This is a genomic window from Xanthobacter sp. ZOL 2024, assembly GCF_052932325.1.
Window position 1 is genome coordinate 504,741 of the sequence record NZ_CM128808.1, and the last position, 56,983, is coordinate 561,723.

The 56,983-nt window shown below is 68.9% G+C and carries 49 protein-coding genes and 1 tRNA gene (2 of these 50 only partly in view); 20 read left to right on the forward strand and 30 right to left on the reverse strand.

The genetic code is table 11. The annotated features are described in order from the left end of the window. Positions 1-380, reverse strand: partial view of a CoA pyrophosphatase gene (locus ACU4E7_RS02535; protein ID WP_447020543.1) — the 5' portion only. It extends 301 nt beyond the left edge of the window; the window shows 380 of its 681 coding nt (coding positions 1-380); it begins with the start codon at positions 378-380; the stop codon falls past the left edge of the window. Further along, positions 377-1,015: a DUF1285 domain-containing protein gene (locus ACU4E7_RS02540; protein WP_447020544.1), complete on the reverse strand. Its 639-nt coding sequence runs from the start codon at positions 1,013-1,015 to the stop codon at positions 377-379. The genes ACU4E7_RS02535 and ACU4E7_RS02540 overlap by 4 nt, the downstream gene beginning before the upstream one ends. Before the next feature lie 255 nt (positions 1,016-1,270). On the opposite strand from ACU4E7_RS02540, the gene ACU4E7_RS02545 reads away from it, so the two are divergent. Genes ACU4E7_RS02545 through ACU4E7_RS02560 form a run of 4 tightly spaced genes read left to right on the forward strand, consistent with a single transcriptional unit; the run spans position 1,271 to position 8,154 of the window. Next, complete coding sequence (locus ACU4E7_RS02545; RefSeq protein ID WP_238120610.1) at positions 1,271-2,284, forward strand: AAA family ATPase; 1,014 nt, start codon at positions 1,271-1,273, stop codon at positions 2,282-2,284. Positions 2,285-2,298: 14 nt separating this feature from the next. Next, positions 2,299-3,225: a DUF58 domain-containing protein gene (locus tag ACU4E7_RS02550; protein ID WP_447020545.1), complete on the forward strand. Its 927-nt coding sequence runs from the start codon at positions 2,299-2,301 to the stop codon at positions 3,223-3,225. Further along, positions 3,225-6,038, forward strand: coding sequence for a DUF4159 domain-containing protein (locus ACU4E7_RS02555; RefSeq protein ID WP_447020546.1), 2,814 nt, complete (start codon positions 3,225-3,227; stop codon positions 6,036-6,038). The genes ACU4E7_RS02550 and ACU4E7_RS02555 overlap by 1 nt, the downstream gene beginning before the upstream one ends. A gap of 49 nt (positions 6,039-6,087) precedes the next feature. Then, the gene (locus ACU4E7_RS02560) at positions 6,088-8,154 is read left to right on the forward strand and encodes a hypothetical protein (RefSeq protein WP_447020547.1); all 2,067 of its coding nucleotides are present in this window, start codon (positions 6,088-6,090) and stop codon (positions 8,152-8,154) included. Between the two features lie 299 nt (positions 8,155-8,453). Here ACU4E7_RS02560 and ACU4E7_RS02565 read toward each other — a convergent pair whose 3' ends face one another. The 3 genes from ACU4E7_RS02565 to ACU4E7_RS02575 form a co-directional block, all read right to left on the reverse strand. Next, on the reverse strand, positions 8,454-9,929 hold the full coding sequence (locus tag ACU4E7_RS02565) for a sensor domain-containing diguanylate cyclase (protein ID WP_447020548.1): 1,476 nt from the start codon (positions 9,927-9,929) through the stop codon (positions 8,454-8,456). Positions 9,930-10,054: 125 nt separating this feature from the next. After that, positions 10,055-12,955 carry a class I SAM-dependent DNA methyltransferase gene (locus tag ACU4E7_RS02570; protein ID WP_447020549.1) on the reverse strand — a complete coding sequence of 967 codons (2,901 nt, stop codon included), beginning with the start codon at positions 12,953-12,955 and terminating at the stop codon, positions 10,055-10,057. A 156-nt stretch (positions 12,956-13,111) separates the two neighbouring features. After that, a tRNA-Thr gene (locus ACU4E7_RS02575) sits at positions 13,112-13,186 on the reverse strand. A gap of 285 nt (positions 13,187-13,471) precedes the next feature. Here ACU4E7_RS02575 and ACU4E7_RS02580 point away from each other — a divergent pair. The 3 genes from ACU4E7_RS02580 to ACU4E7_RS02590 are packed head-to-tail and all read left to right on the forward strand — an operon-like array spanning position 13,472 to position 16,381. Further along, positions 13,472-14,638, forward strand: coding sequence for an ABC transporter ATP-binding protein (locus ACU4E7_RS02580; RefSeq protein ID WP_238120605.1), 1,167 nt, complete (start codon positions 13,472-13,474; stop codon positions 14,636-14,638). Between the two features lie 10 nt (positions 14,639-14,648). Further along, positions 14,649-15,566: an ABC transporter permease gene (locus ACU4E7_RS02585; protein ID WP_447020550.1), complete on the forward strand. Its 918-nt coding sequence runs from the start codon at positions 14,649-14,651 to the stop codon at positions 15,564-15,566. Next, positions 15,563-16,381, forward strand: coding sequence for an ABC transporter permease (locus ACU4E7_RS02590; protein ID WP_238120604.1), 819 nt, complete (start codon positions 15,563-15,565; stop codon positions 16,379-16,381). Before ACU4E7_RS02585 ends, ACU4E7_RS02590 begins: the two co-directional genes overlap by 4 nt. A gap of 16 nt (positions 16,382-16,397) precedes the next feature. Here the strand turns inward: ACU4E7_RS02590 and ACU4E7_RS02595 are convergent, their stop codons facing one another. The 4 genes from ACU4E7_RS02595 to ACU4E7_RS02610 all read right to left on the reverse strand — a co-directional run bounded on the left by ACU4E7_RS02595 (position 16,398) and on the right by ACU4E7_RS02610 (position 19,811). Further along, complete coding sequence (locus ACU4E7_RS02595; RefSeq protein ID WP_447020551.1) at positions 16,398-16,871, reverse strand: META domain-containing protein; 474 nt, start codon at positions 16,869-16,871, stop codon at positions 16,398-16,400. A gap of 73 nt (positions 16,872-16,944) precedes the next feature. Continuing rightward, positions 16,945-18,333, reverse strand: a complete 1,389-nt coding sequence (locus tag ACU4E7_RS02600; RefSeq protein WP_443266202.1) for an ATP-binding protein — start codon at positions 18,331-18,333, stop codon at positions 16,945-16,947. After that, positions 18,330-19,052 (reverse strand): response regulator, encoded by a 723-nt coding sequence (locus ACU4E7_RS02605; protein ID WP_238120602.1) that lies wholly within the window; start codon positions 19,050-19,052, stop codon positions 18,330-18,332. Before ACU4E7_RS02605 ends, ACU4E7_RS02600 begins: the two co-directional genes overlap by 4 nt. Positions 19,053-19,259: 207 nt before the next feature. Beyond that, positions 19,260-19,811, reverse strand: a complete 552-nt coding sequence (locus tag ACU4E7_RS02610) for a MarR family winged helix-turn-helix transcriptional regulator (RefSeq protein WP_238120601.1) — start codon at positions 19,809-19,811, stop codon at positions 19,260-19,262. A 207-nt stretch (positions 19,812-20,018) separates the two neighbouring features. Here ACU4E7_RS02610 and ACU4E7_RS02615 point away from each other — a divergent pair, with 207 nt between their 5' ends. Both ACU4E7_RS02615 and ACU4E7_RS02620 read left to right on the forward strand, forming a co-directional pair. Next, positions 20,019-20,912, forward strand: coding sequence for a branched-chain amino acid aminotransferase (locus tag ACU4E7_RS02615; RefSeq protein WP_238120600.1), 894 nt, complete (start codon positions 20,019-20,021; stop codon positions 20,910-20,912). A gap of 172 nt (positions 20,913-21,084) precedes the next feature. After that, entirely contained in the window at positions 21,085-21,393 is a 309-nt protein-coding gene (locus tag ACU4E7_RS02620) for a YciI family protein (RefSeq protein ID WP_447020552.1), read from the forward strand. 6 nt (positions 21,394-21,399) lie between these two features. On the opposite strand, the gene ACU4E7_RS02625 is transcribed toward ACU4E7_RS02620, so the two are convergent. Both ACU4E7_RS02625 and ACU4E7_RS02630 read right to left on the reverse strand, forming a co-directional pair. Further along, positions 21,400-22,752: an ATP-dependent DNA helicase gene (locus ACU4E7_RS02625; RefSeq protein ID WP_447020553.1), complete on the reverse strand. Its 1,353-nt coding sequence runs from the start codon at positions 22,750-22,752 to the stop codon at positions 21,400-21,402. Beyond that, positions 22,749-23,750 (reverse strand): adenosine kinase, encoded by a 1,002-nt coding sequence (locus tag ACU4E7_RS02630; protein WP_447020554.1) that lies wholly within the window; start codon positions 23,748-23,750, stop codon positions 22,749-22,751. Before ACU4E7_RS02630 ends, ACU4E7_RS02625 begins: the two co-directional genes overlap by 4 nt. Positions 23,751-24,031: 281 nt before the next feature. On the opposite strand from ACU4E7_RS02630, the gene ACU4E7_RS02635 reads away from it, so the two are divergent. From ACU4E7_RS02635 to ACU4E7_RS02655, 5 genes are all read left to right on the forward strand, one after another. Further along, positions 24,032-25,138 carry a linear amide C-N hydrolase gene (locus ACU4E7_RS02635; RefSeq protein ID WP_238120596.1) on the forward strand — a complete coding sequence of 369 codons (1,107 nt, stop codon included), beginning with the start codon at positions 24,032-24,034 and terminating at the stop codon, positions 25,136-25,138. A gap of 181 nt (positions 25,139-25,319) precedes the next feature. Beyond that, positions 25,320-26,657 (forward strand): phosphoglucosamine mutase, encoded by a 1,338-nt coding sequence (gene glmM, locus ACU4E7_RS02640; protein ID WP_238120595.1) that lies wholly within the window; start codon positions 25,320-25,322, stop codon positions 26,655-26,657. An 89-nt stretch (positions 26,658-26,746) separates the two neighbouring features. Continuing rightward, positions 26,747-27,433 (forward strand): outer membrane protein, encoded by a 687-nt coding sequence (locus ACU4E7_RS02645; protein ID WP_447020555.1) that lies wholly within the window; start codon positions 26,747-26,749, stop codon positions 27,431-27,433. 3 nt (positions 27,434-27,436) lie between these two features. Further along, positions 27,437-28,210 (forward strand): gamma-glutamyl-gamma-aminobutyrate hydrolase family protein, encoded by a 774-nt coding sequence (locus tag ACU4E7_RS02650; RefSeq protein WP_447020556.1) that lies wholly within the window; start codon positions 27,437-27,439, stop codon positions 28,208-28,210. Positions 28,211-28,398: 188 nt separating this feature from the next. Next, positions 28,399-30,126 (forward strand): DUF3300 domain-containing protein, encoded by a 1,728-nt coding sequence (locus ACU4E7_RS02655; protein WP_447020557.1) that lies wholly within the window; start codon positions 28,399-28,401, stop codon positions 30,124-30,126. A 118-nt stretch (positions 30,127-30,244) separates the two neighbouring features. On the opposite strand, the gene ACU4E7_RS02660 is transcribed toward ACU4E7_RS02655, so the two are convergent. Beyond that, positions 30,245-30,607 carry a tRNA-binding protein gene (locus tag ACU4E7_RS02660; protein ID WP_447020558.1) on the reverse strand — a complete coding sequence of 121 codons (363 nt, stop codon included), beginning with the start codon at positions 30,605-30,607 and terminating at the stop codon, positions 30,245-30,247. A 162-nt stretch (positions 30,608-30,769) separates the two neighbouring features. On the opposite strand from ACU4E7_RS02660, the gene ACU4E7_RS02665 reads away from it, so the two are divergent. Beyond that, positions 30,770-32,650, forward strand: coding sequence for an ABC-F family ATP-binding cassette domain-containing protein (locus ACU4E7_RS02665; RefSeq protein ID WP_447020559.1), 1,881 nt, complete (start codon positions 30,770-30,772; stop codon positions 32,648-32,650). An 18-nt stretch (positions 32,651-32,668) separates the two neighbouring features. Here ACU4E7_RS02665 and ACU4E7_RS02670 read toward each other — a convergent pair whose 3' ends face one another. The 11 genes from ACU4E7_RS02670 to ACU4E7_RS02720 form a co-directional block, all read right to left on the reverse strand. Next, positions 32,669-33,562 (reverse strand): LysR family transcriptional regulator, encoded by an 894-nt coding sequence (locus ACU4E7_RS02670; RefSeq protein ID WP_447020560.1) that lies wholly within the window; start codon positions 33,560-33,562, stop codon positions 32,669-32,671. A 13-nt stretch (positions 33,563-33,575) separates the two neighbouring features. Then, complete coding sequence (locus ACU4E7_RS02675; protein WP_447020561.1) at positions 33,576-34,655, reverse strand: YeiH family protein; 1,080 nt, start codon at positions 34,653-34,655, stop codon at positions 33,576-33,578. 119 nt (positions 34,656-34,774) lie between these two features. Continuing rightward, entirely contained in the window at positions 34,775-35,362 is a 588-nt protein-coding gene (locus tag ACU4E7_RS02680; protein ID WP_447020562.1) for a nucleoside deaminase, read from the reverse strand. A 153-nt stretch (positions 35,363-35,515) separates the two neighbouring features. Then, a complete protein-coding gene (locus tag ACU4E7_RS02685; RefSeq protein ID WP_447020563.1) occupies positions 35,516-35,938 on the reverse strand; it encodes a F0F1 ATP synthase subunit epsilon in 423 nt (140 codons plus the stop codon). 274 nt (positions 35,939-36,212) lie between these two features. Next, positions 36,213-37,649: a F0F1 ATP synthase subunit beta gene (gene atpD, locus ACU4E7_RS02690; RefSeq protein WP_238120585.1), complete on the reverse strand. Its 1,437-nt coding sequence runs from the start codon at positions 37,647-37,649 to the stop codon at positions 36,213-36,215. Positions 37,650-37,680: 31 nt separating this feature from the next. Then, complete coding sequence (locus ACU4E7_RS02695; protein ID WP_238120584.1) at positions 37,681-38,556, reverse strand: F0F1 ATP synthase subunit gamma; 876 nt, start codon at positions 38,554-38,556, stop codon at positions 37,681-37,683. Positions 38,557-38,595: 39 nt separating this feature from the next. Continuing rightward, positions 38,596-40,128: a F0F1 ATP synthase subunit alpha gene (atpA, locus tag ACU4E7_RS02700; protein WP_238120583.1), complete on the reverse strand. Its 1,533-nt coding sequence runs from the start codon at positions 40,126-40,128 to the stop codon at positions 38,596-38,598. Beyond that, complete coding sequence (locus ACU4E7_RS02705) at positions 40,128-40,658, reverse strand: F0F1 ATP synthase subunit delta (RefSeq protein WP_273546124.1); 531 nt, start codon at positions 40,656-40,658, stop codon at positions 40,128-40,130. Before ACU4E7_RS02705 ends, atpA begins: the two co-directional genes overlap by 1 nt. 505 nt (positions 40,659-41,163) lie before the next feature. Next, positions 41,164-42,513, reverse strand: coding sequence for a S41 family peptidase (locus ACU4E7_RS02710; protein ID WP_447021576.1), 1,350 nt, complete (start codon positions 42,511-42,513; stop codon positions 41,164-41,166). Beyond that, complete coding sequence (locus ACU4E7_RS02715) at positions 42,510-43,904, reverse strand: murein hydrolase activator EnvC family protein (protein ID WP_447020564.1); 1,395 nt, start codon at positions 43,902-43,904, stop codon at positions 42,510-42,512. Before ACU4E7_RS02715 ends, ACU4E7_RS02710 begins: the two co-directional genes overlap by 4 nt. Before the next feature lie 153 nt (positions 43,905-44,057). Continuing rightward, the gene (locus tag ACU4E7_RS02720) at positions 44,058-45,929 is read right to left on the reverse strand and encodes a M3 family oligoendopeptidase (protein ID WP_447020565.1); all 1,872 of its coding nucleotides are present in this window, start codon (positions 45,927-45,929) and stop codon (positions 44,058-44,060) included. A 187-nt stretch (positions 45,930-46,116) separates the two neighbouring features. Between ACU4E7_RS02720 and ACU4E7_RS02725 the strand changes: the two genes are divergently transcribed. The 3 genes from ACU4E7_RS02725 (at position 46,117) to ACU4E7_RS02735 (ending at position 51,228) form a co-directional block, all read left to right on the forward strand. Then, the gene (locus ACU4E7_RS02725; protein WP_447020566.1) at positions 46,117-46,836 is read left to right on the forward strand and encodes a response regulator; all 720 of its coding nucleotides are present in this window, start codon (positions 46,117-46,119) and stop codon (positions 46,834-46,836) included. Between the two features lie 98 nt (positions 46,837-46,934). Then, positions 46,935-49,265, forward strand: a complete 2,331-nt coding sequence (locus ACU4E7_RS02730; protein WP_447020567.1) for a L,D-transpeptidase family protein — start codon at positions 46,935-46,937, stop codon at positions 49,263-49,265. Between the two features lie 490 nt (positions 49,266-49,755). Continuing rightward, complete coding sequence (locus tag ACU4E7_RS02735) at positions 49,756-51,228, forward strand: DUF882 domain-containing protein (RefSeq protein WP_447020568.1); 1,473 nt, start codon at positions 49,756-49,758, stop codon at positions 51,226-51,228. A 221-nt stretch (positions 51,229-51,449) separates the two neighbouring features. On the opposite strand, the gene ACU4E7_RS02740 is transcribed toward ACU4E7_RS02735, so the two are convergent. Further along, a complete protein-coding gene (locus ACU4E7_RS02740) occupies positions 51,450-51,713 on the reverse strand; it encodes a GapR family DNA-binding domain-containing protein (RefSeq protein WP_238120576.1) in 264 nt (87 codons plus the stop codon). Between the two features lie 133 nt (positions 51,714-51,846). On the opposite strand from ACU4E7_RS02740, the gene ACU4E7_RS02745 reads away from it, so the two are divergent. Together ACU4E7_RS02745 and ACU4E7_RS02750 are read left to right on the forward strand one after the other, a co-directional pair. Continuing rightward, a complete protein-coding gene (locus ACU4E7_RS02745; protein WP_447020569.1) occupies positions 51,847-52,854 on the forward strand; it encodes a DMT family transporter in 1,008 nt (335 codons plus the stop codon). Positions 52,855-52,984: 130 nt separating this feature from the next. Continuing rightward, positions 52,985-53,476: a DUF1036 domain-containing protein gene (locus ACU4E7_RS02750; protein ID WP_447021577.1), complete on the forward strand. Its 492-nt coding sequence runs from the start codon at positions 52,985-52,987 to the stop codon at positions 53,474-53,476. A gap of 31 nt (positions 53,477-53,507) precedes the next feature. On the opposite strand, the gene ACU4E7_RS02755 is transcribed toward ACU4E7_RS02750, so the two are convergent. From ACU4E7_RS02755 to ACU4E7_RS02780, 6 genes are all read right to left on the reverse strand, one after another. After that, positions 53,508-54,254: a tetratricopeptide repeat protein gene (locus ACU4E7_RS02755; RefSeq protein ID WP_447020570.1), complete on the reverse strand. Its 747-nt coding sequence runs from the start codon at positions 54,252-54,254 to the stop codon at positions 53,508-53,510. Positions 54,255-54,361: 107 nt separating this feature from the next. Continuing rightward, on the reverse strand, positions 54,362-54,487 hold the full coding sequence (gene ykgO / locus ACU4E7_RS02760; protein WP_238120572.1) for a type B 50S ribosomal protein L36: 126 nt from the start codon (positions 54,485-54,487) through the stop codon (positions 54,362-54,364). A gap of 183 nt (positions 54,488-54,670) precedes the next feature. Next, the gene (gene rlmH / locus ACU4E7_RS02765; RefSeq protein ID WP_238120571.1) at positions 54,671-55,153 is read right to left on the reverse strand and encodes a 23S rRNA (pseudouridine(1915)-N(3))-methyltransferase RlmH; all 483 of its coding nucleotides are present in this window, start codon (positions 55,151-55,153) and stop codon (positions 54,671-54,673) included. Between the two features lie 107 nt (positions 55,154-55,260). After that, the gene (gene rsfS, locus ACU4E7_RS02770) at positions 55,261-55,641 is read right to left on the reverse strand and encodes a ribosome silencing factor (protein WP_238120570.1); all 381 of its coding nucleotides are present in this window, start codon (positions 55,639-55,641) and stop codon (positions 55,261-55,263) included. A 165-nt stretch (positions 55,642-55,806) separates the two neighbouring features. Continuing rightward, complete coding sequence (locus tag ACU4E7_RS02775; protein WP_238120569.1) at positions 55,807-56,469, reverse strand: nicotinate-nucleotide adenylyltransferase; 663 nt, start codon at positions 56,467-56,469, stop codon at positions 55,807-55,809. A gap of 17 nt (positions 56,470-56,486) precedes the next feature. Then, positions 56,487-56,983 carry the final stretch of a glutamate-5-semialdehyde dehydrogenase gene (locus ACU4E7_RS02780; RefSeq protein WP_447021578.1) on the reverse strand. The gene runs 745 nt beyond the window's last position, so the window shows 497 of its 1,242 coding nt (coding positions 746-1,242); its start codon lies off the right edge, out of view; the stop codon is at positions 56,487-56,489.

The window sequence follows — 56,983 nt, forward strand, 5'->3', positions numbered from 1 at the left end:
TCGAGCCCCACCTCTTCCTGGGCCTCCCGCAGGGCTGCGGCCTTCTCGTCCGCATCGCCGGGATCGACCCGGCCACCGGGAAAGGCGACCTGCCCGGCATGGGTGGAGAGCTTCGACGAGCGCAGGGTCAACAGCACCGCCGGATCGGGCCGGGCGATGATGGGCACCAGCACGGCGGCATGGCGCGGCGGCGCCGTGGGGGCGAGGCCATCGAGGCTGGGCTGCAGGGCATGGTCGCCATTCACGGCGCCGAATGCCCCTTCCGCATAGGGTGGCGGCGGCACGGCGGACAGGCCATGGGCAGCGCGGTCGAGGAAGTCCGCCAGCGGTGAGTCGGGCGGCGCGGTGCGATGGGGAAACGTCACGACAGGCACACTCATGATGGGGGCAGGTCCAGCGCCCCGGCCGGCATGATGGGGAAGAAGGCACCGCCGGAGGCCACGCCGAACATTTCCTCGCCCCCCACCGCCCGCACCGCGCCGGCGGCCACCAGATCGAAATAGGCCGAGCGGGTGAGGCGCGCCTCCAGCCCGTTGCGCACGGCGAGATAGGGCACGAACTCCCCCTCCTGCGCCCCCGGAGCGAAGCGCAGCGGGTGCTCGGGGCCACAGCGCACCACGTCATCGAGATTGGTGCGGAACACCAGGGTGGGCCCCTCGGGCCCCGCTTCCTGCGCCATCTCCACCGCCAGGAAGGGCGCGTCGTCGACGGTGATGCCGATCTTTTCCACCGGCGTCTTCAGCACATAGCGGGCGCCCTCACGGGTCAGCACCGAGGCGAACAGGCGCACCAGGGCCGGCCGGCCGATGGGCGTGCCCATGTAGAACCAGGTGCCATCGGCGGCGATTCGCATGTCCATGTCGCCGCAATCGGGCGGGTTCCAGCGCTCCACCGGGGCCGGTCCGCCCCCGGAGCCGGCCGCCCGCGCGGCCGCCATCAGCGCCTCCAGGCGACCGGCGCCGGTGGGCGCATCGCCTGACGGCGCAAGGGTTTCGCCGCCGTTCCGGCCTGCCATGATCGGTCCTCGCGATGACGTGAGCGCGCGGCGCGCGCTTCTCCCGTTCAGGGATTAGACGGAACACAATCTTATCGTAAGCTCTCTTTCCGGGTGGCGCGACCTTTGCCACGCGAAATCAGGGCTAGCCCCGGGCGGGGCGACGCGAGATCATCGCATCCAGGCGCCTTTTCGCCGCCTTTTGCGGCGAGCCTCGTGGCGATGCACCCGCAACGCCCGGCTCGGGGCGTGGAGACCTTGCGTGGAGACCTTTTGATGTCGGCTGCCGGCGAGACTTTCGACCTCGACCAGATGATCGTGCGCAATGCGGAAACCGCCGCCGGCCACGTGCGGGCGGCGCGTACCGCCATGGGTGCGGTCATCTTCGGGCAGGATGCGGTGATCGACCGCGCGCTCATCACCATCCTGTCCGGCGGCCATGCGCTGCTGGTGGGCGTGCCGGGCCTCGCCAAGACCAAGCTGGTGGAAGCCCTGGGCACGGTGCTGGGGCTCGATGCCCGGCGCGTGCAGTTCACCCCCGACCTGATGCCCTCCGACATTCTCGGCGCCGAGGTGCTGGAGGAGACCACCGGCGGCCAGCGCGCCTTCCGCTTCATCCGCGGGCCCATCTTCGCCCAATTGCTGATGGCCGACGAGATCAACCGCGCCTCGCCGCGCACCCAGTCGGCCCTGCTGCAGGCCATGCAGGAATACCACGTGACGGTGGCCGGCGAGCGCCACGACCTGCCCAAGCCCTTCCACGTGCTGGCCACCCAGAACCCGCTGGAGCAGGAGGGCACCTATCCCCTGCCCGAGGCCCAGCTCGACCGCTTCCTGATGCAGATCGACGTGGATTATCCCGATCGGGAAGCCGAGCGGCGCATCCTGTTCGAGACCACCGGCGCCGAGGAGCAGAAGCCCCGCGCCGCCATGGCGGTCGATGACCTGATGGCCGCCCAGCGCCTGGTGCGGCGCCTGCCGGTGGGCGAATCGGTGGTCGAAGCCATCCTCACCCTGGTCCGTTCCGCCCGCCCGGCCGGCGACCAGCCGGCGGAAAGCGCGGAACAGCGCTTCATCGCCTGGGGCCCCGGCCCGCGCGCCTCCCAGGCGCTGATGCTGGCGGTGCGTGCCCGGGCGCTCCTGGACGGGCGCTTCGCCCCCTCCCTCGACGATGTGGCGGCGCTCGCCGAGCCGGTGCTGAAGCACCGCATGGCCCTCACCTTCGCCGCCCGCGCCGAGGGCGAGAGCGTGAGCGCCATCATCCGCCGCCTGGTGGCGCAGATCGGTTGAGGGGCGCATCCGGCTTGGCACAGGGATCGAACGAGGCAGTTGCAACCGGCACCGCGACCCGAGCGGTGGAGCGGGCGGCGCTGGCCGCCGCCGGCCTGGTGGCGGCCATGCCGCGGCTGGTGCTGGAGGCCCGCCGCATTGCCTCCAGCGTGCAGCACGGCCTGCATGGCCGACGGCGCGCCGGCATCGGCGAGAGCTTCTGGCAATATCGCCGCTTTCTGGCCGGCGAGCCCGCCGCGCGGGTGGACTGGCGCCGCTCGGCCCGCGACGACATTCTCTATGTGCGCGAACGCGAATGGGAGGCCGCCCACACCGTGTGGGTCTGGCCGGACCTCTCCGCTTCCATGGACTATGCCACCGGCAACCGCCCGCCCAAGCGCGAGCGGGCGCTGGTGATCGCCTTCGCTCTGGCCGACCTGCTGGTGCGCGGCGGCGAGCGGGTGGGCGTGCCGGGGCTGATGCGGCCGTCCGCCCATCGCGGCATCGTCGATCGCATGGCGGAATCGGTGGTTCTGGCGCCGGAGCTGCCGGCCAGCCTGCCCCCGGCCTTCGCCCCTGCCCCCACCGCCGAAGTGGTGCTGCTGGGCGACTTCTGGAGCCCCGCCGCCGAGATCATCGCCCGCCTGGAGGCCATCGCCGCCGGCGGCGCCCACGGCCATGTGGTGCAGATCGTCGACCCGGCGGAAGAGACCTTCCCCTTTTCCGGCCGCATCGAATTTTCCGAGCCCGAAGGCGGCGACAGGCTCACCGTTGGCCGCGCCGAAAGCTGGCGCGCCGAATATGAGCTGAAGCTCGACGCCCACCGCGCCGCCCTGCGCGCCGCCGCCGAGCGGCTCGGCTGGAGCTTCCTCGTGCATCGCACCGACCGACCCGCCAGCGAGCTGCTGCTGGCGCTGCACATGCGCATGGGCGCGGCCGCCAGCAGCGGAGGGCGCGCCTGATGTTCGGCCTGCCCCTCGCCTTCGCCGCGCCGCTGCTGCTCACCGCGTTCCTGGCGCTGCCGCTGTTATGGTACGTGCTGCGGGTGGTGCCGCCGAAGCCGCGCGCCATCGCCTTTCCGCCCACCCGCCTGCTGTTCGAGATCCGCCCCAAGGAGGAGAGCGCCGCGCGCAGCCCCTGGTGGCTCACGGCGCTGCGGCTGCTGCTCGCCGCTTTCATCATCCTGGCCGCCGCCGGCCCCATCTGGAATCCGCCCGCCACCAGCCCCGGCGCCGATGGGCCGCTGGTGCTTGTGATCGACCAGGGCTGGCCCGCCGCCAGCCAGTGGGAGGCCCGCATGGCGGCCGCCGGCGCCCTCATCGACGAAGCGGACACCAGCGGCCGCGGCGTCGCCCTCATCCCCACCGGCGACGTGCCGCGCGAGCCGGGCTTCCTCACCCCCGGCGCCGCCCGCGACCGCCTGCGCTCCCTCGCTCCCGTGGCCTATGCGCCGGAGCGGGCCGCCGCCTTCGCCCTCGCCAGCCGGCTCCTGGAGAAGGAGCCGAAGGCCGGCCTCGTCTTCCTCACCGATGCCGTGGACATGGGCGCCGATGCCAATCTCGCGGCCACCCTGGCACCACTGAAGAATTCCGCCGCGCTGCTGATGGCCGGCGCCCCGGTTTTGGCCCTCGCCGGACCGGAGAACGGCGCCGATGCCCTGAGCGTGAAGGTGCTGCGCTCCGCCCCCGGCGCCGCGGCCGGGCGGGTGGAGGCGAAGGATATGCGCGGCCTCACCCTCGGCGAGGCGCCGTTCACCTTGGCCGAAGGCGCCAGCGCGGCCACCGCCCGCTTCGCTCTGCCGGTGGAGATGCGCAACGAGATCGCCCGGCTGGAGATCATCGGCAGCCACTCCGCCGGAGCCGTGCAGCTCATCGACAAGAGCTGGCGCCGGCGCACCGTGGGCATCGTCTCCGGCACCAGCACCGATACCGGCCAGCCCCTGCTCGCCCCCACTTATTACCTCACCCGCGCTCTCGGCCCCTATGCCGACCTGCGCGTAGCGGAGACCGGCTCGGCCATCGAGAACATCAATGCGTTTCTGGAGCAGCACCTGCCGGTGCTGCTGCTGCCGGACGTGGGCACCATTCCCGCCGCCACCCGCGCCCGGCTCGCCCGCTTTGTGGAGAATGGCGGCGTGCTGGTGCGCTTCGCCGGGCCGCGCCTCGCCAATGCCCAGGACGACCTCTTGCCGGTGAAGCTGCGCCGTGGCGGCCGGGTGCTGGGCGGCTCGCTCTCCTGGGAAACGCCGCAGAAGCTCGGCGCCCTCACGGCCGAAGGCCCGTTCCGCGACATGAAGGTGCCCGGCGACGTCACCGTGACCCGTCAGGTGCTGGCCGATCCCGATGGCAATCTCGGCGAGCACACCTGGGCGGCGCTGGCCGATGGCACCCCGCTCGTCACCGGCGCGCGGGTGGGCAAGGGCGCCATCGTGCTGTTCCACGTCACCGCCGACACCTCGTGGTCGAACCTGCCGCTGTCCGGCACGTTCGTGGACATGCTGCGGCGGGTGATCGCCTTGTCGGACGCCCCGCCCCCCACCGCCGATGCCGCCCCGGCCCAGCGCGCGCCCCAGACTGCGCCCCTCGGCCAACCGGAAGTGGCGAACCTCGCCGCGGCGCGGGTGCTGGACGGCTTCGGCGCCTTCGCGCCGCCCGGCCCCACGGTGCGGGCCATTCCCGCCACCTTCACCGGCCGCGCCAGCGCCGATCATCCCCCCGGCTTCTACGGCCCGCCCGATGGCCTCGTCGCGGTGAACGCGCTGCTGCCGGCCGATGCGCCCAAGGCCATCGACTTTGCCGCCTTGGGCCTGCGCGCCGAGCCGCTGCAGGAGAGCGCACCGCAGGATCTGCGCGGCCCGGTGCTGATCGCCGCCATGGTGCTGCTGCTGCTCGATGCGCTGGCGGTGTTCTATCTCGCCGGCGGCCTCTCCCGCCTCGGCGGACGGCGCAGCACGGCGGCGGCGCTTCTCGCCGCCGTCCTCGCCCTCGGCGCCCTCGCTCTGCCGCCGCCGGCCCGGGCCGGCGACGACGGCTTCGCCCAGATGGCCACCGCCCAGACGCGCTTCGCGTTCGTCACCACCGGCCAGCCGGAGGTGGACGACATTTCCCGCGCCGGGCTGAACGGCCTGGCCGCCTTCCTCGCCCAGCGCACCGCCTTGCAGGCGGGCGAGGCCATGGGGGTGGATCTCTCCAAGGACGAGCTCGCCTTCTTCCCGGTGATCTATTGGCCGATCCTGGCCGATAGCCCGGTGCCGCCGCCGGCGGTGCTGGCGCGGGTGGATGCCTATATGAAGCAGGGCGGCACGGTGATCTTCGACACCCGCGACGCCATCGCCTCCTCCAACACCCCCGGCGCCGCCCTCACCCCGGCGCAGGCGCGGCTGCGGGAGATCCTCTCCGGCCTCGACATTCCTGAGCTGGCCCCGGTGCCGCGCGAGCACGTTCTCACCAAGGCCTTCTACCTGTTGAAAGACTTCCCCGGCCGCTTCACCGGCGGCACCACCTGGGTGGAGGCGCTGCCCCCCGGCGACGAGGCCGACCGGCCGGCGCGGGCCGGCGATGGCGTCTCGCCGGTGATCATCACCTCCAACGACCTCGCCGGCGCCTGGGCGGTGACCCGCTCCGGCGAGCCGTTGCTGCCTCTCACCCCCGGCGAGCCGCGCCAGCGGGAAATGGCGTTCCGCGCCGGCGCCAACATGGTGATGTATGTGCTCACCGGCAATTACAAGGCGGACCAGGTGCATGTGCCGGCGCTGCTGGAAAGGCTCGGCCAATGACCGCCCGTTTCCCCCGGCCTGAGGCCCGCTCCACCCGCGGGGGTGCGCGATGAGCTACGGCCTCGCCTTCGCCCCCTTCGTCTCCTGGCCGGTGCTGATCGGCCTTGGCGTGGCCGCTCTGGTGCTGGCCGGCCTGCTGCTGATGACCCGCACCCGCGGCGCGGGACTGCGGGCGCTGGCGTTGGCGGTGGGGCTGCTCGCCCTCGCCAACCCCTCGCTCACCCGCGAGGAACGCGAGCCCTTGTCCTCGGTGGTGGCGCTGGTGGTGGACGAGAGCGCCAGCCAGTCGTTCGGCGAGCGCACCCCGCAGACCGAGGCCGCCCGCGCGGCCCTTGCCGAAAAGCTCGGCCAGCTGCCCGGCGTGGAGGTGCGCACCCTGACCGTCGATGCCGCCCATGGCGACACCGACGGCACCCGGCTCTTCTCCGCCCTCTCCGCCGGCCTGGCCGATGTGCCGCCGGAGCGGGTGGCGGGCGCCATCCTGCTCACCGACGGGCGGGTGCATGACGTGCCGGACAGCGCAGCGGCGCTGGGCTTCACCGCCCCGGTGCATGCCCTCATCACCGGCCACGAGGGCGAGAGCGACCGCCGCATCACCCTGGAGAAGACGCCCCGCTTCGGCATCGTCGGCCAGTATCAGAGCCTCACCTTCCGCGTCACCGACGAAGGCCTGCCGCCCGGCGCCCGGGTGCCGGTGACCGTGCGGCGCGACGGCGAGGAGATCGCCCGGCCCATCGTCACCGCCGGGGTGAGCGATACGATCGACGTGGACATCACCCACGCCGGCCCCAACATCATCGAATTCGAGGTGCCGCCGCTGCCCGGCGAGCTGACCCTGGTGAACAACCGCACCGCCGTTTCCGTCGACGGCATACGCGACAAGCTCAAGGTGCTGCTGGTCTCCGGCGAGCCCAACGCCGGCGAGCGCACCTGGCGCAACCTGTTGAAGAGCGATGCCAATGTGGACCTCGTCCACTTCACCATCCTGCGCCCGCCAGAGAAGCAGGACGGCACGCCCATCAACGAGCTCTCGCTGATCGCCTTTCCCACCCGCGAGCTGTTCCAGACCAAGATCAAGGATTTCGACCTGATCATCTTCGACCGCTACGCCCAGCAGGGCGTGCTGCCGCAGGTCTATTTCGACAATATCGTGCGCTATGTGCGCAATGGCGGCGCGGTGTTGGTGGCCTCCGGCACGGATTATGTGGAGCCCGGCTCCCTCTACAACACGCCGCTGGAGGAGATCCTACCCGGCATGCCCTCGGGACAGGTCACCGAAACCCCCTTCCATGCCCGGCTCAGCGCCGCCGGCAAGCGCCATCCCGTGACCCGGGGCCTGCCCGGCGCCAATGCGGAACCGCCCCAGTGGAGCCGCTTCTTCCGGGTCATCGATTCCCAGGCCCGCTCCGGCACCCCGCTGATGACCGCCCCCGGCGACAAGCCCATTCTGCTGGTGGACCGGGTGGGCGAAGGGCGGGTCGCCCAATTGCTCTCCGACCACATCTGGCTGTGGGCGCGCGGCTATGAGGGCGGCGGGCCGCACATCGACCTGCTGCGCCGCCTCTCCCACTGGCTGATGAAGGAACCGGACCTGGAGGAGGAACGGCTGAAGCTCACCGTTTCCGGCCGCGACCTGGTGGTGGAGCGCCAGACCATGGGCGACACGGTGCCGCCGGCGCTCATCACCACCCCCGAGGGCGCCACCCGCACCCTGGCCCTGAAGGAAGTGGAGCCCGGCCTGTGGCGGGCCAGCACCCCGGCCGATGCGCTGGGCCTGTGGCGGGCCACCAATGGCACCCTGACCGCGCTCGCCAATATCGGCCCGCTGAACCCCAAGGAATTCGCCGAGGTCACCAGCACCCGCGCGGTGGTGGCGCCCATCGTGAACGCCAGCGGCGGCGGCCTGTGGCGGCTCGCCGATCTCAACGGCGGCGTGCCCCGGGTGGTGCAGGTCTCCTCCGGCGATCGCCTCGCCGGCGCCGACTGGATGGGCCTTGCCACCCGCGATGTCTCGGTGGTGCGCGGCATCGGCCTGTTCCCGGTGTTCGCCGGGCTCAGCGGCCTGCTGCTGCTGCTCGGCGTGCTCGCCGCCGCGTGGGTACGGGAAGGCCGCTAACGCGGCCGTGGGTGCGGGAAGGCCGCAGGCGTGTGGGGAAGCCGCTCTCGGGCATCCCTGGGGCGAGACGCGGCCGGAACACGGCCACTGAACACGGCCATTGAACACGGCCATTGAACACGGCCACTGCGAACACGACCCGTGGCCGGGCCGCGACGTCCGCGAACACGGCGGCTTCAACCGTGGGTTCGATGGGCGACGCCCGCCGGATGCGGGGCCGGGCCCCAGCCCGGCGGCGCGCCGCATGCGCCCGATGGCGCTCCATGACAGCCCGCGATGATGGCGTCTGGCGCGCCGGCTCAGCCGGCGGCCACCACCACCCGGTTGCGGCCGGCTTCCTTGGCCTTGTAGAGGGCCATGTCGGCCTGGCGCACCAGCTCTTCGGCATCCTGGCCGGGAGCGATAGGCCCGGAGGCCACCCCGAGGCTGGCGCTGATGGTGGTGAGCTCCGCCGCCGAAGCGCTGGGGCGCATGGCCGCCACATTGGCGCGGATGCGCTCGGCGATGGCGCGGGCCCCGGCCGCGTCCGTATCCGGCAGGATGGCGATGAACTCCTCGCCGCCGTAGCGCGCCGCGAAATCGCCAGGGCGCCGGATGGAGGTGGCGATGGTGGCGCCAAGGCGCTGCAGCACCTCGTCACCCACCTTATGGCCGAAGCGGTCGTTGACCGCCTTGAAGTGGTCGGCGTCGATCAGCACGATGGACAGGGTGCTCTTGGTGCGGGCGGCGCGGGAGGCTTCGTCCAGCAGGGTGCGGTCGAAGGCGCGGCGGTTGGGCAGGCCGGTCATGGCATCGGTGGCGGAGAGCATCTCCAATTGGGCTTCCATGGCCTGGCTGCGGGCCAGCGAGCGCCGCAGGGTGCGCACGGTGATGACGATGAGGGCGCACACCAGGGCCGTGCTCAACACGGTGATCAGCACCTGCCGGCGCCATTCGCGCATGGCGTCCTCGGTGGAAACGCCCACCGTCAGCACCAGGGGGAAGTTGCCGATGGGCTGGTCGATGTAATAACGCTCGATGCCGTCGATGGGCGAGGTGTGGATGAAGGCGCCGGTGCGATTGGCGGAGATGAGGCGGAACTTCTCCGTGTCATGGATATCGAGGCCGATGTTGCCCGCCTCGTCGGTGGACGGCTGGCGGAAGATGACCACGCCATTGTCCTTGCTCAGCATGATGCTGTCGCGATGGTCGAAATGGATGTTGCCGAACATGGCATTGAACAGGTCAATGCTGATGCTGGCGATCACCACCCCGGCGAACGCGCCATCGGCATCGGTCATCCGCCGGCTCAGGACGATGATGGGGGCATCCGCCCGCAGCCGGCTCGACAGGGGATCGCTGAGAAAGGTGCCGCGATCCGCCTCCCGCTGCGCGGTGAAGTAATTGCGATCGGCGAAATTGCCGGCCCGCGGCTCCAGGGATTGGGAATCCGCCAGAATGGAGCCATCCTTGCCGATCACCAGCATGGAGCCGATGAACGGCGCATAGGCCAGCCGGTCGAACAGCACCCGCGCGCGCAGGTCCGGCGGCAGCGCCATGATCTCGGGATGCTTCACCGAATCCTGCATGCCGATGATGGACAGCTCCACCATGGTGAGATTGCGCTCGATGTTGGACGAGACCGACCCCAGCAGGTTGCGCGCCGCCCCCACCTCCAGGTCCCAGGTGTCCCAATAGGTCTGCCACAGCAGCAGCCCCTGTGCCGCGAGGATGAGCGCGATCACCGCGGCGACGGCGATCGAGGGGAGAGAGACCTTGAACCGGGACATGGACATGATGGCGCGGACCGCGACAGGGATGGGCTGCAGCCCCACTACAGCACAACCCGCGGGAGAGCGCGCGGCCAGATGCGTCCAAACTGGCATCTTTCAGTCCCCCGGGCGCGGGCGCGCCCGGCCGCTCAGCTCGTCTTCGCCTGGGCGGCGGCCCGCTCCTGGTTGAGGGCGAAGAGGCGGGCGAGCACCTCATCATCGGAGAGGTCCGACGGCCAGCCATAGGCGGCGGCCACCGCTTCGTCGAGGGCCTTGTGGGCGTTGACGAGCCAGGTGGGGCGGGCATTGTAGAGATTGGTGAGGGTGCGCTTCTTCAGCTCTTTTTCCGCCTCGGGGCTGACGGGCAGGATGCGATCGGGATAGCCCGGCACCACCTCCGGCTCCCGCCGCACCAGATCCGCCGGGTTCAGCCAATTCTCCCGCAATTCATTGAGCCGCGCCGCCGCGGTGGCAATGGCCATGGCCCGGGGATCATCGGCATAATCGGCGGCCGGGATGTTGGGGGTCAGGCCTTCGGGGAAGGGGAAGGTCTCGAAGGTGGTGGAGGGCGTGTAGCGCGGATCATTGCCGACGCCGAGCCATGTGCACAGACGCAGCGACCACAGCTCGTGGAAGCGGGAATGAAGGATACCGAAGGTGGTGTCGTCATCGCGGGCGATGACGACTAACTGGCAGTCGGGCAGAAGCCCACTAAACGCCCACGAAAAAAGTCTGTATTTCGCGACACGCGGCGTGACAATAAAACGCCTCAAATTTTTCGATGCCCGCTTGAGATCAGAGCCGGATCGTCCCAACCGCCACCAATTTTGCCTCCGCTGACTGTCGCGATTTTGCTCTCTTATTGGCCGCACTTCGGCCTCAACGTGAGCAAAGGGCAGCTCGAACAGGGCCGCGTCTTCCTGAGCCAGATCTGAAAAATCAATTATCCACAGGCCTCTTGGCCTGCGAGTGACATCTAATCCATTAGCCCAAGGGCGAAGAACAGAAATGTTCGATTTATTGTGAGGGTTATGCCCGCGAACAATCCACGCTCTCGCTAAATCTCCTGATATATCGAAGGGACCAACTTTGACGGGGCCCTGGAACGCATGGTCGAAATTCTCTTCCAACCTCTCAGATTTCGCAATATCTGACGACGCATCTGTTAGATCTGAATTGATCCGCAGAACAGACACCCCGTCCAGGCGCCGCGTTTCGTCATCGCCAGTGGGGCCAAACGCAATCAGCGACACGCGAACGGCCGCCCCCTCCACCGTCCACGCTTCATCCGCCCAAGCGGCAATGAAGCCGATCTTGTCGGCGATCCGGTCCATGACCACACGGTTCGCTCCGCCGCGCACCGAGTTCGTAGCCACCAGCCCCACCCGCTTCGCCCGATCCGCTTCAATCGCCGCCGCAGCCTTCGCGATCCAGTAGACGACGAAATCCGCCTCGGCCGGCACCAGACCTCGGTACGCCTGGAAGAGGCGATCAACGTAGTCATCCCCCAGTTCCGCACGCAGCAGCTTGCCGCCGAGGAACGGGGGGTTGCCGATGATCACATCCACTTCCGGCCACAGGTGCGGCGTCCCATCCGCATTCAACACCGCATCGCGGCACTCGATGGTCTCCAGCGGTTTCAGCACCGGGTTTTCGGCGGCGGGGAAGCCGTGGGCGAGCATCCATTGGATTTCGCCGATCCACACCGACACCCGCGCCAGCTCAGCCGCATAGGGGTTGATCTCGATGCCGCGCACCACTTCCGGCCCGATGCGCGGGAAGCCGCGTTCCAGGCCCATCGCCTCCGCCTCCACCTGGGCGCGGTGCTCCAGGTCCTTCAGCGCCCTGAGCGCCAGATACAGGAAGTTGCCCGAGCCGCAGGCCGGGTCCAGCACCCTGAAATCCCCCAGCCGCTTCAGGAAGTTCGCCAGCACCGCCTGGGCATCGTTATGGGCCTTGGTGGCCTGCCCCTTGGCGGTGGAACCGGCCTTGCCGCGCTTCGCCTTCGCGGCCGCATCCTGGGCGGCGGCCTTTTCCATGAGCGTGGCGATCTCGGCCCGCGCCTTCTCCCATTCCGCCGTGAGCGGGGCGATGAGCACCGGCTCGATGATCATCATGATCTTGTCGCGGTCGGTGTAATGGGCGCCGAGCTGGCTGCGCTTGTCCGGGTCCAGCCCGCGCTCGAACAAAGTGCCGAGAATGGAGGGGTCGATATCGCCCCAATAGCGGGTGGCGGCCCCGTGCACGAGGCGGATCTCGTCCTTGGTGAGGGCGAACACCCGGTCATTGTCGAACAGGCCGCCATTGAACCAGGCCACTTTCTCGAACCCGATGCGCCCGCCCTTGCTCATGGCGCGGAACAAATCGCCGGCGAAATCGGTGAAGGCGGAAGGATCTTCCAGCGCCCGCTCCAGCATGCGGCTGAACATGGCATCCTTCAGCAGCTTCACATCTTCCGCGAACATGCAGAAGACGAGGCGGTTGATGAAGTGGGCCACCTCCTCCGGCTCGCCATAGCGGGTGCGCAGCGAACGGGCCAGCTCGGCGAAATTGCCGGCCACTTCCTCGGTGAGCTGCTGGCGGGTCTTGGTGGGGCGCAGCACCTCGGGGTCGGCGAAGGCGGCCTTCAGCCAGCCGCGTTTTTCCGCATCCTCCAGCTCCGAGATGGGGATCTCGTAGACCTTGGAGACGGAATTGGTCCAATTGGTGTGGATGCGGATGGTGGTGCCCACATCGGACACAATGAGCAGCGGCGGATTATCGAGCGCCACCGCATAGCGCTGCAGCTGGGCGAAGGCGTTGTCGAGATTGGCGTGGGTGCCCTTGTATTCCCAGCCGAAATGGCCGCGCTTGAACACATCGGCAAAGCCCTTGCCGCCGGTGGTCTTGGTGGCGCCCACCTCAAAAGCATAGTCGCGGCCTTCGGGATCAACCTCAGCCGGGGTCTTCTCGCCCAAGAGGCGGCACAGATCGATGAAGTGCTCCTGCGCCGCGGCGCGCTCCTTGAGCTTCGAGTTCTGCCACTTCGCGATAAACTCGTGCGGCGTCATGATCTTGTCGACCCCCCGGGCGCGGCGCGCTTCCCTTTCTACCGCACTCCCCGCCCAACGCCCACCACCGCCCACACCGAACCACCCCGGCGCACGACAATCCACGATCGCCCGGCGCGGGTGCGCGACAAGAACAGGAATATCAAGATTTTAAGCTGGTGCTGCGAGAGAGGATTGAACTCTCGACCTCTCCCTTACCAAGGGAGTGCTCTACCACTGAGCTACCGCAGCATCCGCATCGGGAAGGGTCAAACCCTCGGTCCCGAAGGGCGGCGACGTGTCGTTCGCCGTCAGGTGGCCCCATCTGCCATATGCTTCAGACCGGCGCAAGGGCGTTCGTGCGATATCTGCATCTTCATCCCCGGGACGCCCCTTTTCGACCGGCAAGCGGTGGACAACTCCCCGCGCCGCCCGCCGATCTCAAGGCCGAAGCTCCTTTTTTGCGCTTGCACATGTCTTGAGCGTTTCTTGTTCCCTCTATAGCCTCAGGAGGAGAGGCCACACCGGGGGGACAGTATGGCTGCGGACAAGCCGCGCACCCAAACCATCGGCGCAGTCAGGCGGACCTTCCAGCCATGGGCCGATCCGGCCCAGAAGCCCCTCATCCGCTTTGAGAACGTGGTGAAGCGATTCGGCGAGTTCACCGCCGTCGACCACGTCAGCCTCGACATCTATGAGCGGGAGTTCTTCGCCCTGCTCGGCCCCTCCGGCTGCGGCAAGACCACCTTGATGCGCATGCTCGCCGGCTTCGAGGAGCCCACCGAAGGGCGCGTCACCCTCGCCGGCCAGGACCTCGCCGGCGTGCCGCCTTATCGGCGGCCGGTGAACATGATGTTCCAGTCCTACGCTTTGTTCCCGCACATGAACGTGGCCGACAACATCGCCTTCGGCCTGAAGCAGGACAGGATGGGCAAGGGCGAGATCGACGCCCGGGTCGAGGAGATGCTCAAGCTCGTCAAGCTGGAGAAGTTCGCCAAGCGCAAGCCGCACCAGCTCTCCGGCGGCCAGCGCCAGCGGGTGGCTCTGGCCCGCTCCCTCGCCAAGCGGCCCAAGCTGCTGCTGCTGGACGAGCCGCTCGGCGCCCTCGACAAGAAGCTGCGCGAGGAAACCCAGTTCGAGCTCATGGACCTGCAGATGCAGCTGGGCATGACCTTCCTGATCGTCACCCACGACCAGGAAGAGGCCATGACGGTGGCCGACCGCATCGCCGTGATGAACCATGGCGAGCTGATGCAGGTGGCGCCCCCGGCGGTGATCTACGAGCAGCCGGCCAGCCGCTATGTGGCGGACTTCATCGGCGAGGTGAACCTCATCGAGGGCCGGATCTCCGCCACCGGCGCCGACAGCACCCGGCTGAGCTCTGAGGTCACCCCCCAGCCCCTCGTCGTCGCCCAGGCGGTGGCGGCGCAGCCGGGCGACACGGCCTGTGTGGCGATCCGCCCGGAAAAGCTGCGCATCTCCCTCGATCAACCGGCCGACACCTCAGAAAACTGCTTCCAGGGCGAGATCTGGGACATCGGCTATCTGGGCGACCTGTCCATCTACCATGTGGAGCTCGCCTGCGGGCAGCGCATCAAGGTCTCGCAGCCCAACCTGTCGCGCGTGGTGCAGCGGCCCATCACCTGGGAAGACAAGGTGTGGGTGACGTTCGCGCCCCATGCCGGCGTCATCCTGACCCGCTGAGGAGGTGCCGATGCCGATGGCGGGAGAAAACGGACGGCGCCGCTACCTCGTGATCGCGGTGCCCTATCTGTGGCTTCTGGCGCTGTTCCTGGCGCCGTTCCTCATCGTCTTCAAGATCTCGCTGTCGCAGGATGTGGTGGCCCAGCCGCCCTATGCGCCGCAACTGGACCTCGCCGACGGCTGGACCGGCTTCACCGATTTCGTCTCCGGCCTGTCGTTCGACAATTACGTCTACGTGCTGGATTTCTCCAACGAGTTCATCCAGGCCTACGGCTCCTCGCTGGTGATCGCCTCCATCTCCACGGCGCTGCTGCTGCTGGTGGGCTACCCCATCGCCTATGGCATGGCGCGGGCGCCGCGCAGCCTGCAGCCCACCCTGCTGATGCTGGTGATCCTGCCGTTCTGGACCTCGTTCCTGATCCGCGTCTATGCCTGGATCGGCATCCTCTCGCCCGAAGGCCTGCTCAACCAGGGGCTGATGGCGCTGGGCGTCATCGACACGCCGCTGGAGATCCTCAACACCGACATCGCCGTCTATATCGGCATCGTCTATTCCTACCTGCCCTTCATGGTGCTGCCGCTCTATTCCGCCCTGGAGAAGCTGGACGACACCTTGCTGGAAGCGGCCGCCGACCTCGGCTGCCCGCCGGTGAAGGCGTTCTGGACCATCACCTTTCCGCTCTCCCTGCCGGGCGTCGCCGCCGGCGCGCTCCTGTGCTTCATCCCGGCGGTGGGCGAGTTCGTCATCCCCGACCTGCTGGGCGGTTCCGACACCATCATGATCGGCAAGTCGCTGTGGACCGAGTTCACCGTGAACCGCTCCTGGACCGTCTCCTCGGCGGTGGCGGTGCTGCTGCTGCTGGTGCTGGTGATCCCCATCGTCATCTATCAGAACGTCCAGCAGCGCCAATTGGAGGCGGGCCGATGAACCGCAGGCTCACCTGGTTCAATGTGACGTCCATCGCCCTCGGCCTCGCCTTCCTCTACATCCCCATCCTGCTGCTGGTGGTCTATTCCTTCAACGCCTCGCGCCTCGTCACCGTGTGGGCGGGCTTTTCCACCCAATGGTATTGGGCGCTGCTGGAGAATGAGCAACTGCTGGATGCCGCCTGGGTCACCCTGCGGCTCGCCTTCTTCTCCTCGCTCGCCGCCACCGTGCTCGGCACCATGGCGGCACTGGCCCTCACCCGCTACGGCCGCTTCTACGGCCGCACCCTGTTCTCGGGCATGATCTATGCGCCGCTGGTCATGCCCGAGGTCATCACCGGCCTGTCGCTGCTGCTGTTGTTCGTGGCGGTGAATTTCGATCGCGGCTTCTGGACCGTGCTGCTCGCCCACATCACCTTCACCATGTGCTTCGTGGCGGTGGTGGTGCAGTCGCGGCTCATCACCTTCGACCGCTCGCTGGAGGAGGCCGCCCTCGATCTCGGCTGCCCGCCGCTGAAGGTGTTCTTCACCATCACCCTGCCGCTGATCCTGCCGGCGGTGGTGTCGGGCTTCATGCTGGCCTTCACGTTGTCGCTGGACGACCTGGTGGTGGCGAGCTTCACCACCGGGCCGGGGGCCACCACCCTGCCCATGCGCATCTATTCCCAGGTGCGGCTCGGGGTGACGCCGGAGATCAACGCCATCTGCACCATCCTCATCGCCATCGTCACGGTGGTGGTGCTGGCCGCCTCCATCATCACCAAGCGCACCGAGACCATTCGCCAGGCAGAAGAGCGCGCGGCCCTGGCCGGCTGACGGCCAGAGTGCGCCGTCACAGGGCCGAGAACAGCACCAAAGCCTTGCCGGCCCCGTCGTTGAGGGTGAGGGTGCGGCGGCCCATGTCCGCCTGCCAGCCCCGCGCGGCTTCCAGGGCCGCGAGAAACTTCGTCTCCTGGTCCATGGCCCCGGGCGAGCAGCTCATGCGGGTGGAGGCGAGCGGCCCGAACTGGATGGCCTTGCCATCCACCTTGGCCTCCCCGGTATAGCGATTGCAGCCGCTGGAGCCGGACACCCGCCCCTCGGCGGTGAGTTCCAGGGTGGTCTGCAGGCGATCCAGCACACCGTTGCCGCCGATATCCTCGGCAAGCCAGCGGCCCACCGGCGAGGGGGCTTCCTCCGCCCGGGCGATGGTGGCGCCGAGGCCCATCCCCACCAGCGCCATAAAAGCGCGCCGCCCAAGCCCGGCGGCAGCGGCGGTGGCCGGCACGGGGGTGTCCGTCGGGGTCATCGGTCTGCTGCGGGTCATCGGTTCGGGTGCTCCTGCATCGTCCACGCCGGCCGCGCCGGCGTGGAAGGGGGTGTGGACCGGCTGCCCGGCCTTATACGGGAATGCGCACGGTGGCGCGCAACCCGCCGAGGGGGCTGTCGGCCAAGGTGATGTCGCCGCCATGGGCACGGGCGACGTCGCGGGCGATGGACAGGCCGAGGCCCGAGCCGCCTTCATCCTGGTTGCGGGCGTCGTCGAGCCGCAGGAACGGGCGGAACACGTCGTCCCGCTTCTCCTCGGGAATGCCGGGGCCGTCGTCATCCACGTTGACGATCAGCCAGCGCGCGTCGCGGGTGCCGGTGATCTCCACCGTATCGGCGTGGCGCACCGCATTGTTCACGAGATTGCCGATGCAGCGCTTGAGCTGCTCGCCCTTCACCTCCACCAGCGGCGGGCCCATGAAGGAGGCGCGCGCTTCGGCGCCGTCACGCTCGGCATTCTGGCGCAGGTCCTCGATCAGCATGCCCATGTCGGTCAGGGTCACCGCCTCGCCGGTGTCGCCGCGGGCGAAGGCGAGATAAGCCTCCAGCATGCCCTGCAGTTCCTCCACGTCCTTTTTCAGGGCGTCGGTGTCGGCATTGTCCGGCAGGAAGGCGAGTTCCAGCTTGAAGCGGGTGAGGATGGTCCGCATGTCGTGGGAGACACCGGCGAGCATGGTGGTGCGCTGCTCGATCTGCCGCTCGATGCGCCGCTTCATCTCCAGGAAGGCCACCGAGGCCCGCCGCACCTCGCGGGCGCCGCGGGGGCGGAAATTCTCCACGTCCCGCCCCTTGCCGAACGCCTCGGCCGCGTCGGCGAGATTCTCGATGGGACGGATTTGGTTGCGCAGGAACAGGATGGCCACCGCCAGCAGCACCAGGGAGGTGCCCACCATCCACAACAGGAAGATGTGGGAGTTGGAGGCATAAGCGGTGTTGCGCTGGGCGAAGATGCGCAGCACCGAATCATCCATCTTGATGCGCACCTCGATGAGGTTCGACTTGCCCACCGTGTCGATCCAGAACGGCCGGCTCACCCGCCGGCCGATCTCCCGCGACAAGGCGCTGTCGAGCACCGAGAAGAAGGGCTTGGGCCCCGGCGGCGGCAGCGGATCGGGCGGCAGCACCGCCACGTTGAGGCCGAGGTTGCGCCAGGCGATGCGGCGCAAAAGCTCGAAATCATTGTCCCGCGGCAGCACCGGATAGAGCGCCACCACCGCCGAGATGTCCTGGCTGACGGCGGCGGAGAGGCGCCGGGTCACCGTATTGTAGTGGCGCTCCATGAACACGAACGCCACCACCGACTGCAGCAGCACCATAGGGGTGACGATGATGAGCAGCGAGCGCGGATAGAGGCCCTTGGGCGTCACCCGGTTGAACCAGTGGGCGAAGCGGGCGTTGGCCTCCTTCAGCCCGTGGGCCACGGCCTGCAGGCCCGACAGGCCGCGCTCCATCCGGCTCAAGGCGTGACCACCAGCCGATAGCCGATGCCGCGCACGGTCTGCAGGAACACCGGATTGGCCGGGTCCCGCTCCAGCTTGCGGCGCAGCCGGTTCACCTGCACATCCACCGCCCGCTCGCTGGTGGCGCCACCGCCGGCAAGGGCAAGGCGCGGCACCGTATCGCCCGGCGCCTCGGCGAGGGTCCGCAGCATGTCGCGCTCGCGCTCGGTGAGGCGCACGATCTCGCCATCACGGGTCAATTCACCCCGTTCCAGATGGAAGGTGAAGTCGCCGAACCGCACGCTCTCGATGGCCTTCTGCGGCGGTGGCGCCGCCCGCTTGAGGATGGAGCCGATGCGCAGCAGCAGCTCGCGCGGCTCGAACGGCTTGGCGAGATAGTCGTCCACCCCCGCCTCGAGCCCGGTGATGCGGTCCTCGGTCTCGGCGCGGGCGGTGAGCATGAGGATGGGCACGGCGGAGGTCTGGCGCAGGGAGCGGGCGAGCTCCACGCCACTCTCCCCGGGCATCATCACATCGAGCACCAGGAGGTCGAAGGTGAGCCCCTCCAGCCGGCTGCGCGCCTCGGCGGCGGAGGCGGCGGTGGTGACGCGATAGCCATTGGTGATGAGCAGGCGCGACAACAGGGTGCGGATGCGGTTGTCGTCGTCCACCACCAGCAGGTGGGGCACGTCGTCCGGCAGCGGGGGCATGGGACTGGTCGCGGCCGTCGGCTCGGTCATCTCTGGCTCCCTGGTGGCGCGGCCCATGGCCGCCACCCCTGCGCGTCACACTTGCGCGCCACCCTTGCGCGCCACCCTTGCGTGCCACCCTTGCGCGCCACCCTTGCGCGTCGCGGCAAAAGCTGGTGCACCGGCTGTGCACGCCCGCGCGGTCCGCCGTCAAGCCTTTGGGCGCCTGCCGGCCGTCACTCCGCCGGCATCAGGACATCACCCGTGGCGGGCGCGGCGGGCCCGGTCGGCGCGCTGGATCAGCCGTTCCACCGCCGCCCGATCCTCCGGATCGATCATGGCGAGAAGAAAGCGGCGCACCGTTTCTTCCGATCCCGGCCCGCAGGCGTCGAGCGCCCGGGCGATGCGCCGGCTCTGGATGCCGACGAAATCACGGGCGAGCGCCTCCGCCTTGGGGGTAGGATAGAGCAGGCGCTGGCGCCGGTCGGCGGCTCCCGCCCGGCTTTCCACGAACCCCTCGTCCACCAGTTCACGCAGCACCCGGCCGAGGGACTGCTTGGTGATCTGCAGGATCTCCAAGAGGTCCGTCACGCGCATACCAGGGTGGCGATTCACGAAATGGATCACGCGATGGTGAGCCCGTCCGAAGCCGATGGGCGCCAGGATCTCGTCGGGGTCGCCCACGAAGTCCCTGTAAGCGAAGAACAAAAGCTCGACGAGGTCCACCAGAGGCACGCCGTCCCGGATCTCCTCCGACGCGGAGCGCGCGGGAGTCTCGGCCGGCGCGAGTGCGGTGTTTATGTCAGCCATATTGACTTTTTCAATGCGATCGTTACTTACAGGACCAGTTTCACGAAATGATCGGTCGCTGTCGAGCCAAACCGTAACCGATCGTTTCGCGGTGTTGCCAGCAAATGCCGCTGGCGTAAAGATACCCCCGAGTGGCCAGCCTGCAAAGCAAGGCGGCACCAGGGGGGAAGCCGCGCGGACGACGCGGCCTGAAGAGGAGCAAGGATCATGAGTGCACCGGGCGTTCCCTTCGACAAAATGGACGGCTGGATCTGGTACGACGGCGCCTTCGTGCCGTGGCAGGACGCCAAGCTGCACGTGCTTTCGCACGGCCTGCATTATGCCAGCACCGTGTTCGAGGGCGAGCGCGCCTATGGCGGCGAAATCTTCAAGTCCACCGAGCATGCCGAGCGCCTGCGCCGCTCCGGTGAGCTTCTGGATTTCGTGATCCCCTATTCCATGCCCGAGATCGTCGCCGCCAAGAAGGCCACCCTCGAGAAGAACAACCTGCTCGATGCCTATGTGCGCCCGGTGGCCTGGCGCGGCAGCGAGACCATGGGTGTCGCCGCGCCCCACAACAAGGTGCACCTCGCCATCGCCGTGTGGGAGTGGCCGAGCTATTTCGATCCCGAGCAGCGCATCAAGGGCCTGCACCTCGACCTGGCGGAGTTCCGTCGCCCCGATCCGGCGACCATTCCCTGCAAGGCCAAGGCGGCCGGCCTGTACATGATCTGCACCATCTCCAAGCACCGGGCCGAGCGGCGCGGCTTCGCCGATGCGATGATGCTGGACTATCGCGGCTATGTGGCCGAGTGCACCGGCGCCAACATCTTCTTCGTGAAGGATGGCGTGCTGCACACCCCCACCCCCGACTGTTTCCTGGACGGCATCACCCGCAAGACGGTGATCGAGCTGGCCCGCCGCCACGGCATCGAGGTGGTGGAGCGCCACATCAAGCCCGAGGAGCTGTCCGAGTTCACCGAGTGCTTCGTGACCGGCACCGCCGCCGAGGTGACCCCGGTGGGCGCCATCGCCGACTGGAAGTTCACCCCGTCGGGCATCACCCACCAGCTGATGGATGCCTACACCGCCGAGGTGCAGCCCAAGAAGCAGGCGGCATGACAGCAGGCCGCGTGATCCTTCAGGGGCGCCACCCCTGAAGACCCGAGTGTGCTCGTCTTCAAAGCCCCCTTCCGGCCTGCCGGGAGGGGGTTTTTTGGTTCCGCACGGCAACCGGCCCTGGACGCGGCTAGCGCTGCCTTCCACCCTGGCGCTTTACGCGCCGGGGATGCCCATGCCGTTCATGATCGAGACCTTCGACAAGCCGGGCACCCTGGCCCTGCGAGCGGCGACCCGGCCCGCCCATCTCGCCTTCCTCGCCGCCCACGCCCATCTGCTGATCGCGTGCGGCGGCAAATTGGATGATGACGGCCAGCCCCTGGGCGGCGGCCTCTATATCGTAGCTCTGGAAAGCCGAGGCGAGGCCGAGGCCTTCCTCGCCGCCGATCCGCTGGCGCAGGCGGAGCTGTTCGCACGGGTGGAGATCACCCGCTGGCGCGAGGGCTATGTGGATGGGGTCTGCCGCCTGCCGGTCGAAGGCTGAGGCGCCCTACCCCTCGGCCTCGAACGCCTCCATGAAGGCCGCCACCCGGCGATCCACCCGCACATCCGACCCGCGAATGGCCCGCACCAGGGAGAGCCCCTCCAGGGAGCGGGCGCGGGAGAGCGCCACATAGGCCTGGCCGGGGGCGAACGCGCCCTCGCCGAAATCGATGCGCACATCATCCAGGGTCAGGCCCTGGGCCTTGTGCATGGTGAGCGCCCAGGCTGGCGCCAGGGGCAATTGAGTGTAGGTGCCCACCACCTGCGCCTCGATGCGCGCCGTGCGCTCGTCCCAGCCGTAGCGGATGCGCTCCCAGGTGAAAGATTCGATCTCCACCGTGGGCCCGGCATCCAGCTTGACGATGGCGCAGCCGGCGGCGAGCCCCACCACCGTGCCCACCGAGCCGTTGACCCAGCGCCGCGCCGGATCGTTGCGCAGCGCCATCACCCGCGCGCCCCGCTTCAACACCAGCCGTTCGGCCACCGGCAGGCGATCGCCCTCCAGGCCGAACTCGCCCTTCAGCGCCCCGGCGAACTCGCGGCCCTCGTCCGGCAGCGATGCGAGGCCACGGGCGTTATAGGCATCGGCGCGGGCATTGGTGGGGGTCAGCAGCACCGGCAGGCGGCCCTCGCGATGGGGCCGCACGCAGGCGTCGTTGAGCGCCTCCGCCGCATCCCGCGCACCGCGCCCGCGGCGCAGCGCATCGAGCATGGCGATGAAGCCGCGATCGGTCTGCCGATGCACATGGGTGAACGGCACGCCGGTGGTGGCGCGATCGGCCAAGGCCTTGGCGTGGAAGGCGAAGGGGCCGTCATAGCCCATGCGGGCCAGCATCTCCTGCTCGGCCATGGGCACCACCGGCGGCAATTGCAGGAAGTCGCCCACCAGCACCATCTGCACGCCGCCGAACGGCTCCGAACTGTCGCGGGCGATGCGCAGCGAGATGTCCACGGCGTCCAGCAGGTCCGCCCGCACCATGGAGATCTCGTCGATGATCACCCGGTCGAGCTTCTTCAACAGCCGGCGCACCTGCACCCGCGGCTTCACCTCGTCGGGATTGAGCAGGCGCGGGGGAATGCCGAAGAAGGAATGGATGGTCTGCCCGCCCACCTGCAGCGCCGCCACCCCGGTGGGGGCCAGGAACACCTGGCGCCCCCGCGGCGTCTTGCGCAATTCGTGCAGGAAGGTGGTCTTGCCGGTGCCGGCGCCGCCCAGCACCAGCAGGGTCGGCGCCCGCGCCTCGATGGCGGCGAGCGCCCGCGCCGACTGGCCGCCGGGATCCGCCAAAGCGGAACTGGCGAGAGCCGCGCCCGGCTGCGCCGGCAGGCCCGGCGCGCTGTCGCTCTCGGCCCCGCTCACGAGATGAGGCCGGCCTCGCGGGCGAGGTCCAGGAGGTTGCGCTGGGGCCGGGCGCCGAGCTGGGTGATGATCTCGCCCGCCGCCAGGGCGCCGACCCGCAGGGCGCTCGCCGGATCCAGACCCTTGGTGTAGCCGGCCAGGAAGCCGGCGGCGAACAGGTCGCCGGCGCCAGTGGTATCCACCACCCGCTCCACCGGCACTGCCGGCACGCTCACCACCGCGCCGGAGGTGACAAAGGAAGCGCCCTTCTCCGAACGGGTCACCACCGCCTCCTTGGCATCGCGGCGCAGGGCCACGAGGGCCGTGTCGAAATCGGCGGTCTCATAGAGCGCCTTCAGCTCGGCCTCGTTGCAGAAGGCGAGGTCCACGGTGCCGGAGCGGATGAGATCGAGGAACTCGGCCCGGTAGCGATCCACGCAGAAGGAATCGGACAAGGTGAGCGCCACCTTGCGGCCGGCCTTGTGGGCCATCTCGGCGGCGGCAAGGAAGGCGGTCTTGGCGGCCGGCGGATCCCACAGATAGCCTTCCAGATAGGTGACGGCGGCGGCCTCCACCTGGGCCGGGTCGATATCGGCCACGGCGAGGCTCTGGGCGGCGCCGAGGAAGGTGTTCATGGTGCGCTCGCCATCGGGCGTCACCAGGATCAGGCAGCGGGCGGTGGCCGGTCCGTCCGCGGCGGCCGGGGTGGCAAAGGCGACTCCGGCGGCGCGGATGTCGTGGCCGAACACGGTGCCGAGCCCGTCCGCCTTCACCTTGCCGATAAAGCCGGCGCGGGCGCCGAGGGAAGCGACACCCACCGCCGTGTTGGCGGCCGAGCCGCCGGAAATCTCGGTGCCCGGGCCCATGGCCGCATAGACCTGCTCGGCCCGCGGCTCGTCGATCAACGCCATGCCGCCTTTGTTCATGGCGTGGGTGGCGAGGAAATCATCCTCGGCGCGGGCGAGCACGTCCACGATGGCGTTGCCGATGGTCAGCACGTCGAGCGGGGGGAAAGACACGGGCGGCAGTCTCCGGAAAAAATCGCTGCCGAGCGGTAGCACCGCCCTTGGGTGCGGCGCAATCGCGTTAACCCTTTCTTTAGAATTGCGCAGCGGACAGCGCCCCGGCCATGGGCGCAAGCCCCGCGCAAGCCTATAGCTATCGGATCCGGGCGACGATCAGGGTGTTTTGGCTTCGTCTTGCCCCTTTGCCGGGCAAACCACTCTCCCCTGCCCCAATGGGCAAGCCAGGGGCGAACCATCCTCTTCCCCCTTGGGGGCAAAGCAAAAGGATACCCGCCATGCGGATCTACGCGCGCACCGCCACCGCCCTCCTCGCCGGCGCGGCCCTGCTGACGCAGAGCCTTGGCGCCTCCGCCTGCACGTCGCTGATCCTGAAGGCGAAGGATGGCGGCGTGGTCTATGGCCGCACCATGGAATTCGGGCTGCCGCTGCAATCGGAAGCGCTGGTGATGCCCCGCAACATCGCCCTCACCGGAACCGGCCCCACCGGTGAGGCCGGCACCGGCCTGTCCTGGACCGGCAAATATGCCGCTGTGGGGCTGAACGGCATCGGCCTCAAGGTCTTCATCGACGGCATGAACGAGAAGGGGCTCGCCGGCGGCCTACTCTATCTGCCCAATCTCGCGCAGTTCCAGGACGTGAGCCCGGCCGAGGCGAAGAACTCCATCGCCTCTTACGAGATGCTGACCTATGTGCTGACCTCGTTCGCCACCGTGGCGGAAGTGAAGGCGGCCATGCCCAAGATCAAGGTGAGCGCGGCGCCGCAGGCGGTGTTCAAGGGCCCTGTGCCGGTGCACATGACCCTGCACGATGCCTCCGGCGCCAGCCTGGTGGTGGAATATGTGGGCGGCACCCTCCACATGTATGACAACCCCACCAGCGTGCTCACCAATGCCCCCACCTTCGACTGGCACCTGGCCAATCTCGGCCAGTATGTGAACCTGTCGGCGGTGGAGCCCGATCCCATAAAGGTCGGCCCGCTCACCATCGCCGCGCCGTCCACCGGCGCCGGGTTGCACGGCCTGCCGGGCGACATGCTCTCCCCCTCGCGCTTCCTGCGCGCCTTCTTCTTCTCCCACAACGCGCCGGAGGCGGCCACCACGGCCGAGGCCCTGGTGAACGTACGCCACATCATGAGCTCGTTCGACATTGCCCCCGGTTCGGTGGTGACCAAGGCGGGCAGCACCGCCGGTGGCGGTGTGGCCGGCTTCGAGACCACCGAATGGACGGTCTACGCCGACCTCAAGAACCTGCGCTACACGTTCACCACCTACGACAACCCCAGCCTGCAGGGCCTCGACTTCGCCAAGCTGAAGCTGGACGGCAAGGCGCCGCAGTTGCTCCCCCTGCCTGCCGCGCCGGCGCCCATCGCCATCGGCCAGTGAACGGACCGGCGCGGAGAGATCCGCGCCGCGCTCTGTGAAAGCCGGTCACGAGATGTGATCGCCAGGCAGGGCGCGGAAATGCTAAGGCGCACCCGACAAACCGGGCCAGCGACCCGGCCATGACCCATGACGACCGGACCCATGAGGACCGGCCTCATGAGGACCGGACCCAAGAGGACCCATGTCGCGCAAGTATTTTGGCACCGACGGCGTGCGCGGACGCGCCAATTCCACCCTCACTGCCGACATCGCGCTGCGGGTGGGCATGGCGGCCGGCCTGGTGTTCCGCAATGGCGGCCACCGGGTGGTGATCGGCAAGGATACCCGGCTGTCCGGCTACATGATCGAGAATGCGCTGGTGGCGGGCTTCACCTCGGTGGGCATGGAGGTGCTGCTGCTCGGCCCCATGCCGACGCCGGCGGTGGGCCTTCTGACCCGGTCCATGCGCGCCGACCTCGGGGTGATGATCTCGGCCTCCCATAATCCGTTCGACGACAACGGCATCAAGCTGTTCGGGCCGGACGGCTTCAAGCTTTCCGACGAGGTGGAGCGGGAGATCGAGGCGCTGATCGACCAGGATCTCGCCCGCCGCCTGGCCAAGCCGGACGAGATCGGCCGCGCCCGGCGCCTGGAGGGCGTGCACGCCCGCTATATCGAATATGCCAAGGGCACCCTGCCCCGCGACCAGAAGTTCGAGGGCCTGCGGGTGGTGGTGGATTGCGCCAACGGTGCCGCCTACAAGGTCGCCCCCGAAGCCCTGTGGGAGCTGGGCGCGGAAGTGGTGGCCATCGGCGTCGATCCGGACGGCATGAACATCAACCGCGACGTGGGCTCCACCTCGCCGGCGGCGCTGGCCGCCAAGGTGCGGGAAGTGCGCGCCGACATCGGCATCGCCCTCGATGGCGACGCCGACCGGGTGATCCTGGTGGACGAGAAGGGCCAGGTGGTGGACGGCGACCAGATGATGGCGGTGGTGGCCGAGGCCTTCAAGGCCGAGGGCCGGCTGAACCACAACACGGTGGTGGCCACCGTCATGTCCAATTTCGGCCTGGAGCGGCATCTGGGCGAGCAGGGCATCCACCTCGCCCGCACATCGGTGGGCGACCGCTATGTGCTCGAGCGCATGCGCGCCGGGGGCTACAACGTGGGCGGCGAACAGTCCGGCCACATCATCCTGTCGGATTTCTCCACCACCGGCGATGGCCTGGTGGCGGCGCTGCAGGTGCTGGCCGTGGTGGCCCGCCAGGGCAAGCCGGTGTCGGAGGTGTGCCACCGGTTCGAGCCGCTGCCCCAGGTGCTCAAGAACGTGCGCTACGATTCCGTCATGCCGCTGGAGGCGGAGGAGGTGCAGGCCACCATCGCCGCCGCCGAGCAGCGCCTGGCCGACCATGGCCGCCTGCTCATCCGCCGCTCCGGCACCGAGCCGGTGATCCGCGTCATGGGCGAGGGCGACGACCGAGACCTGGTGGAGGGCGTGGTGGACCAGGTGATCGAGGCGCTGGCCAAGGCCGCCGCCTGAGGCGGCCTTAACCTCCCGTCAGGGTTAATCCCACTTTAAGTGCCCCCGTGCGACGGTTGATGCCGTCAGACGAAATCCAGGGGTGCGTAATGGTGCGTTCGATTCGGTTCCTCGCGGCGGTGCTGCTCATCTCCCCGGCTGCCGCCTGGGCCTCGGACGAGGCACCCCTGCTGGGCAAGGCCGGCGACTTCTCCCTCGCCCCGCCCGAGGTGGTGGAAAGCGCCGCCGGCGGCTGGTACCTGCGCGCTGACGGCGGCTATGTCGCCGGCTATGTGGACGGATCTCTGCAAAACCTTATCGGAACCGGCGCCGCAGGTGGCAGCTCGCGCGCCTCCGGCTGGTCGGTGGGTGCCGGGCTGGGCTATCGCTTCACCCCCTGGCTGCGCGGCGAGGTGGGCCTCGACTATCTCGACCTCGGCGGCGTCGACACCGTGCTGGGACGGTTCGAGGCCAATGCCACCGTCGCCCTGGCAAGCGTCTATTGGGACATCATCACGCTGGCCGGCTTCACCCCCTATCTCAGCGGCGGCGTGGGCTTCGCCATCGACCGCATCTCGCCGCCACCGATCATTCCCGCGGCGGACGACCAGTGGAAGTTCGCCTGGAGCCTGGGGGGTGGCGTGTCCTACGCCTTCTCGGACAGCTGGAGCGTCGATCTCGGCTATCGCTACATCGATGTCGGCGCCCCGGACGTCGCCGCCGTTCCCGGGGTGAGCATCGACGCCCTGGGCGGGCACCAGGTCCGGTTCGGTATCCGCTACAGCTTCGGCGAATGAGCCATGGGCGCGGCCGCCAAGCCCCTCGTCGCCATTGTCGGTGACCTCAAGGACGACACCGACCTGCCCTATTTCATGGTGGGGGAGAAATATGCTCGCGCGGTCGCCGAATTCGCCCATGCGGTGCCGCTCATGGCACTGCCGGTGGGACCCGAGGCGGACCGCGACGCCGATATCGCCACCCTGATCGCCCGGGTGGACGGCTTCTTCTTCACCGGCAGCCCCTCCAACGTGCACCCCAGCCATTGGAACGGCCCGGACGATGCCCCCGGCCCCTTCGATCCGGTGCGCGATCGCTTCGCCCTGGCGCTGATCCGCGCGGCGGTGGCGGCGCAGGTGCCCGCCCTGTTCATCTGCCGCGGCTTTCAGGAGCTGAACGTGGCGTTCGGCGGCACCCTCCATGCCGATCTCGCCGCACTGCCCGGGCGCCTGCCGCACCACGCGCCGGAAGACGCCCCCTATGACACCCGCTATGGCCCGCTCCATGCGGTGGACCTGGTGCCCGGCTCGCCGCTGGAGGCCACCTTCGGTGCCCGCAGCTTTCCGGTGAACTCCCTGCATTATCAGGCCCTGGACCGCATCGGCGCCGGCCTCAGCGTGGAGGCCCGCGCGCCGGACGGCACGCCGGAGGCCGTGCGGGTGAGCGGACATCCGTTCGCGGTGGGCGTGCAGTGGCATGCGGAATACCGCCCCGACCTCTCCCCCGCCAATGCCCGGCTGCTGGCGGCCTTCGGCGCGGCGGTGCGCACCCGCCAGGCGGCGCGCACCCACCCCTGAGGGCCGCGCAACGGCCGACGCCGCGCCAGCCGTTGCCACGCATCAATCTGCTGCACCGCAAGATGCCCGCGCCCCGCGCCAGCGACCGGTCCGCGCCGTGGCGGAACGGTCGTGCCTTGATCTATCTCCTTGCGACACGGCGCGAATTGGCCTTGAATTCACAATCATCGGGTAACCAGGAGACAGGGATGGTGCCCACCCATCAAGACCAGAGTCAGCGCTCGCGCCTGCGGATGAATTCATCCGCATGGGCCAGCACATGGTCGCGCATCGCCATTGCCGCGGTGTTCGGCTGGTCGACCAGCATGCTGCCCGCGCTGGCGCAGACTCCGCCGGCCGGCGAATCCACCCAGCCGCAGGCCATCGCGCCGACGACTCCGGCGGAAGTTGCACCCCAGGTTGCGCCTGAGGCCGTCCCGCCGGCCGTGGCGCAGGATGCGCCGGCGCCGCAGGTGGTGCCGCCCGCGGCCCAGCCCACGCCGCTGCCCACCGCCCCGGCGGCCGCGGCCGCGGCGGCGGCACAATCCGCAGCGCCGCAGCTCTATTCGATGTCTGACCTCGAATATCTGCTGTCGCCGATCGCCCTCTATCCCGATCCGCTGCTGGCCATCATGTTCCCGGCCACGGCCTTCCCCGACCAGCTGGTGGCCGCCAATCAATGGATCGAGGCCAACCCGCAGGCGGTGAAGGACAACAATTTCACCGCCGTGGATGCCATGAGCTGGGACCCCTCGGTGAAGGCGCTGGTGCGCTTCCCCGAGGTGGTGACCATGCTCACCAGCCACATGGAGTGGGCGGAATCCCTCGGCTACGCCTTCGTCAACCAGCCGCAGGACGTGTCCACCACCATCCAGCTGCTGCGCGCCCAGGCGCAGAAGGTGGGCAACCTCAAGACCACGCCGCAGCAGGTGGTGACCACCCGCCAGGACAACGGGCGCGACACCATCTATATCGCACCGGCCAATCCGGAGCGGATCTACGTTCCCACCTATGACAGCTCCTCGGTGTTCACCACCTTCGCCACCGGCGCCCTCGCCTTTGGCGCCGGTGTGCTGGTGGGCTCGGCGTGGAACAACAATTGGGGCTGGAACAACCGCGGCTGGAACAGCGTGTGGGTGCGGCCGCCCGGCTGGCGGGCGCCGCCCTATTGGCGGCCCGGCGCGCCGCCTCCGGCCTGGGGTCCCGGTCCCTGGCGGCCCGGCCCGCGCCCGCCGGGCCCGGGTGTCGGCCCACGTCCGCCCGGCGGACCCGGTGTCGGCCCACGTCCGCCCATGCCCGGCCGTCCCGGCGGACCCGGCGGCATCAATCGTCCCGGTGGACCGGGCGGCCCGGGTGGCCCCGGTGGCATCAACCGTCCCGGTGGTCCGGGCGGCCCGGGTGGCCCCGGTGGCATCAACCGTCCCGGTGGTCCGGGCGGCCCGGGTGGCCCCGGTGGCATCAACCGTCCCGGTGGTCCGGGCGGCCCGGGTGGCCCCGGTGGCATCAACCGTCCCGGTGGTCCAGGCGGCCCGGGTGGCCCCGGTGGCATCAACCGTCCCGGTGGTCCGGGTGGGCCAGGTGGCCCCGGCGGCGTCAACCGTCCCGGTGGTCCGGGTGGGCCTGCGGGCATCAATCGGCCCGGTGGTCCCGGCGGTCCTGGCGGCGCGGGCAATCGGCCCAATGCCGGCCCCAACCAGCAGCGGCCCAATGCCAACCGGCCTAATGCCCAGCGCCCCAATGCGCAGAGGCCCCAGCAGAATGCCCGGCCCCAGCAGCGACCGCAGAATGCGCGGCCTCAGCAGCGGGCGCGGCCGCAGCAGAACGCCCGGCCCCAGCAACGGGCCCGGCCACAGCAGCGCGCACGCCCGCAACAACGGGCGCGGCCGCAGCAGCATCGCGCTCGGCCTCAGGGCGGCGCCCATCGGCCTCATCGCTGAGGCCTGCTGCGGTCGCGTGTGATCGACATGACCGGCCCGGCGCAGGACCCTGCGCCGGGCCGAACCTTTTTTCGGAAGATGCAAATGCCGGAACCCAGCCCGACCGGCCCCGATGCGCTCAGAACAGGCGGGCGCCGTTGGGCACCGGCTGGCCCGGCGTCACCAGCACCACGGCGCCCTCCGCATCGGGAAAGCCCAGGGTCAGCACCTGCGACATGAACGGCCCGATCTGACGCGGCGGAAAATTCACCACGGCCGCCACCTGCCGCCCCACCAGTTGCTCCAGCGTGTAATGCACGGTGATCTGCGCCGACGAGCGCTTGAGGCCGATCTCCGGACCAAAATCGATGGTGAGCTTGAAGGCGGGCTTGCGCGCTTTCGGGAACGGCTCCGCCGCCACGATGGTGCCGACGCGGATATCCACCTTCAGGAAATCGTCAAAGGAAATGGTTTCAGCGCCCCCATCCGTCTGCCCGCTCACGACCCGCCTCCCGCACCGCTCAAGGATACCGGGCCCACACCCGGACACCCCAGCATAGGCAGGACCAGCGCGAGCGGCACCCCTCCCCCAGCCGGCGCCCCTGGCCCGGGCCCGTCCGCCGCCCCTTGCCCTGCTCCCGCGCGCCTGCGAAAAGGCGGCACCATGATCGTTCTCGACGATATTTCCCTGCGCCTCGCCGGCCGCCTGCTCCTCGACCACGCCTCGGTGGCGCTGCCGGAGAATGCCCGGGTGGGCGTGGTGGGGCGCAACGGCGCCGGCAAGACCACTTTGTTCAAGGCCCTGGTGGGCGAATTGGAGCTGGAGAGCGGCGCCGTCCGCCTGCCGAGCCGCACCCGCATCGGCCGCGTGGCGCAGGAGGCCCCCGCCGGCCCCGACAGCCTCATCGAGCGGGTGCTGGCCGCCGATACGGAGCGCGCCGCGCTGCTCCATGAGCGCGAGACCTCCGCCGACCCCATGCGCATGGGCGAGATCGAGGCGCGGCTCATCGACATCGACGCCCATTCGGCCCCGGCCCGCGCCGCCACCATTCTCGCCGGCCTCGGCTTCGACGAGAGCGCCCAGGCCCGCCCCTGCTCCGAATTCTCCGGCGGCTGGCGCATGCGCGTCGCCCTCGCCGCCCTGCTGTTCACCGAGCCGGACCTGCTGCTGCTGGACGAGCCCACCAACTATCTCGATCTCGAAGGCACCCTTTGGCTGCAGGATTACCTCGCCCATTACCCGCGCACGGTCATCCTCATCAGCCACGATCGTGACCTGCTCGATGAATCGGTGGACCACATCCTCCACCTCTCCGGCCAGAAGCTGACCCTCTACAAGGGCGGCTTCAGCTCGTTCGACCGCCAGCGGCGGGAACGGCTGCTGCTGGACCAGAAGGCGCGCAAGAAGCAGGAGACCCAGCGCGCCCACATGGAAGCCTTCGTGGCCCGCTTCCGCGCCAAGGCCACCAAGGCCAAGCAGGCCCAATCCCGCCTCAAGGCCCTGGCCCGCATGGAGCCCCTGGCCGCCCAGGTGAGCGAGGATGCGGCGGCCATCTCCATCCGCCATCCAGAGCGCCTGCTCTCGCCCCCCATCCTGGTGCTGGACAAGGTGGCGGTGAGCTATGTGCCCGGCAAGCCGATCCTGCGCGGGCTCGATCTGCGCATCGACGAAGACGACCGCATCGCTTTGCTCGGGCCCAACGGCAACGGCAAATCCACCTTCGCCAAGCTGCTCGCCGGCCGACTTTCCCCGGAAAGCGGGCAATTGGTGCGCGCCGACAAGCTGGAGGTGGCCTATCTCGCCCAGCATCAGCTCGACGAGCTGGTGCCCAGCGACAGCCCGGCCCAGCATGTGCGCCGCCTGATGCCCGACGCGCCGGAAGCCAGGGTGCGCGCCCGCGCCGCCGAGATGGGCTTTTCCGGCGGGGCCGCCGACACCAAGGTCTCCGCCCTCTCGGGTGGCGAGAAGGCCCGGCTGCTGCTGGGCCTCGCCACCTTCCACGGGCCGCATTTGCTCATTCTCGACGAGCCCACCAACCATTTGGACATCGAGGCCCGCGCCGCCCTCATCGAGGCGCTGAATGATTTCCCCGGCGCGGTCATCCTCATTTCCCATGACCGGCATCTGCTGGAAGCCTGCGCCGAGCGGCTGTGGCGGGTCTCCGGCGGCACGGTGAAGGCCTATGAGGGTGATCTCGACCAGTATCGCCGCGAGGTGCTGAGCCGCGCCGATGGCGACCGCATGACCGCCGACGGCCGCAAGGACAAGGCGGACACCAAGGCCGCCCCCGCCGCCGAGCCGCGAAAGCGCATCGCCACCGGCCCGCTCAAGAAGCGCATCCGCGAACTGGAAAGCCAGGTGGAGAAGCTGGAGAAGGAAATCGCCAGCCTCGACGCCAAGCTGGCCGACCCCGCTTTGCACGCCAAGGCGCCGCTCGATGCCGCCCGCTTCGCCCAGGCCCGCGCCACCGCCGCCGACACCCTGGCTCAGGCGGAAGAAGAATGGCTCACCGTCAGCTCCGAACTGGAGGCCGCCGGGGGGTGAGCCCTGATGCCGGCGGGCTCAGCGCGTCGGGCCAGGGCCGCGGGCCAGCTCCAGAAAGGCGGCCGCCGCGCGCGAATGGTAGCGGTCGGCGTGGCGCAAAGCATAAAAGCGCCGCGGCGGCAGGCTGAGGGGCAGACGCACCAGCCGGCCCGCCACCAGCCCGGCCTCGGCCACCAGATCAGAGATCACGGTGGCCCCCGCCCCGGCGATGACGGCGCTGAGCACCGCCTCGTTGGAGGGCAATTCAAACGCCACCTTCAGCGCCGCCGGATCGAGCCCGTGGGCCGCCAGCGCGCTCTCGAACACCTGCCGGGTGCCCGAGCCCGATTCGCGCAGCACGAAGGTGAGATCCAGCAGTTCCTCGGGGGCGATCTCGCGCCGCTCCCGCCAGGGGTGACTGGCCGGCGCCACCAGCACCAGGCGATCTCCGGGGATGGGGCTGCGGGCCAGCAGCGCCTCCTGCACCTCCCCTTCCACGAAGCCGAGGTCCGCCTCTCCGGCACGCACCGCCGCCGCCACCTGGGTGGTGTTGCCGATGGCCACGGAGACCGCGATTTCGGGATAACGCATATGAAAGCGGTGCAGAGCCGGCCCGAGCCAGTAATTGGCGATGGTCTGGCTGGCCTGCAGCGCCAGCCGGCCCCGCTTGAGCCCGGTCAAATCCGCCAGAACCGTCTCGGCCAGTTCCACCCGCGCCAGGATCGCCTGTGCTTCCGGCAGGAAGCCCGCGCCCGCCTCGGTGAGGGCGATGCGTCGCCCCACCCGATGGAACAATTGAACGCCGCAGGCCGCCTCCAGCGCCGCAACCGAGGCGCTCACCGCCGATTGCGTCATATGGAGGCGCTCTGCGGCGCGCGTCATGTGCAGGTGCTGCGCCACCATGGCGAACACCCGAAGCTGCTCCAGCGTCATCGGCCCTGCAAGGTCAGGTCATGAAGGTGGAGATCAGGATAAAGCTCAGGGCGGAGATGAAAAGCCAGGCCGCGGCACCGAGCAGCAGCGGGCGCAGCCCCTTCATGCGCAGCTTGCGAATATCCGTCTCCAGCCCCATGGCGCCCAGAGCGACCGCCAGCAGGAAGGTGGTGAGGGTCACCAGATGGGTGCGCAGTTCTTCCGGCACCACGCCGGCGCTGTTCACCATGACCATGGCGACGAAGCCGAACACGAACCAGGGCAGCGGCGGACGGGCGTGATTCGGGTTCTTGTCTTCCCGCGCCCGCCACATGGCGGCGGCGCCGAGACCGATCACCAGCGGCGCCAGCAGCATCACCCGCGAGAGCTTGGCCACGGTGCCGAACTCGCCCGCCTGCTGGCCACCCTGGAACGCCGCCGCCACCACCTGCGCCACTTCATGGATGGACGATCCCGTCCACAGGCCATAGGCGTGGGCGTCGAAACCGGTATAGGGCAGCAGCACCGGCGCCAGCAGCATGGAGAGCGAGCCGAACACGGTGACGCAGGCCACCGCATAGGCCACGTCCTCATCGGAACCGCGGGTCACCGTATTGGTGGCGATCACCGCCGAGGCGCCGCAGATGGCGGTGCCCGCCGCGATCAGCTCCGACAATTGGCGATCGACCCCGATCACCCGGCCGAACCAACGGGTGGTGAAGAAGGTGGCGGCCAGGGTGAAGGCAACGATGGAGAAGCCCACCACCCCCACCGTGCGCACCTGGGCGAAGGTGAGCTGCAGGCCCAGCAGCACGATGGCAAAGCGCAGGATGCGCCGAAGGCCGAACTTGACGCCGGGAATAGCCGCCTTCGGCGTCCCCACCAGATTGTGATAGGCCATGCCGATGATGATGGCGAGAACCAGGGGGCTGACGAGGCCCATGCCGGGAATGAGCCGCAAGGCATAGGCCGCCGCCGCAATCAGCACCGTGAGCGCGATGCCCGGCAACAGCGCGCCGACCGCCCCCGCAGGCACCCAACCCCTGGGCCCTGGGGCCGGAACGGTGGGGGGCGGCGCAGCGGCCGGAACCTCGGCCGCAGGGATGTCGGACATGACGAAACTCCTCGATGAACCGCCGGCACCTTCGGCCTCCATCGATCATTTCGCCATCACGTTATTTTTCTACATTCAATCAATTTTTTCGATTGATTGCCCGCCCCGGCCCCTGGCCGCTACGGCTTCTTCTGATCGAACAGCGCAAGCGCTTCCCCCGACAGCACGCCGCCGGTGAGCTCCACCCGTGCGAACGGCGTCCGTTCCGCCACCTGTTTGGCGGAAATGGTGATCTGGCCGATGCGGGCCGCAAGCTCCTCCACGTTGGCCGCGAACACCACCCGCGAGATGCCACACCAGACGATCGCCCCCATGCACATGGCGCACGGTTCACCCGAGGTATAGAGCGTGGTGCCCTTGAGCTCGTCCGGCGGGCGCACGGCGAGGAACCGGCGGATCGCCACCATCTCTCCATGGGCCGTCGGATCCGCCAGCCGGCGCCCGAGGTTCATGCCGCGGGCCAGCACCTCCCCGCCCCGGGTGATGACCGCGCCGAAGGGATAATCCGCCGCCTTGGCGAGCGCGATGGCTTCGCGCATGAAGGCCTCGTCCTCGGGGCGGGCCGGCACCTCCACCGCCTCGGCCCGTGATTCCAGCGGGAACAGGCTGAGCACGCCCGCGCCGCCGATCCCGGCCACGAGGCCCGTCAGAACCGCGCGCCGCGACGGTCCTGCCCCCTTCGACAATGGCTGCTGCTCCTCGCCCATCTCGCTGCCTCCCCTATGCCGGTGTCCCACGACATCACGCCCGGCACGGGCGCACAAGCGGGAGATCCCGGCCGCCTCGCAGCGGGCCGTCGCGAAACGCAAAAGGCCGGGCGTTGCCGCCCGGCCTTTGACGCAGAAATCAGCAAGAGATGCTCAGTGCTTGGTGACCGGCGCGAAGCCGCGCTCCAGCGCATCCGCAACCTGTTCCAGGTCGGCCAACTGCCGCGCGGCCCGCTGGCGGATCTCGTCGGACGTGGCGTCGCTCAGGTCTTCCCTGGCATCCTGGATCTGCTGGCGGAGCGTCGCGAGGTCGAGTTCCTCCACCGGCTTGGCCTCCTCGGCCAGCACGGTCAGGCCCGCCGGGTTCACCTCGGCAAAGCCGCCGCGGACGAAGAAACGCCGCAGCTCAGCGCCGGTCTTGATGGTGAGAATGCCCGGCTTCAGCATGCCGATGAAGGGGGCATGCCCCGCCAGCACGCCGAATTCGCCTTCGGCGCCGGGCACGATCACCTCGGTCACCGCCCCGGAGAACACCAGCCGCTCCGGCGAAACCAGCTCGAAAGGTAAGGTCGCCATGTTCTTGTCTCCGGCTCCTTGATCACCGTGCCATCGCGGTCCGGTGCGCCGCTCGGCATCCGCGCCAGCCCGTGGGGCCGACAGGCGCATGCCTTTCAAAACTGTCCGGCTCCGACCCGCCACGGACATCCCGCACCTGCCCTGAAGCCCAGTGCCGGGCGCCGCATCAGGTCCGCCTGAACCTCATGAGCACGGGCGGCCGCAGCTCCGGCCACCCGTCATGTCGCAGCTGGAAGGGACCAGCGTTCCGCGCGCGGCCGGAACCGCGCCGCGATCACGCCGCCTCGGCGGCCAGCTTCTTGCCCTTCTCGATGGCTTCTTCGATGTTGCCCACCATGTAGAAGGCCTGCTCGGGCAGGTAGTCGTACTTGCCTTCCACCAGGCCCTTGAAGCCCTTGATGGTGTCGGCGAGGTCGACCAGCTTGCCGGGCGAACCGGTGAACACCTCGGCCACATGGAACGGCTGGCTGAGGAAGCGCTCGATCTTGCGGGCGCGGGCCACGGTGAGCTTGTCCTCTTCCGAGAGCTCATCCATGCCCAGGATCGCGATGATGTCCTGGAGCGCCTTGTAGCGCTGCAGAGTCTGCTGCACCTGACGCGCGGTGTTGTAGTGCTCCTCGCCCAGGATGGCCGGGGACAGCATGCGCGAGGTGGAGTCCAGCGGATCCACCGCCGGATAGATGCCCTTTTCCGCGATGGAGCGCGACAGCACGGTGGTCGCGTCCAGATGGGCGAAGGAGGTGGCGGGCGCCGGGTCGGTCAGATCGTCGGCCGGCACGTAGATGGCCTGCACCGAGGTGATCGAACCCTTGGTGGTGGTGGTGATGCGCTCCTGCAGGGCACCCATGTCGGTGGCCAGCGTCGGCTGATAGCCCACCGCCGAAGGAATGCGGCCCAGCAGAGCCGACACTTCCGAGCCGGCCTGGGTGAAGCGGAAGATGTTGTCCACGAAGAACAGCACGTCCTGACCCTGGTCGCGGAAGTGCTCGGCGACGGTCAGGCCGGTGAGCGCGACGCGAGCGCGGGCGCCCGGAGGCTCGTTCATCTGGCCATACACAAGGGCGCACTTGGAGCCGACGGCCGAGCCGCCATTCTCCTTGGGGTCCTTGTTCACGTTGGACTCGATCATCTCGTGGTAGAGGTCGTTGCCCTCACGGGTGCGCTCACCCACGCCGGCGAACACGGAATAGCCGCCGTGCGCCTTCGCCACGTTGTTGATCAGCTCCATGATGAGCACGGTCTTGCCCACGCCGGCTCCGCCGAACAGGCCGACCTTGCCGCCCTTGGAATAAGGCGCCAGCAGATCCACCACCTTGATGCCGGTGACCAGGATCTCCGCCTCGGTCGCCTGCTCCGCATAGGAGGGGGCCGGCTGATGGATGCCGCGCACCGTCTCGTAGGAGATGGGGCCCACTTCGTCCACCGGCTCGCCGATCACGTTCATGATGCGGCCCAGGGTGCCATCACCCACCGGCACCTGGATGGGCGCGCCGGCATCGGTGACGGCCTGCCCGCGCACGAGACCCTCGGTCGCGTCCATGGCGATGCACCGCACGGTGTTCTCGCCGAGGTGCTGAGCCACTTCCAGCACCAGGCGGTTGCCGTTGTTGGTGGTCTCCAGCGCGTTGAGGATTGCCGGCAGGTGATCGTCGAACTGCACGTCGACGACGGCGCCGATGATCTGGGTGATGCGTCCGACCTTGTTCGCCATTTGCGTCGTCCTTGTCTCTTCGCCCGCAGCCTCAGAGGGCCTCGGCGCCGGAAATGATCTCGATGAGTTCCTTCGTGATCATGGCCTGGCGGGTGCGGTTATAGGTGAGCGTCTGCTTCTTGATCATCTCGCCCGCATTGCGGGTGGCGTTGTCCATGGCGCTCATCTGCGCACCGTAGAAGGACGCCTGATTTTCGAGCAGCGCACGGAAGATCTGAACCGCGATATTGCGCGGCAGGAGGTCCGCGAGGATCTCCTCTTCCACTGGCTCGTATTCGTAGACCGGGCCGGCTTCCGCCTCGTCCCGCTCGGGGAAGGTGGCCGGAATGATCTGCGTGGCGGTGGGCACCTGCGCGATCACGCTCTTGAAGTTCGAATAGAACAGCGTGCACACGTCGAAGGAGCCGGCATAGAGCAGGTTCAGCACCTTGGTGGCGATGTCGTTCGCCTCCTTGAAGCCGATGTTCCGCACCGACCGCAGATCCACCACCTCGATGATGCGATCGGGGTAGATGCGACGCAGCTGCTCCGCGCCCTTGCGGCCGACGCAGAGGATCTTCACATCCTTGCCTTCGGCGATCAGGAGCTGGGCCTTCTCACGCGCCAGACGCACGATGGAGCTGTTGAAGGCGCCGCACAGACCGCGCTCGCCCGTGCACACCAGCAGCAGATGGGTCTGGGTCTTGCCGGTGCCGGCCAGCAGCACCGGCGCCTGCGCATTGCCCACCAGGCCGCCTGCGAGGTTGCCCAGCACCGTTTCCATCCGCTCGGCATAAGGCCGCGCGGCTTCCGCCGCCATCTGGGCGCGACGCAGCTTCGCCGCGGCGACCATCTGCATCGCCTTGGTGATCTTCTGCGTCGCCTTCACCGAGGCGATACGGTTTCTTAGGTCCTTCAGACTCGCCATCGCGCCCGTCCGTCAGGTTCGAGGAACGACCAACGCCGCTCAGGCGAAGCTCTTGGCGAAGGCGTCGAGGGCCTTCGTCAGCTTCTCGGTGGTCTCCTTGGACAGTTCCTTGGAGGTGCGGATGGTGTCGAGGATCTCGGGGTTCTGCGAGCGCAGCGCCAGCAGCAGGCCGGCTTCGAACTCACGCACCTTGCTGACCGGCAGCGGATCCAGATAGCCGTTGATGCCGGCGAAGATCACCACCACCTGCTCCTCGACCTTGAGGGGCGCGAACTGGCTCTGCTTGAGCAGCTCGGTGAGGCGGGCGCCGCGGTTCAGCAGCTTCTGGGTGGAGGCGTCGAGGTCCGAGCCGAACTGCGCGAAGGCCGCCAGCTCGCGATACTGGGCAAGCTCGCCCTTGATCTTGCCGGCCACCTGCTTCATCGCCTTGATCTGGGCCGAGGAGCCCACGCGCGACACCGACAGGCCGACGTTCACCGCCGGGCGAATGCCCTGGTAGAACAGATCGCTCTCGAGGAAGATCTGGCCGTCGGTGATGGAGATCACGTTGGTGGGGATGTAGGCCGACACGTCGTTGGCCTGGGTCTCGATGATCGGCAGAGCGGTCAGCGAGCCGGCGCCGTGCTCGTCATTGAGCTTGGCGGCGCGCTCCAGCAGGCGGGAGTGCAGATAGAACACGTCGCCGGGATAGGCCTCGCGGCCCGGCGGGCGGCGCAGCAGCAGCGACATCTGACGATAGGCCACGGCCTGCTTGGACAGGTCGTCGTGGATGATCAAGGCGTGCATGCCGTTGTCACGGAAATACTCGCCCATGGCGGTGCCGGTGAACGGCGCCAGGAACTGCATGGGGGCCGCGTCGGAGGCGGTGGCCGCCACGATCACGGAGTATTCGAGGGCGCCCTGCTCTTCCAGCACCTTCACGAACTGGGCGACGGTGGAGCGCTTCTGACCCACCGCGACATACACGCAGTAGAGCTTCTGGCTCTCCGGGGCGTCGCCGGCGTTCAGCGGCTTCTGGTTGAGGATGGCGTCGAGGGCAACGGCGGTCTTGCCGGTCTGGCGGTCGCCGATGATCAGCTCGCGCTGGCCGCGGCCGATCGGGATCATCGCGTCGATGGCCTTGAGGCCGGTCTGCATGGGCTCATGCACGGACTTGCGCGGAATGATGCCGGGGGCCTTCACGTCGACGCGGCGACGCTCGGTATACTGGATGGGACCCTTGCCGTCGATCGGGTTGCCGAGGGCATCCACGACGCGACCGAGCAGGCCCTTGCCGACGGGGGCGTCGACGATGGCGCCGGTGCGCTTGACGGTCTGGCCTTCCTTGATCTCACGGTCGGAGCCGAAGATCACGATGCCGACGTTGTCGAGCTCGAGGTTCAGCGCCATGCCGCGGGTGCCGTTCTCGAACTCCACCATCTCGCCGGCCTGGACATTGTCGAGGCCGTAGACGCGGGCGATGCCGTCACCGACGGAGAGAACCTGTCCGACTTCGGACACTTCGGCTTCCTGACCGAAGTTCTGGATCTGCCCCTTGAGGATCGCGGAGATTTCAGCGGCTCGAATGTCCATCAGCGGACCTCTTTCATCGCATGCCGGATAGAGTTGAGTTTGGTCTTGAGCGACGCGTCGACCATGCGGGAGCCGAGCTTCACGATGAGACCACCGAGGATGGACGGGTCGACCGTCACATCGAGATTCACGTCCTTGCCGGTATTCTGGGCCAAGGTCTCCTTCAGCGTGGCGAGATGCTCGTCGCTGAGGGCGGACGCCACGGTCACCTGCGCCGTCACTTCGCCGCGCTTGGCGGCGACGAGGGCGGCAAAGTCCGCGATCATACCGGGGAGTGCGAACAGGCGGCGGTTCTTCGCCACCAGCCGCACGAAATTCGCGGCAAGGCCGGAAATCTCGGCCTTATCCAAAACTGCAGAAATCGCGGACAGCTGTTCGTCAGCGGTGAAGACAGGACTCTTCACCAGCCGCGCCAGATCCGCGCTCTCGGCGATGAGGGCCGACAGGCGATCGAGATCCGCTTTCACGGAATCAATGGCGCCGGCTTCATCCGCCAGTTCGAACAGCGCAGTCGCGTAGCGCCCCGCCATGCCTGACACGATCGTATCCGCCACCCGCACCTCTCTCGGATTTGCAGCCCGCCCCGCACCATTTGCGAAGCCAAGACCCAAACCCTTGATCTGTTGGGAATATTCTAGTGCGACCTCGCCAGCGGGCGAAACCCCACCCTCGAAATCCCGGGTTGCCTAACACAGGCCGATCAAGGCGGCAACATGACCGAAGGATGGCACCTAGGCCGCATTGCCGCACCGGGAGGTGCCGGGGCCCGCCCGGCATCGGCGACCGCGTTGCAAAATGCGACGCCGACGCAGGCCCGCCCGACCCTGATCCAACCCGGCCAAGCCCCGGGAAAGCCGCATGATTGCTGGAGGCAGGCCGGCGGAACCGCCATTCCGCCTTGCTGCGACGCAGGGGAAGGCGCCTCTTCTCCTGCCCGAAAACTGCGCAATACCGGATATGACAGCGCCCCCGCTGAAAGATTGAGCGGGGGCGCTGACCTGCATGAATTTTCGGCAGAGAAACCGGGGATAACCCTCAGTTGGCCTGCGTCGTCTTGCTGGGGGTGGCGGGGAAGGCGGCGTTCTTCACGGTGCCTTCCATCAGCTCCACCGCCAGCTTGAGCTGGGTGTCGTCCTTCGGATCCGGCGGCACGTAGGACGGCGACCCCGACTGCTCTTCGGTGCCGTTCTTCAGATGCCCCTTCAGCGAGGCCTCGCCCCGGGTGGCATCGGCGGTGGCGCCGAGCTTGGCCTTCATCTCGTCGGGCATGTCCTGCACGAGCACGATGTCCGGGTCGATGCCCTTGGCCTGAATGGAGCGGCCGGAGGGCGTGTAATAGCGTGCCGTGGTCAGCCGCAGGGCGCCGTTCTGCCCCAGGGGAATGATGGTCTGCACCGACCCCTTGCCGAACGAGCGCGAGCCCAGCACCGTGGCCCGCTTCTGATCCTGCAGCGCACCGGCGACGATCTCCGACGCCGAGGCCGAGCCGCCATTGACCAGCACGATCACCGGCTTGCCCTTGGCGAGGTCACCGGCGCGGGCGTTGAAGCGCTGCGTCTCCTCCGGGTTGCGGCCGCGGGTGGAAACGATCTCGCCCCGGTCGAGGAACGCATCGGACACGGCAATCGCCTGATCCAGCAGACCGCCGGGATTGTTCCGCAGATCAATGATGTAGCCCTTGAGCTTGTCCGGACCGATCTCGGCGGTGAGGTCGTCGATGGCCTTCTTCAGGCTGTCGTAGGTCTGCTCGTTGAAGGAGTTGATTCGGATGTAGGCGATGTCGCCGCCTTCCACCCGCGAGCGCACCACCTTGATCTTGATGGTGTCGCGCACGACCTTCACGTCGATGGGCTTGTCGGCGCCCTTGCGCACCAGGGTGAGGGTGATGGGCGTGCCCACGGCGCCGCGCATCTTGTCCACCGCTTCGTTCAGGGTCATGCCCTGAACCTGGTCGCCGTTGAGCTTGGTGATGAGGTCGCCGGCCAGCACGCCGGCCTTGGCGGCGGGGGTGTCCTCCATGGGAGCCACCACCTTCACCAGGCCGTCCTCCATGGTCACCTCGATGCCGAGGCCGCCGAACTCGCCCTTGGTCTGCACCTGCATGTCGCGGTGATTCTTCGCGTCCATGTAGGAGGAATGGGGATCAAGCGACTGCAGCATGCCGTTGATGGCCGACTCGATCAGCTTCGAATCCTCGGGCTTCTCGACATAGTCGGAGCGCACACGCTCGAACACGTCTCCGAAGAGATTGAGCTGGCGATAGGTGTCCGAAGCCGCCGCCTCGGCTGCCGTGCCGATGAGCAGCATGCGCGGCTGCACAGCGGCCACCGCCACCAGGGCGCCCGCGGCCACGCCGACGAGAAAAAGTGATGTCCGACGCATTATCCGCGCACCTTCCGACTGTCCGTTGCCGCCCACCAGGGGGCGGGATCGATGGAGACTCCGTCCTTGCGGAACTCAACATACAATTGGGGCTGTCCCGAGGCTGTGCCAAGAGGCGAACCACGGGACAAACCGGCCGACGCCGGCGCACTGCCTTCAAGCCCGCGCGAGCTGCCGGCCAGCCGGGGCAAGCCCCCCATCACCGCCACCGGCTCGCCCGCCAACACGAACTGGCCGAGGTCCACGGTGATCTTCTCCATCCCCGCCATCAAGATATGGTATCCGCCGCCGGCGTTGATGATCAAGAGTTGGCCATAGCTGCGAAACGGCCCCGCATAGACCACCCAGCCATCGGCCGGCGCGCTCACCGGCGCGCCCGCGCGGGTGGCGATGGTCAGCCCCTTGGTGCTGCCGCCCACGTCGTCGCCCACGCCGAATCCGCGCAGTGGCACCCCCGCCACCGGAAGCGGCAGCAAGCCCTTGGCCTGGTCGAACGCCACCGCCGGCGCGATGCGGGCGGGGTTCTTGAGGGCCTCCAGATCCGGCTTGGCCGCGGCCTGCGCGGCGCTGGCGGCGCCGGCCGCATCGGCGGCACGGGCCGCCGGGCCCACTTCGGTCTCCAGACGGGTCACGAGATCGTGCACATCGCCGCTGCTCTTGGCCACCTGGTCAGCCTCGGCCTTCTCCGCCGGGGCCAGCGGCTGCTCTTCCGCGCGCCGCCGCTGGCGCTCGCCCACCAAAGCGGACAGCCGCTTCTGATCCTGATCCAGCGCCTGCCGCAGCTGGCCGAGCCGCGTGCGCGCATCGTTCAGCTCACCACGCACCCGCACCAGTTCCGACAGGTCGGCGGCTAGGGTCTCCGCCTCCACCCTGAGCTCAGGCAGGAGAGCACCCAACAGAATGGCCGAGCGAACCGCGTCGAGCGCGTCATCCGGGCGCATCAGCAGCGCCGGCGGCGGCTCCCGCCCCATGCGCAGCAGCGCCGCCAGAACCTCCGCCAGCACATCCCGCCGCTTGGCAAGGGAGCCGGTGAGCTCGACCGCGCTGCGGTCCAATTCGCCGATCCGAGCCTCGACGTCGATCAGCTGCTGTTCCACCGCCCGTGATCGCCCTGCGGTCTCCACCAGCAGCGCGTTGAGCTTGGCGCGATCCCCCTTGGCCGCCTCCAACTCCGCGGCGAGCTTTTTCTGGAAGGCTTCCGCCCCGCTCACGTCGGCCTTCAGCGCCTCGGTATCGAGCCCCGGATTGGCACCCTGGCGCACCGGCGAGGCCGGCGGCAGCGGCGCGGGCTTTCCGCCACCCCCGGCGCCGTTCGGCTGCGCATGCGCCGATGCGGCCGCGCCGGACAGGCCGAGCAGCAGGGCGCACAGGAGCAGGCCGGATCGCAGCATCATGAACCAAGGCTTAAGGCGCCGGAGTTGAAGAGATGTAAAGGTTTGCCTTCAACCCGGCATTTTCCACGCCCCCGCGTGGCCCCCGCGCGCGCGGGCCACGCGGGGTTTGCAAGTGGCAGTGCGGGCCCGGCGGCGCGGGCCGGGCCATTCGGCTCACGCGGTGGCTTCCATGCCCTCCAGCTCGGTGATCATGCCGTCGATGAGCGTCAGGCCGGTCTGCCAGAACGCCGGGTTGCGGGCATCGAGGCCGAACGGCGCCAGCAGCTCGGAATGGTGCTTGGTGCCGCCGGCGGAGAGCATCTCCAGATAGCGCTCGGCGAACCCGGCCTGCGCGTTCTCGTAGACCGCATAGAGCGAGTTCACCAGGCAATCGCCGAACGAGTAGGCGTACACATAGAAGGGCGAATGGATGAAGTGGGGGATATAGGCCCAGAAGGTCTCATAGCCCGCGCCCAGATTGATGCCCGGGCCGAGGCTTTCGGTCTGCACCTTCATCCAAAGCTCGCCGATCACCTCGGAGGTGAGCTCGCCCTTGCGCCGCTCGGTATGGACCAGGCGCTCGAACGTATAGAAGGCCGTCTGGCGCACCACCGTGTTGATCATGTCCTCCACCTTCTGGGCGAGCATGATCTTGCGGGCCTCGGGAGTCTCGGCCTGGGCCAGCAGCCGGCGGAAGGTGAGCATCTCGCCGAACACCGAGGCGGTTTCCGCCAGGGTCAACGGGGTCGGCGCCATCAGCGCGCCCTGGCGGGCGGCCAGCACCTGGTGCACGCCATGCCCCAGCTCATGGGCCAGCGTCATCACGTCCCGCGGCTTGCCCTGATAGTTGAGCAGCACGAACGGATGGGCCGAGGGCACCGTGGGGTGGGCGAAAGCGCCCGGCGACTTGCCGGGACGGGTGGGCGCGTCGATCCAGGACTTGTCGAAGAAGGTGCCGGCGATCTCCGCCATCTTCGGCGAGAAGGCACCATAGGCGGAGAGCACCGTGTCGCGGGCCTCGGACCAGCCGATGTCGCGACTTTCCACCTTGGGCAGCGGCGCGTTGCGGTCCCAGAATTCCAGCTTGTCCTTGCCGAACCAGCGCGCCTTCAAGGCGTAATAGCGGTGCGACAGGCGCGGATAGGCGGCGCGGATGGCCTCCACCATGGCATCCACCACTTCCTGCTCCACCCGGTTGGCCAGGTGGCGGGACGAGGCGACATCGGGGAAGCCACGCCAGCGGTCGGAGATCTCCTTGTCCTTGGCCAGGGTGTTGGTGATGAGGGTGAACAGGCGGATGTTCTTGCCCAGCGTCTCGGCGATGGCCTGGCCGGCGGCCTGGCGCACCTCGCCCTTGGAATCCTGCATCAGGTTCAAGGTGGGCTCGATGGCGAGCTCCTGGCCGTTCACCTGGAAGCGGAGCGAGGCGATGGTCTCGTCGAACAGCCGGCTCCAGGCGGAGCGGGCGGGGGTCGACTTCTCGTGGAACAATTGCTCGATCTTGTCATCGAGCTGGTAGGGCTTGTCCTTGCGCAGATCCTCGATCCACGGCCGGTAGTGGGCGAGCGCTGGCACCGCCATGGCCGCTTCCAGCGCCTTGTCGTCCAGCCGGTTCAGCTCCAGCGTGAAGAACAGCAGGTGGGTGGAGGCGTCGGTGAGCCGCTCCTGGATATCGCCATAGAATTTGGCGCGGGCCGGATCGGAGGTATCGCCGGCATAGACGAGGCTGCCATAGGAGGCGATGCGGCCAATGAGGTCGTCCATCTCCTCATAGCGCCGCACCGCGGCGGCCAGCGCCGCGCCGGCTTCCTTGTCCGCCAGCAGGGTGGCGAGCTTGCCTTTGTAGGCGGTCTCGAAATCCTTCGCTTCCAGATCGGCGCGCAGAAGGTCAGCCTCCAGCTCCGGCGAATCCATGGCCGGGTAGAGGTCTGTCAGATTCCACTCGGGCAGGGCCTCGGCAGAAGCGACGGCGGCCGCGCCACGGGTCGCCGCGTGCGCCGCGGTGGCGGATGCGGGCTGATAGGCGGGGCGACGAAAAAAGAACATGCAACCTCCGGCAATCGGAACGGAGCCTCGTTGGGCGTCCTCATAGCTCGCCGGCCACGATCGCCTCAATGCCCCCGGCCCGCAAGCCCGCCGGCGCCGGGTCGACCGCGCACACGAATGCGTGACGCTCAGACTTGGTTAATCATCAGCGCCCAAGCTGGACCGGTTCGCACCACGCCGGAATCCCATGAAACCCTTGCTGTTGCTGGTTGAAGACGATGCGCTCGAAGCGTGCCGCCTCGAATCGGTGGTCACCCAACTGGGGTATGACTGCATCCACGCCTGTGATGGCGACGCCGCTCTGGCGCAGCTCGCGCGCACCCGGTTCGACGTGGTGCTGCTCGATCTGGTGCTGCCGGAACTCGATGGCATGGGCGTGCTCGGCGCCATGAAGGCCCGCGGCCTGACCGCGCCGGTGGTGGTCGCCGTGCGCGCCGAGGGCATCGACGCCGCCCAATCCGCCCTGCGCGCCGGGGCCCGCGATTTCGTGGTGAAGCCGGCCGGCGCCTTGCGCCTGCAGGTGGCGCTGGCCAATGCGGCGGCCCTGGGCCGGGCGGAAGCGGCGCTGGCCGCCCGCGACAACATCATTCCCCTGGCCCCCCGCCTCGCCGCGGCGCCCGCCACCGGCGCGGCATGGGACGCGGCCGCCGCAGACCCCGCCGATGCGGATCCGCGCTGGATCGACGCCAGCGGCCACGTGCGCCCCCTGGAGGCGCTGGAGGAAGCGGCCATCCGCCTCGCCTGCAGCCGCTATGGCGGACGGCTCACCGAAGTGGCGCGCCGGCTCGGCATCGGCCGCTCCACCCTCTATCGCAAGCTGGCCCGGCTCGGCGACCTCGCCATCGACGACGACCTTTCGTTGGCCCCAGCGGAACGCGCCGCGCCGCAATTTGTTGCTGCAGAGTGACAATGGCCGACAAAGCCCGGCCCTGCTCGCGCTTGTGAATTGATCCACGCGCCCAGGAACGGCACCACACCAGACGGGGACGAGATCAGGAGAGGACCATGGGGATCGCCGAAACGCCGCAGACCGCTGCGCCCTGCGCGCCGCACCCGACGGCCGTGCGCGGCCTCGGGGTGAGCGCCATCAGTCTCGCCCTCGCCCTGTGGGGGCTTCCTGCCGCCGCCCAATCCAACGCGCCGACCACCGGCATGTCGCCGGCCGCCGCCAACGCCCGAAGCCTGCTCGAAGGGCCGCGCATGGCGCCGCCGGTCACCGACGATGCCGGCATGGGCACCGGCGATCCCGTGCCCGCCACCCGCCAGGCCCTGCCGAACCGGACGCCGGCCGTCCCTGCTGCGGCGACCGTGACGCCCGCGGCGACGCCCCCCGCAGCCACAACACCTGTCGTGACGACACCCGCCGTGACGCCGCCGCCAGCCCGGCAGGCCGCCGCCTCCGCCGTGCGCGGCGGCATCGACAGTGCCGGCAATGGCGAGCCCCTGCCCGTCGCCGCTTCTGCGCCGCATGCGCCTGCCCCGAGCGCCACTGTCCAGACCGCGCCAACGGCGCCCAAGCCCAGCGCCACTGTCCAGGCGGCGCCCGCAGCGCCGGCGCCGACCGGCAGCGCCCAGACGACGCTCTCGGCGCCCAATCCAGAGGCCGCCGTCCAGGCTGCGCCCGCAGCGCCGGCGCCGTCCACCAGCGCCCAGGCCACGCCCTCGACGCCCAATCCGAGCGCCACCATCCAGGCTGCGCCCGCAGCGCCGGCTCCCGGCGCCCATGCGCCATCCGTGCCCGCCTCCGCCGCGCCGGCCATCAACACCGCCACGCCATCCGCTCAGCCGTCCACCGGCGCACCAGCCACCGGGATGGCGCAGCCGGCGGTGCCGGCCGATCCGGTGGCGGCGGCCCTCGCTCTGGCCCTGGCGGACCCGCAGCGCGTCACCTCCAACAAGAAGGAGCAGGAGGCGCTCACTGCCTTCTACGGCGCCCGACAGGACGCACCGCTGTTCGTGGACAACACCGGCTGGAACAGCCGCGGCCGGGCCGTGCTCGCCCGCCTCGCGGCGGCCGGCGAAGACGGCCTCGACCCCAACGACTATGAGGTGGCCCGCCTCGCCAAAGGTGCCGATGCCACCGCCCTGGCCGACGCCGAGCTGCGGCTGGCGCTGGCCGCGCTGACCTATGCGCGCCATGCCCAGGCCGGCCGCTTCGAGCCGAGCCGGATCTCGGGCATGATCACGCCCACCCGCGACATTCCCGAGCCGGCCGCCATTCTCGCGACCCTGGCGGACGCGGCCGATGCCAATGCGGCGCTGGCCGCGTTCAACCCGCCCCACGCCGGCTACAAGGCCCTGAAGGCCAAGCTCGCCACCATCGGCGCGCCGCGCCCGCCGACCCAGGTGGCGATTCCCCGGGGCAGCCTGCTGAAGCCTGGCGGCGTCGATCCCCGTGTGCCGCTGCTGCGGGCGCGGCTGGGGCTTGCCGCCATTCCCGGCGACCTGACCTATGATCCGGACCTGGTGACCGCGGTGAAGGATTTTCAGGCGAGCCTGAACCTCTCGCCAGACGGTGTGGTGGGCTCCGGCACCCTCAGCGCCCTGAACCGGGGCGTGGATGCCACCGGCGCCGGCGCCCGTGACCGCATTCTGGCCAATATGGAACGCTGGCGCTGGCTGCCGCGCGATCTCGGCGCCTATTATGTGATGGTCAACATCCCCGAATACATGGCCCGCATCCATGAGGGGGACGAGGTGATCCACGAGACGCGGATCGTGGTGGGCAAGCCGGACACGCCGACGCCGCTGCTGTCGCAGGACATGCGTTATGCGGTGGTCAATCCCGCCTGGAACATCCCCCCCTCCATCGCCCGCAACGAGATGATGCCGCTGCTGCGCTCCGATCCCTCGGCGCTCAGCCGGCGCGGTATCCAGGTGACCCGCAGCGGTTCGGGGGGCTATTCATTCCGCCAGGTTCCGGGCAGCAACAACGCGCTCGGCCGCATCAAGTTCATGTTCCCCAACGACCACTCGGTCTACCTGCACGACACGCCGTCGCGGAGCCTGTTCGCCAACGAGCGGCGCGCCTACAGCCACGGCTGCATGCGGGTGCAGGACCCGCTGGAGTTCGGCGAGGTGCTGTTCAACATCGGCATGCCGGGCGAGACCTGGAGCGCGGCCCGCATCGGCAAGATGTTCGGCGGCAGCGAACGCTACGTCACCTTGAAGCGGCGCATTCCGGTCCACGTGGTGTATTTCACCGCCGTGGTGGGCCCCTCCGGCAAGCTCGAGCTGCGCGAGGACCTCTATGGCCTCGATGCCGCCGTTGAGGCGCGCCTGGGGCTGGACGGCAAGCGCCGCCTCGCCGACGGCGCCACCACAAGCCGGCGCTGATTCGCCACAAGCCGGGCACGCTCCCGGCCGCGACATCCTGGCGGCGGCATGCCCCGCCGGGATTCCACCAGAATGTGGCCGGACGCAGCGCCTTCGACAAGCCCGAGAGCCCACTCAGAATGCGGTTCTATAACCAGGACTTGAAGCAGGGTCCGGATCAGCCTGCGCGCGACGGCGGCGGGGCCAAGACTTTCCCACACCCGCCGCATTCTGTGACTGAATGCCGCAGATCTCCCACCAAGTTTCGATTCACCAAACCTTGCGTATAGCTTTCCCGACACAGCCCCAGGACAGCACGAAGCACGTTTTCGCCATACTCGACCGCTAGTCACGGCGACGTGAGTGATGGTGAGAAGGTGCTGCCCGGAACGGGCATGCGTTGGGGGAGCGGGGTGTCAACTCACCCTTAACCGAACCCGGCAAGACTCCGTTAGCCTCGTGTCGCGGTTCGCCGCGGCACCTCCCAAACCAGAGCCTCGGGTTCGCGACAGTGGCCAGGACCAAATTGTCGATCTCCTCCCGTCCCGTCCGCCGCCCGCTCCGCGACGGCTTCCGCCTGCTGCGTGTCGCCTCCATCGGCGCCACTCTGCTGGCCTGCGGCAGCACTTCGCTCCAGACGGCCATCGCCAATGGCGATACCCGCACCCTGACCCTGCACCACACCCACCGCGGCGAAAGCGCCACCTTCACCTTCAAGAGGGATGGCCGCTACGATCCGGCGGTGCTGGCGCAGCTCAACCGCTTTCTGCGGGACTGGCGCAACGACAAAGAAACCAAGATGGACCCCCATCTGTTCGATGTGGTCTGGGAGGTCTATCGCGAGAACAACGCCCGCGCGCCGATCCAGATCGTCAGCGCCTACCGCTCGCCGGAAACCAATTCCATGCTGCGCTCGCGCAGCCGGGGCGTGGCGAAATTCTCCCAGCATATGCTGGGCAAGGCCATGGATTTCTATATTCCGGGCGTCCCCCTCGCCGATCTGCGCGCCGCCGGCCTGCGGCTGCAGCGGGGCGGCGTCGGCTTCTACCCCACCTCGGGCTCGCCCTTCGTCCACATGGATACCGGCAGCGTGCGCCACTGGCCGCGCATGACCCGCGAACAACTGGTGCGGGTCTTCCCGGACGGCAAGACCGTGCATGTGCCCACCGATGGCAAGCCCCTCTCCGGCTATGCCACCGCCCTGGCCGAGATCCGCGCCCGCGGCTCTGATGGCGACGTGGTGGTGGCCTCCGCCGACAGCGGCAAGGGCGTAAAGAACTTCTTCTCCGGCTTCTTCGGCAAAAAGGACGACGCCGACGACGAGGAGAACGGCACCACCGTGGCCGATGCCGGCAGCACCGCGCGTGACGACGCCAAACCCCGTGCCGCCGATCGTCCCACCCAGACCGCCCGTGCGGTCGCCGATCCCACGCCGCTGCCGCAGCTGCGCCCGGCGGAAGTGGCCCGCGGCGCCATCGCCACCCAGCAGATGGCCAGCGCCGCGCTCACCGCGCCGCTGCCGCAGCGCCGCCCCAACGACGCACCGGGCCGCCCGGTCTCCGCCCGCCTCGCCGCCGCGCCACTGCCGGCGGTCATCACCCGCGGCACCCAGGAAGAGGCTCCGCAGGCGCTGGGCTATGCCGCCATGGGCGACATTTTCGGCCCGCCGCCCCACAGCGCCGGCACCGCCGTCGCCAGCGCCGCGCCGGCCGCCCGGCGCCCCCGCGAGCGCGCCCCGGTGCCCCAGGCCATCGCCTTCGGCCGGCTGTTCCTCTCGCCCAGCCTCTCCACGGAGCTTTATCTGAGGCCGCCGGAGCTGCGGGTGTTCACCGCCTTCGTCACGGCGCCACAGGCGGCGCTGGCGGTCTCCTTCTCCCGCGATCCCGCCTTCTTCGCCAAGCCGGGCTTCAACGGGGCGGCCGTCGCCGACCTGACCACCTACGTGTTCCGCGCCCCCACCGTCGCCCTCAGCCAGCGCATGTGAGCCTCAGGCGGGGAGCCGCGCGCCGCTGGCGGGGCGCCTTCCCGCGCGACGCGCGCAAGGACGACCGCCCACACGCGGACGCTCAAGCGCGAACCCGGCGGCGCAAGACCGCGCCACCGGGTTCGTGTTCTCTGAACTGGCTCGCCGCCGGAGCGCTTAGCCCCGCCGCGCGACATGGTCACGGCGGGGATGACCCGGAGATCAGCCGCGCCGCGGGGTCCTCACATGAAGATGCCGAGCGCCTGGCAATACAGCTCGACGATGGCGTCGTGCTCCTTGCGCTCGTCGGCGTCTTCCTTGCGCAGCTTCAGGATGGTGCGCAGGGCCTTCACATCGAAGCCATTGGCCTTGGCCTCGGCGAACACATCCTTGATGTCGTCGGCGATGGCCTTCTTCTCCTCCTCGAGGCGCTCAATGCGCTCGATGAAGGACTTGAGCTGTTCCTTGGCGAAGCCCGCAGGGGCATCCGAGACGTCTTCCGCCACCTGGCAGGTCTCCTCATTCTGATCCGCGGATGATAGAGGCCAGCTGTCCGGTCCGCGTCAAGGAACCATCCCCACTTTCCACGCTCCCGCCGCTGCAGGCGGCCGCCGGCGATCGGCAGAGCCAAAGGTCCCCATGAAAGCCGCCTCCCCCGGCCTTGTCGCCGGCATCTGCGCCCTCGCCCTCGGCGCCTTCGCCATGGGCGCCTCCGTGCTGTTCGTGCGGCAGGCGGATGTGGGCCCCTTCGCCAGCGCCTTCTGGCGGGTCGCGCTGGCCTTGCCGGTGCTCGCCGCCTGGGCCGCGCTCACCCCCCGGCCGGCCACCACCGCCCGCTTCCGGCTCGATCGCATGTCGGTGATCTCCGGCCTGTTCTTCGCCGGCGATCTCATCTGCTGGCATCTCGCCATCCTCGGCACCAGCGTCGCCAACGCCACCGTGCTCGCCACCACGTCGCCGGTGTGGGTGACCCTGTTCGCGGTGCTGGCCCTGGGGGAGCGGCCGCGGCGGGCGGTGTGGCTCGGCCTCGGCCTGTGCCTGGCCGGGGCGCTGGTGCTGGTGGGCCAGAGCGCGCGGTTCGATCCCCATCACCTGCCCGGCGATACCGCCGGCCTGGTCACCGCCATGTTCTTTGCCGGCTATTTCCTGGCCGTGCGCCGGGCCCGGCTGTCCCGCGGGGCCGCCGCCATCATGCTGATATCCACCGCCACCACCACCGTGGTGCTCGGCGGCGTCGCGCTGGCGCTGGAGCCCCGGCTGCTGCCTGCCTCGGCGGCCGGGCTCGCCGCCCTGGTGGCGCTCGCGCTGGTCAGCCAGGTGGCCGGGCAGGGCCTGATGGCCATCGGCCTCGCGGCGGTGCCGCCGGTGTTCGGAGCCCTGGTGTTCTTCCTGGAGGTGGTCTCTGCCGCCCTGCTGGGCTGGCTCTTCCTCTCCGAACCCCTGTCGGCGCTCCAGGTGCTGGGCGGCGGCGTCATCCTCCTGGGGCTGATGGTGGCGCGCCCACGCGCGGCGCACCGCAAAGCACGCCACCATGATGCACGCGACCATGATACCCCCGACCAGGACGGAGCCACGTGCCTCGCTCCTGCCCCGATCACCAGCGACAAGACACCCTCGCCCCCGGATACGCGCATCGGAAGGCATTGACGCCACCCCCCATGACAGGCACACAGCCCGACTTATGTTCCCCCGTGTCGCGCCCGTGACGGGCCGCCCCTCCTCCAGCCCGCATCGGTGCACGTGTGCGCCACGCAAGTGTGCGCCACGCAAGTGTGCGCTGCTGTCGCGGCCTTCTCGCGGCTGGCTCGGCGCTGCGCTGGCCTGCAGCCTCATCCTGCTGCCGTCGCTGGCCCATGCGGACTTCCGCCTGTGCAACCGCACGCAGAGTCGCGTCGGCGTCTCGGTGGGCTACAAGGATGGTGATGGCTGGACCACCGAGGGCTGGTGGAACGTGGCCGCCAACAGCTGCGAGACCCTGCTGCGCGGCGACCTGGTGGCGCGCTTCTACTATCTCTACGCCGTCGATTACGACCAGGGCGGCGAATGGGCCGGCAAGGCCCACATGTGCACGCGGGAAAAGGAATTCACCATTCGCGGCGCCGAGGATTGCCTGGCCCGCGGCTTCGAGCGCACCGGCTTTTTCGAGGTGGATACCCAGGAGCAGAAATCCTGGACCGTGCAGCTCACCGACAATCACCTGATGAAGGTGCCGGCCCAGGCGCACGCGCCCCTGCCGCCGCTGGCTCCCGCCGGGGTCCGCGACCGCTGAGGCCGCGTCACCGATTTGAGACGGGCCGCGTTCAGATGGGGCGGCCTTCCACGGTCAGCGTCAATTGCGCTTCCATGTCCTTGGCCCCTTCCAGATGGGGATTGAGCGCCAGCGCCTGCCGCACCGCCGTCAGCGCCCGCGGTTCCTCGCCGAGATCGCGCAGAATCAGCGCCAGCCCATACAGCATCTCGAAATGACGGGGCTCCCGCGCCAGCACCTCGCGGATGTCCGCCAGGGCCGCGCCATAATCATCGCGCTGGTAATAGATGGTGACCCGCTTGGTTCGGGCGCCCAGGTCATCGGGCGCGATCTCCAGCACCTGGCCGAGGATCTTCAGCGCGAGATCAGGCTGCTTGGCCTGCTGCGCCACCGTGGCGCGTGCCATCAGGATGTCGATGGCCGTGCTGTCATTGCTGTTGAAGATCTGATCCAGCCGGCTGGCGATGGCCTGCGCGCTGCGCGCGTCGGGCGCCGCCTTCAGGGCGGCAAACAGACCTTCGAGCTGCGTCCGGCGATCCTTGGGGGCAGCTGGACCACCCCGCCGGGTCTCGGCGGCGTTGGCGGGCGTATCCGCCGGCCCCGCCTCCGGTGCGTCACCGGCCTGCGGCGCGCGATCACCGCGCGATTGGGTGAGAGCTGGGGAAACAAGACTGGCCACGCCAAGGACCAGACCGAGCGCCGCCGCCTGAAACAGCCGCAGGAGCCGCCCGCCAGGAGCGGGGCAAAAGGCGAAGCGTTCGCCGGAGCGGCGGGAGCGGGACGGCGTCGATGCACTCATGACGCAAGTGTCCGCCGCCAATGGGGCGGCGTCAACAGCGTCGCGGCGCGGCGGCCGCGATCGCCATCACGTTCCGGCGATGGCGCCGGAACGTCGGCAGCGCAGGCTCAGCCCTGGCGGGCCTTGTAGCGCTTCTGGGTCTTGTTGATGATGTAGACGCGGCCCTTGCGGCGCACCAGGCGGTTGTCCCGGTGACGGGTGAGCAGCGACTTCAGGGAATTACGGATCTTCATGACACTCGCCTTCGGGCCGACCGCGGCGCGCGTGCCGCGCGGCTCGTCGACACTTGGTTGTTGAATGGAGCCGGCGTGATAGAAGGCGGCGACGCGGATGTCAATGGAGCGGGCCCAATTGCACCCCTCAAAGCCGCTCTGGTGCTGGCCTTGCGAGCAAAATCGCCGTGGCCCGATCACCGCTCAGGCGCGATGATAGGGGTGGCCGGCCAGAATCGTGACAGCCCGATAGACCTGCTCGGCCAGCATCACCCGTACCAATTGATGGGGAAAGGTGGCCGCGCCGAAGGCCAGCAGCACCTCCGCCTTGTCCCGAACCTGGGGGCTGAGTCCATCGGCACCGCCAATCACCAGCGCCACCGCCGGGCGGCCGCCGTCACGCCACGCGCCGAGGCGGGCGGAGATGTCCTCGCTGGTGAGATTGCGGCCCCGGGGATCGAGCGCCACCAGCACGGCGCCGGCGGGAATCGCCGCCAGCAGCGCGGCCCCCTCCTCCGCCATGCGATCCTCGGCCCGTCGGGCCGAGGATTCGGAGATTTCGTGCATGTCGACGGCGGTGAAGCCAAGGGCGCGCCCGGCGGCGCGGGCGCGTTCCACATAGCGCGCCACCAGATCGCGCTCGGCACCGGCCTTCAGCCGGCCCACACAGGCCAGAATGAGGCGCATGAAGCCTCAACTCCCAGCTGCGCGCGGCGCCGCCCGCAGAGGACCACGCGCCGGGGGCGCGTGAAGCCGCGAGCCCGAGCCATGTGCCATCACGATCAAGACCGCGATCAGGACCGCGGCGTTCCCGACCACATCTTCTCGATGTTGTAGAAGGCGCGGACTTCGGGCTGGAACACGTGGATGATGACGTCATTGGCGTCGATCAGCACCCAGTCGCAGGCGGGCTGGCCTTCGACGCGCACGTGCTTGATCCCCGCCGCCTTGAGCGCCTCGATGAGGTGCTCGGCGATGGCGCCCACATGCCGCTGGGAGCGGCCGGAGGCGATCACCATGAAATCGGCGATGGAGGTCTTGCCGCGCAGGTCGATGGAGACGATGTCCTCGGACTTGTCGTCGTCCAGCTGGGCCTTGACGAGGGTGAGGATCTCCTCCGCCTCAGGCAGCGGCTTGGAGATCGTGGCGGGCGGGGTCGTCTGGTCAGCCGTCATCTGGTCGGTTGCCAGAAGTGCCGCAGGGGCCGGAGCCGTGTGGGCCGAAGCCATCGTGGACAGGGGTCCATATCCTCTCGAGTTGCAGGCGCGGCCGGCCAATTGCCGGGGGCGCGAGCATCAGAATGTAGCAAATTCAACGAATTTTCAAGGGTCCGGTGGGGCTCAGCCCTTGTGCATCGCATCGAGGCGGGCCCGTGCGGCGCGGATTCCCGTTGAAGACAATGAGGATTTCAGCCCGTGCAGAAACACCCAGGCGGGGGGCTTGAGGTCTGCCAGATGGGCGGCATCCGCTTCATTGATGCGGTAGCGCTCCAGCGCCTGGGCGGCCGGCGAGGCGGTGGCCGTCAGGCTGTTGCCGAGCCGGTCGACCACCGCGAACGGCACCAGATCTACAATGCCCCGCCAGCGCTGCCAGCGGTTGAACTGCACCAGATTGTCGGCGCCCATGATCCACACGAACCGCACCTGCGGCATGCGCGAGGTGAGTGTTTTGACGGTCTCATAGGTGTAGCGCACCCCGAGGGCGTCCTCGCACCCGGTCACATCGATTCGCGGATGGTGCGCGAGCCGCCGGGTGAACGCCACCCGCTCTTCCAGAGTGGGGAGATCCTTGTTGTTCTTCAGCGGGTTGCCGGGCGTAACCAGCCACCACACCCGATCCAGCCGCAACCGGTTCATGGCCAGAAGGCTGGCGGCCCGGTGGGCGGCATGGGCGGGGTTGAAGCTGCCGCCGAACAGGCCGACCCGCAGGCCGGGGGCGGCCAGCGGAATCCGTCGCGCGTCGCGCGCGCTCACCACGGGAAGGACGGAGGAGAGACGCGCCACGTGGGCCCCTTCGCAGCTCACGGGCGTGTCTGGCCCGAACCGTGGATGCGATACTTGAAGGAGGTCAATTGCTCCGCCCCCACCGGCCCGCGGGCATGCATGCGCCCGGTGGCAATGCCGATCTCGGCGCCGAAGCCGAACTCGCCGCCATCGGCGAACTGGGTGGAGGCATTGTGCAGGACAATGGCCGAATCCACCTCCGCCAGGAAGCGGTCGGCCGCCGCCTGGTCCTGGGTGACGATGCAGTCGGTGTGGTGCGAGCCGTGCTGCTCAATGTGCTGGATGGCCTCATCGAGCCCGTCCACCACCTTCACCGCCAGGATCGCGTCGAGATATTCCGTATCCCAATCCGCATCCTTGGCCGGTAGCACCCGGCCGTCCACCGCCTGCACGGCGGCATCGCCGCGAATCTCGCAGCCGGCGTCGATCAGCATCTCCACCAGCGGCTTGAGGTGCGTGGCTGCCACCGCCTTGTCCACCAGCAGCGTCTCGGCGGCGCCGCAGATACCGGTGC

Bases quoted from the DNA above. Each gene is read 5' to 3' on its own strand.
- ACU4E7_RS02675 (WP_447020561.1), bottom strand. From the start codon at position 34,655: ATGTCCGACATCCCTGCGGCCGAGGTTCCGGCCGCTGCGCCGCCCCCC.
- atpD (WP_238120585.1), bottom strand. From the start codon at position 37,649: ATGGCGAACAAGGTCGGACGCATCACCCAGATCATCGGCGCCGTCGTC.
- ACU4E7_RS02715 (WP_447020564.1), bottom strand. From the start codon at position 43,904: ATGATGCTGCGATCCGGCCTGCTCCTGTGCGCCCTGCTGCTCGGCCTG.
- atpA (WP_238120583.1), bottom strand. From the start codon at position 40,128: ATGGACATTCGAGCCGCTGAAATCTCCGCGATCCTCAAGGGGCAGATC.
- ACU4E7_RS02595 (WP_447020551.1), bottom strand. From the start codon at position 16,871: ATGACCCGCAGCAGACCGATGACCCCGACGGACACCCCCGTGCCGGCC.
- ACU4E7_RS02605 (WP_238120602.1), bottom strand. From the start codon at position 19,052: ATGACCGAGCCGACGGCCGCGACCAGTCCCATGCCCCCGCTGCCGGAC.
- ACU4E7_RS02665 (WP_447020559.1), top strand. From the start codon at position 30,770: ATGATCGTTCTCGACGATATTTCCCTGCGCCTCGCCGGCCGCCTGCTC.
- ACU4E7_RS02590 (WP_238120604.1), top strand. From the start codon at position 15,563: ATGAACCGCAGGCTCACCTGGTTCAATGTGACGTCCATCGCCCTCGGC.
- ACU4E7_RS02615 (WP_238120600.1), top strand. From the start codon at position 20,019: ATGAGTGCACCGGGCGTTCCCTTCGACAAAATGGACGGCTGGATCTGG.
- ACU4E7_RS02585 (WP_447020550.1), top strand. From the start codon at position 14,649: ATGCCGATGGCGGGAGAAAACGGACGGCGCCGCTACCTCGTGATCGCG.
- ACU4E7_RS02565 (WP_447020548.1), bottom strand. From the start codon at position 9,929: ATGTCCATGTCCCGGTTCAAGGTCTCTCTCCCCTCGATCGCCGTCGCC.
- ACU4E7_RS02560 (WP_447020547.1), top strand. From the start codon at position 6,088: ATGAGCTACGGCCTCGCCTTCGCCCCCTTCGTCTCCTGGCCGGTGCTG.
- ACU4E7_RS02580 (WP_238120605.1), top strand. From the start codon at position 13,472: ATGGCTGCGGACAAGCCGCGCACCCAAACCATCGGCGCAGTCAGGCGG.
- ACU4E7_RS02720 (WP_447020565.1), bottom strand. From the start codon at position 45,929: ATGTTCTTTTTTCGTCGCCCCGCCTATCAGCCCGCATCCGCCACCGCG.
- rlmH (WP_238120571.1), bottom strand. From the start codon at position 55,153: ATGCGCCTCATTCTGGCCTGTGTGGGCCGGCTGAAGGCCGGTGCCGAG.
- ykgO (WP_238120572.1), bottom strand. From the start codon at position 54,487: ATGAAGATCCGTAATTCCCTGAAGTCGCTGCTCACCCGTCACCGGGAC.
- ACU4E7_RS02540 (WP_447020544.1), bottom strand. From the start codon at position 1,015: ATGGCAGGCCGGAACGGCGGCGAAACCCTTGCGCCGTCAGGCGATGCG.
- ACU4E7_RS02555 (WP_447020546.1), top strand. From the start codon at position 3,225: ATGTTCGGCCTGCCCCTCGCCTTCGCCGCGCCGCTGCTGCTCACCGCG.
- ACU4E7_RS02620 (WP_447020552.1), top strand. From the start codon at position 21,085: ATGCCGTTCATGATCGAGACCTTCGACAAGCCGGGCACCCTGGCCCTG.
- rsfS (WP_238120570.1), bottom strand. From the start codon at position 55,641: ATGACGGCTGACCAGACGACCCCGCCCGCCACGATCTCCAAGCCGCTG.
- ACU4E7_RS02745 (WP_447020569.1), top strand. From the start codon at position 51,847: ATGAAAGCCGCCTCCCCCGGCCTTGTCGCCGGCATCTGCGCCCTCGCC.
- glmM (WP_238120595.1), top strand. From the start codon at position 25,320: ATGTCGCGCAAGTATTTTGGCACCGACGGCGTGCGCGGACGCGCCAAT.
- ACU4E7_RS02655 (WP_447020557.1), top strand. From the start codon at position 28,399: ATGGTGCCCACCCATCAAGACCAGAGTCAGCGCTCGCGCCTGCGGATG.
- ACU4E7_RS02650 (WP_447020556.1), top strand. From the start codon at position 27,437: ATGGGCGCGGCCGCCAAGCCCCTCGTCGCCATTGTCGGTGACCTCAAG.
- ACU4E7_RS02610 (WP_238120601.1), bottom strand. From the start codon at position 19,811: ATGGCTGACATAAACACCGCACTCGCGCCGGCCGAGACTCCCGCGCGC.
- ACU4E7_RS02570 (WP_447020549.1), bottom strand. From the start codon at position 12,955: ATGACGCCGCACGAGTTTATCGCGAAGTGGCAGAACTCGAAGCTCAAG.
- ACU4E7_RS02695 (WP_238120584.1), bottom strand. From the start codon at position 38,556: ATGGCGAGTCTGAAGGACCTAAGAAACCGTATCGCCTCGGTGAAGGCG.
- ACU4E7_RS02685 (WP_447020563.1), bottom strand. From the start codon at position 35,938: ATGGCGACCTTACCTTTCGAGCTGGTTTCGCCGGAGCGGCTGGTGTTC.
- ACU4E7_RS02680 (WP_447020562.1), bottom strand. From the start codon at position 35,362: ATGGGCGAGGAGCAGCAGCCATTGTCGAAGGGGGCAGGACCGTCGCGG.
- ACU4E7_RS02730 (WP_447020567.1), top strand. From the start codon at position 46,935: ATGGGGATCGCCGAAACGCCGCAGACCGCTGCGCCCTGCGCGCCGCAC.
- ACU4E7_RS02725 (WP_447020566.1), top strand. From the start codon at position 46,117: ATGAAACCCTTGCTGTTGCTGGTTGAAGACGATGCGCTCGAAGCGTGC.
- ACU4E7_RS02545 (WP_238120610.1), top strand. From the start codon at position 1,271: ATGTCGGCTGCCGGCGAGACTTTCGACCTCGACCAGATGATCGTGCGC.
- ACU4E7_RS02670 (WP_447020560.1), bottom strand. From the start codon at position 33,562: ATGACGCTGGAGCAGCTTCGGGTGTTCGCCATGGTGGCGCAGCACCTG.
- ACU4E7_RS02635 (WP_238120596.1), top strand. From the start codon at position 24,032: ATGCGGATCTACGCGCGCACCGCCACCGCCCTCCTCGCCGGCGCGGCC.
- ACU4E7_RS02705 (WP_273546124.1), bottom strand. From the start codon at position 40,658: ATGGCGGGGCGCTACGCGACTGCGCTGTTCGAACTGGCGGATGAAGCC.
- ACU4E7_RS02755 (WP_447020570.1), bottom strand. From the start codon at position 54,254: ATGAGTGCATCGACGCCGTCCCGCTCCCGCCGCTCCGGCGAACGCTTC.
- ACU4E7_RS02645 (WP_447020555.1), top strand. From the start codon at position 26,747: ATGGTGCGTTCGATTCGGTTCCTCGCGGCGGTGCTGCTCATCTCCCCG.